This window comes from Paracoccus sp. S-4012 (assembly GCF_009674885.1).
GTDB lineage: Bacteria > Pseudomonadota > Alphaproteobacteria > Rhodobacterales > Rhodobacteraceae > Paracoccus.
In genome coordinates, this window is sequence record NZ_WKKA01000006.1 from 110,749 (window position 1) to 168,419 (window position 57,671).

The 57,671-nt window shown below is 71.6% G+C and carries 40 protein-coding genes, 1 pseudogene and 1 riboswitch (2 of these 42 only partly in view); of the genes and pseudogenes, 22 read left to right on the plus strand and 19 right to left on the minus strand.

What is annotated here, in order from left to right; translation table 11 throughout:
- The 3 genes in view from GI374_RS09975 to rimO are tightly spaced (each overlapping or abutting the next) and all read right to left on the minus strand, a layout consistent with a single transcriptional unit that may run on beyond the window.
- Positions 1-289: the beginning of an MT-A70 family methyltransferase gene (locus GI374_RS09975; RefSeq protein WP_154336926.1), read on the minus strand. The gene continues 350 nt to the left of window position 1, outside the view; the window shows 289 of its 639 coding nt (coding positions 1-289); its start codon is at positions 287-289; its stop codon lies beyond the left edge, outside the window.
- A complete protein-coding gene (locus tag GI374_RS09980) occupies positions 286-885 on the minus strand; it encodes a BglII/BstYI family type II restriction endonuclease (RefSeq protein ID WP_370515263.1) in 600 nt (199 codons plus the stop codon). Before GI374_RS09980 ends, GI374_RS09975 begins: the two co-directional genes overlap by 4 nt.
- On the minus strand, positions 882-2,249 hold the full coding sequence (gene rimO / locus GI374_RS09985) for a 30S ribosomal protein S12 methylthiotransferase RimO (RefSeq protein WP_154336927.1): 1,368 nt from the start codon (positions 2,247-2,249) through the stop codon (positions 882-884). The genes GI374_RS09980 and rimO overlap by 4 nt, the downstream gene beginning before the upstream one ends.
- Positions 2,250-2,394: 145 nt before the next feature.
- Between rimO and GI374_RS09990 the strand changes: the two genes are divergently transcribed.
- On the plus strand, positions 2,395-5,763 hold the full coding sequence (locus GI374_RS09990; RefSeq protein ID WP_154336928.1) for a calcium-binding protein: 3,369 nt from the start codon (positions 2,395-2,397) through the stop codon (positions 5,761-5,763).
- A gap of 3 nt (positions 5,764-5,766) precedes the next feature.
- On the opposite strand, the gene GI374_RS09995 is transcribed toward GI374_RS09990, so the two are convergent.
- Genes GI374_RS09995 through GI374_RS10010 form a run of 4 tightly spaced genes read right to left on the minus strand, consistent with a single transcriptional unit; the run spans position 5,767 to position 8,574 of the window.
- On the minus strand, positions 5,767-6,528 hold the full coding sequence (locus GI374_RS09995; RefSeq protein WP_154336929.1) for an ABC transporter permease: 762 nt from the start codon (positions 6,526-6,528) through the stop codon (positions 5,767-5,769).
- On the minus strand, positions 6,525-7,454 hold the full coding sequence (locus GI374_RS10000) for an ABC transporter ATP-binding protein (RefSeq protein ID WP_154336930.1): 930 nt from the start codon (positions 7,452-7,454) through the stop codon (positions 6,525-6,527). Before GI374_RS10000 ends, GI374_RS09995 begins: the two co-directional genes overlap by 4 nt.
- A gap of 31 nt (positions 7,455-7,485) precedes the next feature.
- Entirely contained in the window at positions 7,486-8,274 is a 789-nt protein-coding gene (locus tag GI374_RS10005; RefSeq protein WP_154336931.1) for an ImuA family protein, read from the minus strand.
- A gap of 48 nt (positions 8,275-8,322) precedes the next feature.
- Complete coding sequence (locus tag GI374_RS10010; RefSeq protein ID WP_154336932.1) at positions 8,323-8,574, minus strand: BolA family transcriptional regulator; 252 nt, start codon at positions 8,572-8,574, stop codon at positions 8,323-8,325.
- Positions 8,575-8,653: 79 nt separating this feature from the next.
- On the opposite strand from GI374_RS10010, the gene GI374_RS10015 reads away from it, so the two are divergent.
- A complete protein-coding gene (locus GI374_RS10015) occupies positions 8,654-9,280 on the plus strand; it encodes a J domain-containing protein (RefSeq protein WP_154336933.1) in 627 nt (208 codons plus the stop codon).
- 7 nt (positions 9,281-9,287) lie between these two features.
- On the opposite strand, the gene GI374_RS10020 is transcribed toward GI374_RS10015, so the two are convergent.
- From GI374_RS10020 to GI374_RS10030, 3 genes are all read right to left on the minus strand, one after another.
- On the minus strand, positions 9,288-11,648 hold the full coding sequence (locus tag GI374_RS10020) for a M10 family metallopeptidase (protein WP_154336934.1): 2,361 nt from the start codon (positions 11,646-11,648) through the stop codon (positions 9,288-9,290).
- A gap of 17 nt (positions 11,649-11,665) precedes the next feature.
- Positions 11,666-12,067, minus strand: a complete 402-nt coding sequence (locus tag GI374_RS10025) for a hypothetical protein (protein ID WP_154336935.1) — start codon at positions 12,065-12,067, stop codon at positions 11,666-11,668.
- A gap of 69 nt (positions 12,068-12,136) precedes the next feature.
- Complete coding sequence (locus tag GI374_RS10030) at positions 12,137-12,625, minus strand: nucleoside deaminase (RefSeq protein ID WP_154336936.1); 489 nt, start codon at positions 12,623-12,625, stop codon at positions 12,137-12,139.
- Positions 12,626-12,750: 125 nt separating this feature from the next.
- Here GI374_RS10030 and GI374_RS10035 point away from each other — a divergent pair, with 125 nt between their 5' ends.
- Entirely contained in the window at positions 12,751-14,910 is a 2,160-nt protein-coding gene (locus GI374_RS10035; RefSeq protein WP_229583055.1) for a pseudouridine synthase, read from the plus strand.
- A gap of 256 nt (positions 14,911-15,166) precedes the next feature.
- Complete coding sequence (locus GI374_RS10040) at positions 15,167-15,394, plus strand: hypothetical protein (RefSeq protein WP_229583057.1); 228 nt, start codon at positions 15,167-15,169, stop codon at positions 15,392-15,394.
- Between the two features lie 139 nt (positions 15,395-15,533).
- Here GI374_RS10040 and GI374_RS10045 read toward each other — a convergent pair whose 3' ends face one another.
- The 3 genes from GI374_RS10045 to GI374_RS10055 form a co-directional block, all read right to left on the minus strand.
- On the minus strand, positions 15,534-16,220 hold the full coding sequence (locus tag GI374_RS10045; RefSeq protein ID WP_370515264.1) for a YjbF family lipoprotein: 687 nt from the start codon (positions 16,218-16,220) through the stop codon (positions 15,534-15,536).
- Between the two features lie 29 nt (positions 16,221-16,249).
- Complete coding sequence (locus GI374_RS10050; protein ID WP_154336939.1) at positions 16,250-18,430, minus strand: YjbH domain-containing protein; 2,181 nt, start codon at positions 18,428-18,430, stop codon at positions 16,250-16,252.
- Between the two features lie 117 nt (positions 18,431-18,547).
- Positions 18,548-19,111 (minus strand): hypothetical protein, encoded by a 564-nt coding sequence (locus GI374_RS10055; protein WP_154336940.1) that lies wholly within the window; start codon positions 19,109-19,111, stop codon positions 18,548-18,550.
- Positions 19,112-19,302: 191 nt separating this feature from the next.
- Between GI374_RS10055 and GI374_RS10060 the strand changes: the two genes are divergently transcribed.
- The 5 genes from GI374_RS10060 (at position 19,303) to GI374_RS10080 (ending at position 34,300) form a co-directional block, all read left to right on the plus strand.
- The gene (locus GI374_RS10060; RefSeq protein ID WP_154336941.1) at positions 19,303-21,336 is read left to right on the plus strand and encodes an ASKHA domain-containing protein; all 2,034 of its coding nucleotides are present in this window, start codon (positions 19,303-19,305) and stop codon (positions 21,334-21,336) included.
- Positions 21,337-21,426: 90 nt separating this feature from the next.
- Positions 21,427-22,191 carry a hypothetical protein gene (locus tag GI374_RS10065; protein ID WP_154336942.1) on the plus strand — a complete coding sequence of 255 codons (765 nt, stop codon included), beginning with the start codon at positions 21,427-21,429 and terminating at the stop codon, positions 22,189-22,191.
- A gap of 199 nt (positions 22,192-22,390) precedes the next feature.
- A complete protein-coding gene (locus GI374_RS10070) occupies positions 22,391-30,958 on the plus strand; it encodes a GH36-type glycosyl hydrolase domain-containing protein (RefSeq protein ID WP_154336943.1) in 8,568 nt (2,855 codons plus the stop codon).
- A gap of 28 nt (positions 30,959-30,986) precedes the next feature.
- Positions 30,987-32,150, plus strand: coding sequence for an RsmB/NOP family class I SAM-dependent RNA methyltransferase (locus GI374_RS10075; protein WP_370515265.1), 1,164 nt, complete (start codon positions 30,987-30,989; stop codon positions 32,148-32,150).
- 35 nt (positions 32,151-32,185) lie between these two features.
- The gene (locus GI374_RS10080; protein ID WP_154336944.1) at positions 32,186-34,300 is read left to right on the plus strand and encodes a PAS domain-containing sensor histidine kinase; all 2,115 of its coding nucleotides are present in this window, start codon (positions 32,186-32,188) and stop codon (positions 34,298-34,300) included.
- Here the strand turns inward: GI374_RS10080 and GI374_RS10085 are convergent.
- Positions 34,285-35,103 (minus strand): hypothetical protein, encoded by an 819-nt coding sequence (locus GI374_RS10085; protein ID WP_229583060.1) that lies wholly within the window; start codon positions 35,101-35,103, stop codon positions 34,285-34,287. The two genes, GI374_RS10080 and GI374_RS10085, sit on opposite strands and share 16 nt — an antisense overlap.
- A gap of 51 nt (positions 35,104-35,154) precedes the next feature.
- Here GI374_RS10085 and recA point away from each other — a divergent pair, with 51 nt between their 5' ends.
- The 3 genes from recA (at position 35,155) to GI374_RS10100 (ending at position 39,377) form a co-directional block, all read left to right on the plus strand.
- Positions 35,155-36,198, plus strand: coding sequence for a recombinase RecA (gene recA, locus GI374_RS10090; protein ID WP_370515274.1), 1,044 nt, complete (start codon positions 35,155-35,157; stop codon positions 36,196-36,198).
- 222 nt (positions 36,199-36,420) lie between these two features.
- A complete protein-coding gene (gene alaS, locus GI374_RS10095; protein ID WP_154336946.1) occupies positions 36,421-39,084 on the plus strand; it encodes an alanine--tRNA ligase in 2,664 nt (887 codons plus the stop codon).
- Positions 39,081-39,377 carry a DUF1330 domain-containing protein gene (locus GI374_RS10100; protein ID WP_154336947.1) on the plus strand — a complete coding sequence of 99 codons (297 nt, stop codon included), beginning with the start codon at positions 39,081-39,083 and terminating at the stop codon, positions 39,375-39,377. The genes alaS and GI374_RS10100 overlap by 4 nt, the downstream gene beginning before the upstream one ends.
- Before the next feature lie 7 nt (positions 39,378-39,384).
- Here GI374_RS10100 and GI374_RS10105 read toward each other — a convergent pair whose 3' ends face one another.
- On the minus strand, positions 39,385-39,789 hold the full coding sequence (locus GI374_RS10105) for a carboxymuconolactone decarboxylase family protein (protein WP_154336948.1): 405 nt from the start codon (positions 39,787-39,789) through the stop codon (positions 39,385-39,387).
- On the minus strand, positions 39,789-40,613 hold the full coding sequence (locus GI374_RS10110) for a cyclase family protein (protein ID WP_154336949.1): 825 nt from the start codon (positions 40,611-40,613) through the stop codon (positions 39,789-39,791). Before GI374_RS10110 ends, GI374_RS10105 begins: the two co-directional genes overlap by 1 nt.
- Before the next feature lie 136 nt (positions 40,614-40,749).
- Here GI374_RS10110 and GI374_RS10115 point away from each other — a divergent pair, with 136 nt between their 5' ends.
- From GI374_RS10115 to GI374_RS19810, 9 genes are all read left to right on the plus strand, one after another.
- Entirely contained in the window at positions 40,750-42,042 is a 1,293-nt protein-coding gene (locus GI374_RS10115) for an adenylosuccinate synthase (RefSeq protein WP_154336950.1), read from the plus strand.
- Between the two features lie 12 nt (positions 42,043-42,054).
- The gene (locus tag GI374_RS10120) at positions 42,055-42,270 is read left to right on the plus strand and encodes a DUF2842 domain-containing protein (RefSeq protein ID WP_370515266.1); all 216 of its coding nucleotides are present in this window, start codon (positions 42,055-42,057) and stop codon (positions 42,268-42,270) included.
- Positions 42,267-42,920, plus strand: a complete 654-nt coding sequence (locus GI374_RS10125; protein WP_154336951.1) for a thiamine diphosphokinase — start codon at positions 42,267-42,269, stop codon at positions 42,918-42,920. The genes GI374_RS10120 and GI374_RS10125 overlap by 4 nt, the downstream gene beginning before the upstream one ends.
- Before the next feature lie 72 nt (positions 42,921-42,992).
- Positions 42,993-44,855 (plus strand): AI-2E family transporter, encoded by a 1,863-nt coding sequence (locus GI374_RS19210; protein WP_229583062.1) that lies wholly within the window; start codon positions 42,993-42,995, stop codon positions 44,853-44,855.
- A 3-nt stretch (positions 44,856-44,858) separates the two neighbouring features.
- Positions 44,859-45,554, plus strand: coding sequence for a chromosomal replication initiator DnaA (locus GI374_RS10135; RefSeq protein WP_154336952.1), 696 nt, complete (start codon positions 44,859-44,861; stop codon positions 45,552-45,554).
- Positions 45,555-45,636: 82 nt separating this feature from the next.
- Positions 45,637-46,107: a formate dehydrogenase subunit gamma gene (locus GI374_RS10140; RefSeq protein WP_370515275.1), complete on the plus strand. Its 471-nt coding sequence runs from the start codon at positions 45,637-45,639 to the stop codon at positions 46,105-46,107.
- Between the two features lie 2 nt (positions 46,108-46,109).
- A complete protein-coding gene (locus GI374_RS10145; protein WP_154337051.1) occupies positions 46,110-47,615 on the plus strand; it encodes an NADH-quinone oxidoreductase subunit NuoF in 1,506 nt (501 codons plus the stop codon).
- Positions 47,612-50,518 carry a formate dehydrogenase subunit alpha gene (gene fdhF, locus GI374_RS10150; RefSeq protein ID WP_154336954.1) on the plus strand — a complete coding sequence of 969 codons (2,907 nt, stop codon included), beginning with the start codon at positions 47,612-47,614 and terminating at the stop codon, positions 50,516-50,518. Before GI374_RS10145 ends, fdhF begins: the two co-directional genes overlap by 4 nt.
- Positions 50,515-50,847, plus strand: a complete 333-nt coding sequence (locus GI374_RS19810; protein ID WP_154336955.1) for a formate dehydrogenase subunit delta — start codon at positions 50,515-50,517, stop codon at positions 50,845-50,847. The genes fdhF and GI374_RS19810 overlap by 4 nt, the downstream gene beginning before the upstream one ends.
- A gap of 68 nt (positions 50,848-50,915) precedes the next feature.
- Here GI374_RS19810 and metK read toward each other — a convergent pair whose 3' ends face one another.
- The 3 genes and pseudogenes from metK to GI374_RS10170 form a co-directional block, all read right to left on the minus strand.
- Entirely contained in the window at positions 50,916-52,088 is a 1,173-nt protein-coding gene (metK, locus tag GI374_RS10160) for a methionine adenosyltransferase (RefSeq protein ID WP_154336956.1), read from the minus strand.
- 4 nt (positions 52,089-52,092) lie between these two features.
- A riboswitch (SAM-SAH riboswitch) is annotated at positions 52,093-52,141 on the minus strand.
- Between the two features lie 7 nt (positions 52,142-52,148).
- A complete protein-coding gene (lnt, locus tag GI374_RS10165; protein ID WP_154337052.1) occupies positions 52,149-53,714 on the minus strand; it encodes an apolipoprotein N-acyltransferase in 1,566 nt (521 codons plus the stop codon).
- Positions 53,715-54,259: 545 nt separating this feature from the next.
- Positions 54,260-55,834 (minus strand): annotated as a pseudogene (locus tag GI374_RS10170) (DEAD/DEAH box helicase); the annotation flags it as partial.
- 228 nt (positions 55,835-56,062) lie between these two features.
- Between GI374_RS10170 and argS the strand changes: the two are divergent.
- Positions 56,063-57,671: the 5' portion of an arginine--tRNA ligase gene (gene argS, locus GI374_RS10175; RefSeq protein WP_154336958.1), read on the plus strand. It continues 137 nt past the right edge of the window; the window shows 1,609 of its 1,746 coding nt (coding positions 1-1,609); the start codon lies at positions 56,063-56,065; its stop codon lies beyond the right edge, outside the window.

Consider the following 57,671-nt stretch of genomic DNA (forward strand, 5'->3'; position numbering starts at 1 on the left):
AGATCACGTTCGATTTGTAGGTGAAGCCCCAGTGCTCCATGACCTTCAGCCCTTCGGGCAGGAGCGCGTTCGGCACCCACAGGTAGAGATGCGCGCGCTCGGCTGCGATCGCCTCCACCGGCAGGTCGCAGATCTCGGCCAGCGTCATGGTCGGGTAGCGTGAGAGCCGCCGATGCTCGGGCGCCATCTTGCCGGTGCGGTTCTGGAACTGCCACGGCGGGTCGGCCAGGACCGTGCCGAAGCGCGTCGCCCCGGCGGTTGCGAGCAGGTCGTCGGATGCGGTGGTCATGCCTCGTCCCCTTCGACATAGAGCGCCTTCGTGATGCCGAACACAAGCAGCGGGCAGCCGGCGCCGCCGCCGCCCTCGATCCGCGGCAGGAGCTTCGACATGTGGGTAGTCGATTCGCCGTAGGAGGAGGATCGCCCGAGAGCGCTGAAGATTTCCCTAAGCTCGTCCGAGCGGGTGATGATGACGCCAACCGAAAGTGCGCGCAGGTCGAAAAGCAGGCGGAAGTTGTTCAGGTCCCGGTCATAGAAGGGGTCCTTGTTGTTCCACTCGATCTCGATGCCGACCCCGTTACGGAAGCAGTCAACCTTGTGCGTCGGGCTTTCCAGCCGCGTGTCGTCGATCTGCACCGCGGTGCGGAACTGCCGCTCGCGCCAGCCGCGCGCGGCGAGAAAGCCATCGATGAAGCCCGAAACCTTCGACTTGTTGCCGCCGCCGACCTCGATCCAGCGCCGATGCAGGCGGAAGGCTTCCAGCACCGCCATCAGGTCGTCCCATTCCTCGGGGTAGTCCTGGACGAGGATGGCGCTCGCATGGCGCCACTCGTGGACCTCGTAATGCGCGGCTACAAAGGGCGCGAGCCGGTCACGCCAGCTCACACCCGCCCCCAGAGATCGTATTCCCCCGCTTCCTCCACCGTCACCTCGAGGATGTCCCCCGGCGCCAGCCCCTCGAAGCCTTCGTCGATGTAGAGCGCGCCGTCCACCTCCGGCGCGTCGGCCCTGGTGCGGCAGGTGGCGCCCTCGGCGTCCACGCTGTCCACAATCACCTGCTGGCGCGTCCCGACCTTCGCCGCGAGCTTCGCGGCGCTGACGGCCTGCGCCTTCTCCATGAAGCGCTCCCACCGCTCCTGCTTCACCTCGGGCGCGACATGGTCCGGGAGCGCGTTGGCGCGGGCGCCCTTCACGTTCTCGTACTGGAAGCAGCCCACGCGATCGAGTTGCGCCTCCTCCAGCCAGTCGAGCAGCGTCTGGAACTCGGCCTCGGTCTCGCCCGGAAAGCCCACGATAAAGGTCGAGCGGATCGCCAGATCGGGGCAGTCGCGCCGCCATGCGGCGATCTCGTCCAGCGTCTTCGAGGCGGCGGCCGGGCGGGCCATGCGCTTCAGCACCGCAGGGTGCGCGTGCTGGAAGGGCACGTCGAGATAGGGCAGGACCAGCCCCTCCGCCATCAGCGGGATCAGCTGGCGGACATGGGGGTAGGGATAGACGTAGTGCAACCGCACCCACGCGCCGAGTTGTCCCAGATCGCGGGCGAGGTCGGTGATATGGGCGCGGTGGCCGCGCTCCTCGCCATGGCGCAGGTCGAGGCCGTAGGCGGAGGTGTCCTGGCTGATGACCAGAAGCTCGCGCACTCCGGCCTCGACCAGCCGCTCGGCCTCGCGCACGACCGCATGGGCCGGGCGGCTCATCAGCTTCCCGCGCATGTCGGGGATGATGCAGAAGCGGCAGGCGTGGTTGCAGCCCTCGGAGATCTTCAGATAGGCGAAGTGACGCGGCGTCAGGCGCACGCCGGAGGCGGGCAGCAGGTCCACGAACGGGTCCGGCGACGGCGGCACCGCGGCGTGCACGGCGTCCAGCACCTGCTCGTATTGATGCGGCCCCGTCACCGCCAGCACCGAGGGGTGCGCGCCGGTGATGTAGTCGGGCTCGGCACCGAGGCAGCCGGTGACGATCACCCGGCCGTTGGCAGCCAGCGCCTCGCCGATCGCCTCGAGGCTCTCGGCCTTGGCGCTGTCGAGGAAGCCGCAGGTGTTGACGATCACCGCCTCGGCGCCCGCGTAGTCGGGGCTGATGGCATAGCCCTCGGCGCGCAGGCGGGTGAGGATGCGCTCGCTGTCCACGAGGGCCTTGGGGCAGCCGAGGCTGACCATGCCGATGCGCGGCTGGCCGCGGCGAGCCTCGGGCTCGGGCAGCGCGGCGCGGGCGCGGTCGGGGCGCAGGTCGGGCGGGTTGAGGCTCATCGCGCGCCATATAGCGGCGCCGGCGGGCGGCCGAAAGGGCGCGGGATCGTTCAAATGCGCGGGACTTGCGGTTTGCCGGAATCGGGCGGGTCATGCTTGATGGGCGCGGGGGTGCCGAAAGCAGGCGGATCGAGGTGACGACCCGGTGCTGACGGCCATATCGACGAACGGCGTCCTGACGATCTCAGGAGATGCTGCGCCGGGGGGCACGGCCCCGGTGCGGATCACCGGCGGGGCGGGGGCGGCAGAGGTCCGCGACACGAACAGCGGGACCGTCCCGATCAAGGGACCCGCGACCGGCATCGGCATCGTCGATGCGTCCAGCCTCTCGGCCGCGGTGGCGATCGAATGGACGCTTGCCGGGCCTGCCGCCGACCTGCGCGGCGGCGGCGGGGCGGATGTCCTCACCGCCAAGCTGGCCAGGGGAGCCGATCCTGCACGGGCCGCCGGCGCATCGCTCAACGGCGACGCCGGCCACGACCGCCTGACCGGCAGCGCCGCGGGGGACACGCTGCGCGGCGGCACCGGGAACGACAGCCTTGACGGCGGCGCCGGTGACGACCTGCTGATGAACGACGCGGGCAACGACCTGCTGATCGGCGGCGACGGCGAAGATACCGTGCGCCTCTGGGGCGGCGGCAACTATGTCGTCGACCTCCGCATCACCGACGGGCAGGTCACCGGCCTGGGCCGCGACACGCTGATCGGGGTCGAGCATCTGATCGGCGGCTGGGGCACCGATCTGCTGACGGGGACGGACGCCGCGAACCACCTCGACGGCCACAAGGGCGACGACACGCTGATCGGTCTCGGCGGCGACGACGTCTATTACGTCGACTCCGCCGCCGACCTGGTGATTGAGGCGGCGGGGCAGGGCTTCGACACGATCCTGACCACGGTGGACTATGCGCTGCCCGATCATGTCGAGGCGCTGGTCCTCACCGTCGCGGGGCTCAGCGGCACCGGCAACGCAGGCGACAACCTCCTCGTCAGCCGGGCCGGGGGCGGCCGGCTCGACGCGGGCGCTGGCAACGACACGCTCGTCAGTGAGGTGGGCCGCAGCACCCTGATCGGCGGCGCGGGAGGCGACCTCTATGTCTCGCACGGGCCCGACGACGTGATCGTGGAATGGGACGGCGGCGGCGAGGACACGCTGCAAAGCTCCGTCTCGGCCGTCCTCTGGGCCGGGGTCGAACATCTGGAACTGATCGGTACGGCTGCCATCAACGGCACCGGCAACGCAGGCAACAACCGTATTGTCGGCAACGACGCGGCCAACGTCCTCTCGGGCGGCGGCGGGCGCGACACGCTGATCGGCGGCAAGGGCGACGACACCTACGACGCCCGGCCCGGCGATCTCATCATCGAGCTTGCGGGCGGCGGCATCGACACGCTGCTGATCCGCGAGTCGATGGCGCTGCCCGATCATGTCGAGAACATCGTCATCATCGGCCCCGGCCCGATCGACGCCACGGGCAACGACCTCGCCAACCGCATCGCCGGCAACGACTGGGCCAATGTGCTGACCGGCGGGAAGGGCGCCGACACGCTGATCGGCGGCCGCGGCAACGACACCTATGTCATCGACGCCCTCGATACCGTGATCGAGGAGGCCGGGGGCGGGATCGACACGATCCTGTTCAACGGCTCGCTGACGCTGCCGGACCATGTCGAGAACGCCATCTCCGCGGCGGGTTTCGGGGTCCGGCTGGCGGGCAACGCCCTCGACAACCGGCTGGAGAGCGGCGCCGGCAACGACACGCTGGAGGCGGGCGAGGGCGCCGATGTCCTGATCGGCGGCGGCGGCGACGACCTCTATCTGGTCGGCACCGACGACACCGTGATCGAGCTGGAGGGCGGCGGCGAGGACACGGTCAGGGCCGCAGGCTCCTACGCGCTCGGCGACTGGATCGAGGTTCTGGTGCTGCTGGGCGGGGGCGACGGCCACGCCCGCGGCAACCGGGGCAACAACCACATCACCGGCACGCCCGGCGCCAACGTGATCGACGGCTATGGCGGCAGCGACACGCTGGTCGGCGGCGCCGGCGACGACATCTACATCGTCGACGGCGAGGACCTGGTGATCGAGGCGGCCGGCGGGGGCTATGACACCGTCTTCAGCACCGCCACCTACGAGTTGCCCCAGCATGTCGAGGCGCTGCATCTCAGCGGCGCGGCCGATATCGACGGCACCGGGAACGACCTCGACAACGTCATCGTCGGCAACGCCGGCCGCAACCAGCTGACCGGCGGCGGCGGCGCGGACACGCTGATGGGCGGAGCGGGCGACGATTTCTATATCACCGATGGTCTCGACACGATCGTCGAGGTCGCGGGCGGCGGCCGCGACGTGATGTGGTCCCCCGTCACGGCGACCATCATGCCGCATGTCGAGATCCTGATGCTCGGCGGCACCAACCCCATCGCGGCCTATGGCCGCGAGGGGGACGACTGGCTGATGGGCAACGACGCGGCCAACACGCTCGCGGGCGGGGCGGGGGCCGACACGATGTCGGGGGGCCTCGGCGACGACCTCTACATCGTCGAGGGGCCCGACACGATCTTCGAGGCACCCGGCGCCGGCATCGACACGGTCCACAGCCCCGGCAGTTTCACCCTTCCCGCGCATGTCGAGCATCTGGTCCTGACCGGAGCGGCGGGGGCGCTTCTCCGCGGCAACGATCTGCCCAATCGTCTGACCGGAGGGCCAGGCGCCGACACGCTCCTGGGCCTCGGCGCTTTCGACACCCTGATCGGCGGCGGCGGGGACGATACCTATTTCACCGACGGATTCGACCTGATCGTCGAAGCGGCGAATGGCGGCTGGGACACGGTCTTTTCGATCGGCAACTACGTCCTGCCCGACCATGTCGACGCGCTCGAGCTTTCCGGCACGGCCTTCGCCGGACGGGGCAACGCTGCCGCCAACTACCTGGTCGGAAACGCATCCGCCAACCACCTCTCGGGCGGCGGCGGCCGCGATACCCTGGTCGGCCTCGGGGGCGACGACACCTACGTCGTGGATGCCGACGACCTGATCGTGGAACGCGCGGGCGGTGGCTATGACCACGCGATGGCGCAGAGTTCCTTTACCTTGCCCGACCATGTCGAGCGGCTGACCCTGCTGGCCGGCGCAACTGGTATCGGCAACGCGGGTGACAATGTTGTCGTCGGCAATGCCGGGCCCAACCTGCTGGCTGGGCGCCAGGGGAACGACCATCTCGTGGGCGGGCCGGGCAACGACACGCTGACCGGTGATCTCGGCAACGATACGCTGCAGGGCGGGGCGGGTGCGGACCGCTTCGTCTTTGCTGCGGGTGGTGGCACCGACATGATCGCCGATTTCCAGAACGGCATCGACCAGGTCCAGCTGATCGGCCTCGCCCACAGTTTAGCCGATCTGCAGATCGAGCAGCGCGGCGCGCATACGCTGCTGCTGTTCCGGGGCGACTATCTCTATTTCATCAACACCGACATGCGACTGCTGGATGGTTCCGACTTCATCTTCACCTGACGCTCAGGCGCGCAGCCGCCAGCCGGAGAGGAAGATCCAGCGGATCACCCCAAGACAGATCACCAGCATCAGCGCCACGGCGGCCAGCGACAGACCTACCGGGACATCGGCGAAGCCGAAGAACGACCAGCGGAAGCCCGAGATGAGGTAGAGGACCGGGTTGAGCTTCGCCACGTTCTCCCAGAGCGGCGGCAGCATGGAGGCCGAGTAGAAGGCGCCGCCGAGGAACACGAGCGGCGTGATCACCATCATCGGGATGATCTGCAGCTGCTCGAAGTTGCGCGCCCAGAGGCCGATGATGAAGCCGAGGAGCGAAAAGGACACCGCCGTCAGGACCAGGAAGGCGATCATCCAGAGCGGATGCGCCACCCGGATGTCGACGAAGAAGAACGAGGTCAGCAGGATCAGCAGCGCCACGAACACCGCCTTGGCCGCCGCCGCGCCGACATAGCCGAGCGTCACCTCCGCCCAGCCGGTGGGCGAGGCGAGGATCTCGTAGATCGTGCCCGAGAACTGCGGGAAGTAGATCCCGAAGGAGGCGTTGGCGACCGACTGCTGCAGCACCGTCAGCATCATCAGCCCCGGCACGATGAAGGCGGCATAGGGCACGCCGTCGACCGACTGGATGCGATGGCCGATGGCGGCGCCGAAGACCACGAAATAGAGCACGGTCGAGATCACCGGCGAGGCGATCGACTGCGTCAGCGTGCGGAAGAACCGCGTCATCTCGTGGCCGAAGATCGCCCGCACGCCCCGCCAGTTCATGCCGCCTGCCCCCCGACGAGGTTGAGGAACACTTCCTCGAGGCTGGACTGCCGCGTGGCCACGTCTCGCACCCCGATGCCGCGCGCCGCCAACTCGCCCAGCAGCCGCGCGATCCCGGTCCGCCCGGCCCGGGTGTCGTAGTCGTAGGTGATCCGCAACCCGTCCGGCGACAGCGCGAGGCCGGGGCCGGCGAGCGCGTCGGGCAGCGCGGCCAGCGGCCGGTCCAGCTCGATCGTCAGCTGCTTGCGGCCGAATTCGCCCATCAGCTCGGGCGTGGGGCGCAGCAGCAGCAGGCGCCCCTTGTCGATGACGCCGACGCGGTCGGCCATCTCCTCGGCCTCCTCGAGGTAATGCGTGGTCAGGATCACCGTCACGCCCTCGGCCCGCAGCTCGCGCACCACCTCCCACATCTCGCGGCGAAGCTGCACGTCGACGCCCGCGGTCGGCTCGTCGAGAAACAGCACCCGCGGGCGGTGCGAGAGCGCCTTGGCGATCAGCACGCGCCGCTTCATGCCGCCCGAGAGGGCCTTGGTGATCGTGTCGCGCTTGTCCCAGAGGGTCAGGCTCTTCAGCACCCGCTCGATCCAGGCGGGGTCGGGCGGGGCGCCGTAGAGGCCTCGGGTGAAGGCCACGGCGGCGGCGACCTTCTCGAAGGGTTCGAGCGCGATCTCCTGCGGCACGAGGCCGATCATCCGCCGCGCCGCGCGCCAGTCGGTGCGGATGTCATGGCCGCCGACCCGGACCGTGCCGGAGGTCGGCACCACGAGCCCGCAGATGATCGAGATCAGTGTGGTCTTGCCGGCGCCGTTGGGTCCGAGAAGCGCCAGGATCTCGCCCTCGCGGACCTCGAGCGAGACCTCGTCGAGGGCGAGCGGTCCCTTGGCGTAGCGTTTGGAGAGGCGCTCGACCTCGATGATGGCGGTCATTGGGGCGACTCGTTGCTCGATCCGGCGGACGCTAGGGACGCGGCGGCGGTTTGTCCACGATGCGCTCTGGAGGTGCGGGACTCCCGACGCGAACGCTGCCCGCCGCCGTGGCTCCGCGGCGCGGATCGGGCGGATGGCGGGTGCAGTCGAGGGGTTGCACCTGCGGAAAGGCGAGAGCCGCGCGGGCGCAGGAGGCGGGAGGCGTTTCGGGACCGGCAGCAGGGGCCAGGGGCGCAGCGCCCGTGAAGACCCGCCCCCTTGTGTCAGCCCGCAGCCGCCAGCGACCGGGCGGAACCATCCGCGCGCGTTGCAGGGCGAGCGTCCAGCCGTCCTGGCCGGGCCGATGGGCGAAATCCATGCGCCAGCGGCTCTCGGTTCCGGGCGTGATGCCCTCGGGCGTGAGCAAAAGCGCCATCGCCCGCCCGCCCTCGCCTGCGAGCAGCAGCCGCCGCACCGGCGTGAGGCCGCAGGGCGAGTCCAGCTCCGCCACCACCAGCCCGGCCGCGCGGCTCCGCAGGCTCTCCTCCACCGCCCAGAGGCGGTCCTCGGCCCGGCGCGCGGCGACGGTGAGCAGCCGCTCGGGAAGGGTCCAGCGCGCGACGCCCTGCGGCATCAGCCCCTCGCCGGGATTCCCCGGACCGATCCAGACCACCGGTCCCTCGACCCGTGCCGCCAGCATCAGCGCCAGCGTGCGGCGGGCGGGGCCCGTCAGCTCATGCACCCGTCCGGCGGCGAAGCCGAGGCCGGGGGCCAGCTCCACCTGTCCGGCGGAAGTCGGGGCGGCGGGCAGGAGAATCGAGGGATCGAAGCGCGCGGTCATGCCGCCATGCTACGATGTTCCGCCTATGTTCTCAAGCAGCCGCCCCGCTCAGCCCTCGTCCAGTTCCAGCGCCAACGCATGGATGCGCGGCACGATCTCGCCCAGGCTCTCGTGGACCAGCCGATGCCGAGCCACGCGGTTCATGCCGGAAAACCGCCGGCTCGCCAGCCGGACGCGGAAATGCGTCTGGCCCCCCTCGCGCCAGCCGGAATGGCCGCGGTGCTGCTCGCTCTCGTCAATGACCTCCAGCCGCACCGGCTCCAGCACCTGCAGGCGTTCACGCATCTCGTCGGCAATCATCCCCGGGGGCCCCTTCCTTGTTCCGTCGAATAGCGTAAACTCCCGCCTCCTGATCGAAAAGCCCACCGGAAAGTGGACCATGAGCAAGACCGACCCTTTCGGTTTCGACATCTCCGCGGCCTCCGACAAGAAGCGCCGCGCCAAGGGGCGACGCGGGATGTCGGGCGCCTTCGAGACCTCGACGCGGGTCTGCGACAAGGAGGGGTGCGACCGCCCCGGCCAGTACCGCGCGCCGAAATCGCCCCGCGCGCTGGACGATTATTACTGGTTCTGCAAGGACCATGTGCGGGAATACAACCTCAACTGGAACTACTTTCAGGGCCAGTCGGAGGAGGAGTTCCAGCAGTTCCTCGACAACGCGACCGTGTGGGAGCGACCGACCCGCCCCTTCAGCCGGGGGGCGCAGGATCAGGCCTGGGCGCGGCACGGGGTGGACGATCCGCTGGAGATCCTCGGCGCGAACGGCACCTCCCCGCAGGCCCGCGCCGCGGCCGGGCGCAAGCTGCCGCCGACCGAGCGCCGCGCCCTCGACATTCTCGAGGCCAGAGACACCTGGACCCGGACCGAAATACGCAAGCAGTACAAGTCCCTGGTGAAGGATCTTCACCCCGACATGAACGGCGGCGACCGCTCGGACGAGGACCGGTTGCAGGAGGTCGTCTGGGCCTGGGACCAGATCAAGGACAGCCGCAGCTTCCGCGACTGAGCCGCGTTCAGAAGAACGCCAGGTCGTCGCGCAGAAGCTCGAGGTTGGTGACCCCCGCTACCCGCAGCACGTCGCCGCCGCCGAAGTCGAAGACCGCATCGCCGCCGCTGATCGCGCCCCGCGCCATGACATCGGCGACGCTCGCCGCCAGCGAGCGCGAGATGGCGATGCTGTCCACGCCGTCCTCGAAATCCGCCACGATGTCGCGCCCGGCGCGGAACAGGAACCGATCGGCACCGCCGAAGCCGGTGAGGTGGTCATCGCCGAAGCCGCCCGCGAGGATGTTGTCGCCCGCGTTGCCGCGCAGCTGGTTGTTGCCGCTGTTGCCATAGGCCGCGATGCTGGCGGTGCCGCCGAGGAACAGATGCTCGAAGTTGGGAGCGAGGGCGAGGGACACCGGCGACAGCACGATGTCGATGCCGCCGCCGGGCGCTTCGATCAGCGTGTCGAAGCCGTCGGTCGAATAGACGTCGTTGCCCGCGCCGCCGATCAGCGTATCGGCCCCGCCCAGGCCGATCAGGTGATTGCCGGCGTCATTGCCCTCGATGCGATTGTCGAGCGCATTGCCGGTGCCGCGCACCGGCGCCGTGCCGCCGAGGACGAGGTTCTCGACCTGGTAGCCCAGCACATGGTCGAAGCCGGTATGGACCGTGTCGATCCCGCCGCCCGGCGCCTCGATGATGATGTCCTGGGCGTCGGTATAGTAGCGGTCGTTCCCGGCCCCGCCGATCAGCGTGTCGGCCCCGCCGCCGCCGATCAGTCCGTTGTCGCCGGCGTTCCCGCTCAGCTGGTTCGCCGCGGCGTTTCCCCAGGCGATGGTGTGGAGCGCGCCGGTCAGCGTCGCGTCCTCGACATGATCGGCAAGCCTCACGTTCCACGCGCTCTGGATCGTGTCCCAGCCGCCGCCGGCGAGTTCCACGACCGTGTCCGAGGCGTCGACGATGTAGATGTCGTGGCCGGCGCCTCCGAACATGCGGTCGGCGCCATTGCCACCGATCAGCACGTCGTTGCCGTCGAGACCGTAGAGGTGGTCATTGCCGTCGCGCCCATAGAGCCAGTTGCCGGCGGCATTGCCGATCACCGTGTCGTGGCCGGCACCGGCGATTGCGTTCTCTATCACCGTGCCCGCGGCGATGGTGATGTTGCCGGTGCCGCCATAGGCGCTGCTGTGGGCGCCCTGCCGCAGGTCGATCAGCTGGTTGCGGGTGTCATGCGCGAGGTGGAGCACGTCGGTGCCGCCGTGATCGAGGATCGTGAAGGCGACCGGCCCGGTCCCGCCACGCAGCGTCTCGGCCACGATGGCGTAAGCCCGCCCGGCGTTCGTCAGATCCCCGTAATAGTGATCCCCGCTGCGCAGCTGCGGCGTCCCGTAGAGGGCCTGAGTCGCCAGCAGATCGGCGGTCATCGGCGTCAGCAGCGCGGCCTCGGACGCCGGGATCGCGGTGTTCTGGTCCTGGTCGAAATAGGACATCACCGAGGCCTGCCAGCTGTCGTTGACGGCGATATTCTCGCGCCCGTAGCCGCCGGTGCCGTTGTAGGGGCCGGCATGGCCGAGGCCGAGCGCATGACCGATCTCGTGGATGTAGGTCTGATGCGCGTAGCTGCCGTAATGCGCGCCGTAGGCGGCGACCCAGGTCGCGGCGATGTTCACCTCGGCCGAGACGATCCGCGTCCCCGAGGTCGTCATGGAGGCGAAGGCGCCACCCTCGGAATCGCCGAAGCGGATATCCGCGCCGCCCGCGACGGCGCGGAAGCTCAGCCCCGAGACCGAGGCCCAGGCCTCGAACGCCGCGACCGCAAGGCGCGCGGCATCGGCTGGCAGGGCGCCGATGTCATAGGTGATGATGCGATCCTGCGAGACGTCGAAGGCCCGCCGCCCCACGCCGGCGGCGGTCCAGTAGCCGTCCGAAAGATAGCCCCCGATCTCGGCCATGCTCCAGGTGCCGGCTTGATAGGCCGAGAGGGTGTAATTGCCGGGCTGGCGGGCATAGTCGATCGCCGCGAGGTAATAGGTGCCGGTCGACGCCGCGGTGAAGGAGAGGCGCGAGTCGAAGGCATGGAAGCCGCCGTCGTCGGACCAGTCGACCAGCGCGCCGCTTGCGTCCATCAGACCGAGCAACGGATCGACCAGCCAGTTGCTGCCGGTGCCGCGCAACTCGAAGACGTAGCTCTGCCCGGCGACCAGATGGACCCGCACCCAGTCCTCGTCGGACCAGTCGAGGCGGCCGCTGAAAGACTGGCCCGGCTGGATCGTGTAGGCGGTGCCCGGTCCCGCCGACGCGTCGCCGCCCTCCGAGAGCCGGGTGAACTGCCGGGCGAGGGGCACGGCGGCGGCGTCGAGTGCGCGGGGCGGCTGGGGCATCGGCATGGCGCGTCAGGCTCCGGTCAGCGGGCGGGCGGGAGGATCGCGGCCGGAACCGGCGTGACCTTCAGCAGCGCGGCCGCGAGGCTCTCGACCGCGCCGGGCGCGATGCCGCGCGCATCGATGCTGCTGCTGCTCAGCACCGGGCCCCATTGGGTTGCGTCCGGGCCGCGCCAGCCGAGACGGGCATCGAAGCCCTCCCGGCGCTGCGCCAGAACCTCGACCAGAAGCGGCGCGGGGTCGGGAGCAGGTGCGAGGCGGCCGCGCAGGATGTTTTCGACCGCGGTGCAGAGGCGGGCGGTGAGTTCGGCTGCCTCAGCCTGTGCGGGCGCAATGCAGACGACGCTCGGCGACGAATGGGATGTCGCGGGCGGACCCGCGGCGGCGGTCAGAATGGCGGCGCAGAGAAGGAGAAGGCTCGGCATGCGGGGCCTGCTGCGAGGATCGCCCGAGGCATAGGCCGGCATGGCTCCATCGCGCAACCTCAGGTTGGTTCAAATGCCCCGCAAATCGCCCCCGTCCAGTCCGCCGCCGTCGCGACGGGCGGCGAAGAAGCTGCGCAGCAGCGCCGCCGACTCCGCCGCGGCGATGCCGCCATGCACCTCCGGGCGATGATGGCATTGCGGATGATCGAACACCCGCGCGCCATGCGCGACGCCTCCCATGCGCGGGTCGGGCGCGCCATAGTAGAGCGTTTCGATCCGCGTGGCCGAGATCGCCGCGGCGCACATGGGGCAGGGTTCGAGCGTCACCCAGAGCCGCCAGCCCGGCAGCCGTTCCGAACCGGCGGCGGCGCAGCCCGCCCGCAGCACGAGGATTTCGGCATGCGCGGTGGGGTCGTTCAGCGCCCTCGTGCGGTTGCCGTCGATGGCGGCGACGCGGCCCGCGGGATCGACCAGCACGGCGCCGACGGGCACTTCGCCGCGGGCGGCGGCCTCGCGGGCGGCGGCGAGGGCGGCCGGCATATGGGTGCGGAAATCCATGGCCGCATCTTTTCGGGGAGGCCGCCGCGTCGTGCAACCCCGCGCCGCTTCCGGGGCTTTCCATCCCGACCCCGCGCGGCTAAGCCCCGCGCCTTCACCCCGCAGCGATTGCGAAGGATTGCGCCATGACCGACGCCGACCCCCGCCCCGAAGACGAACAGGCCGCGCTGCCCGAGGAGGCGGCGCAGCAGGAGGCTCCGGCTCCGGAGGATGCGCTCCCCGAGGATGCCGCGCCGACCGATGTGCTGGAGGACGCGCTCCCCGAGGATGCCGCCCCGGCCGACCTGCCGGAGGATGCGTTGCCCGAGGATGCACCCGCGGAGGGCGAGGCGTCGACTGGCCTGGCCGAGGATGCCGCCCCGAACGGTCCGCACGAGGACGCATTGCCCGAGGCCGCGCCCGAGGCCGCGCCCGCGGACGATCCCGAGGGCGACGACGACCCCGCGCCCAAGAGCGGCGAGCGCATCGCCAAGATCATGTCCCGCGCCGGGATCGCCTCGCGCCGCGATGCCGAGCGCATGATCCTCGAGGGTCGCGTTTCGGTGAACGGCACGGTGATCCGCAGCCCGGCGCTCGACATCCGCGCCTCCGATCGCGTGGCGGTGGACGGCAAGCCGATGGAGGCGCCGCAGGAGACGCGGCTCTGGCTCTATTACAAGCCCGTGGGCCTGGTGACGTCGGAGGCCGACGAGAAAGGCCGGCAGACGGTTTTTGACGCCTTGCCGCGGGATCTGCCGCGGGTGATGACCGTGGGGCGGCTCGACCTCACCTCCGAGGGGCTGCTGCTGCTGACCAATGACGGCGAGCTGAAGCGGCGGCTGGAGCTGCCGGCGACCGCCTGGATGCGGCGCTACCGGGTGCGCGTGAACGGGTTGCCGAACGAGCTGACCTTCGCTCCCCTGCGCCGCGGGATCGAGATCGAGGGTGAGCAGTTCGCGCCCATGGAGGTCGAGATCGACAGCCAGCGCGGCGCCAACGCCTGGCTGACGGTCGGCATCCGCGAGGGCCGTAACCGCGAGATCCGCCGCGCGATGGCGCATGTCGGGCTGACGGTGAACCGCCTGATCCGTATTGGCTACGGGCCGTTCAAGCTGGGCGATCTGGAGAAGAACGAGGTCCGCGAGGTCAAGCGCCGGGTGCTGCGCGACCAGCTCGGCGGGCTGCTGCCGGGGCAGGAGGAGGCCGAGGAGCGCCGCGCGCCCGCCCGCGAGGAGCGTGGCGACCGGCGGCCTGACGCGCGGCCCGATGCGCGCGGCGGCGAGCGGCCGCGCGAGCGGTGGAATGCCGAGCGCCGCGGCGACAAGGGCGGCGAGGAGGCCCGCGGCAAGCCCGAGGGTCCGCGCCGCTTCGGAGCATCGGCGCCCGGCGAGCGCGGCCCGGCCCGCCGCTCGGGACCGCCATCCGGGGCGCCGCGGCCCTTCGACAAGCCCAAGCGCTTCGGGGGCGAGAAGCCCTATGCCCGCCGCGATGCTGCCGAAGGCCGCGAGGGGCCGGAGCGCAGGAAACCATGGGACCGCGAGGGCGGCCCGGGCGGCAAGCCCTCCGGTAGCCGCCCCCATGCGGAGGGTGATGCCGGTCGTGCCGAGCGCCGTCCGACCGAAGGGGCGAAGCCGTGGGCGCGCACGGGCGGTCCCGGTGGCAAGCCGGGCGGCCGCCGCCCCTATGGCGAGGGTGTTCGCGAGCGCGCCGAACGTCGTCCCGCCGAAGGGGCGAAACCGTGGGCGCGCACGGGCGATGACAAGCCGGGCGGCCGCCGCCCCTACGGCGAGGGGGATCGCGAGCGCTCCGAACGCCGACCGGCTGACGGGGCCAAGCCTTGGGTGCGGACGGGCGCTCCCGGCGGCAAACCGGGCGACCGGCGCTTCTCCGCCGGGGGCGATGCGGGTTCCGGCAATCGCCGCCCGTCCGAGGGGTCGAAGCCCTGGGGGCGTTCGGCTGGTCCCGGTGGCAAACCGGGCGGGCGCGAAGGCGGTCACGAGCGCCGCTCGGGCGAGGCGGCGAAGCCGTGGTCGCGCTCGGGCGGCCCCGGCGGCAAGTCCACGGGACGCCGCTTCCCTGCCGGGGGCGAGGCCGGCGAGGGCGACAATCCGCGCGATCGTGGCGGGCCGCGCAATGCCAAACCCTTTGCACGCAGGCCTCACGACGCTGGCAAGCCTCCGGGGCAGGGGCAGGGCGGGCACCCGCCGCGGGCCCCTGGCGGCGGTCCAAAGGGACCGCGCGGGCCGCGGCCGCAAGGCGGGCCGGGCGGCGGCCGTCCGGGCAAGGGTGGAGGCGGCCCGCGCTGAGGCCGGGCGCGTCGGTCACATGCCCGGCATCCGCGGTCTTTCCTCTGGACCGTGGCCTTCGCGCAACGGCCTTTGTTTGCGGCACAATTCCGGCGGAACCATGCCTGCATCACCCTTGTTGTCGGATTTGCAACAGTGGAGGTGATCCGCACACCGGGCCGGTTTCGGCAGCTTTTCAACCGGGGGGGATTGTGAGACTGTCGCAGCGATGTTGTCGGAGACGGCAGCTTTCAAGAGTGGACTACGGAGCATGATCATGACCAAATTCGCTACCTTCGTTGCGGCTCTCGGCCTCTCGGCCTCGACCGCCTTCGCCGGCGGCTATGTCGCCCCCGTGGTCGACGTCGCCCCGGTCGTCGTCGACACCCGCCCGGCCGGCACCTTCAACGCCGGCCTGGTTGTCCCGGCCCTCCTGCTTCTCGGCGTCATCGCCGCGATCGCGTCGGACGATGACGACGATGACACCACCGGCGACGACGACTGATCGTCGGAACCAACAAAGCTCGAGCTCGGGGCCGGTCATGCCGGCCCCTTCTCTTTTTTTTGCGGCCCCGTAAGGTGTAGGTGGCGGCACGAAAAAAGGCCCCGACACTCCGGGGCCTTTTTCCGCAGAAGATGCCGCGTCAGGGGCGGATGGTCTGGAGTGTGATGTAGCCGAGGCCCGGACCGGCCCATTGCCGCGAGACGGGGATCTCGCCGCCCGCCGTCACCAGATAGCTGTTCTGCACCTCCGCCCCTGCGATCCGGCAGGTCTCGGCCACCTGGGTCGCGTTCCAGGCGGTGCCGGCGAAGCTGAAGCTCTGGCCGGCGCCAGTCGCCACGGTGCAGGTCATCGGCAGCGGAAGCTCGCGCCCGTCGCCGCCATAGATGCGCATGATGCGGTTGCCGCTGCCGGCGCTGCGGCTGCGGATCAGGCCCTCGGTGCCGATCTCGGCCGTCGAGAGGTCGTTGCCGATGCCGCGGGTGCCGATCAGCAGGCCGCGGCGCAGGATCACGCCCTCCATGTTCGGCGTCATGTAGGTCCGCATGGCGCCGTTCTCGCCGGTCAGGGCGAGGACCTGGGTCACGCCTGCGCTCTCCAGCCCGGCGAGGACCAGCGGGCCAGGGTTCACCTGCAGGGCGGTTGCCGCCATCTGCTCTGCGCTCCGTGGCGCCTCGGCCGGCGCGCCCGCGCCACCGCCGCCCGCGCTGCCGATCGCCTGCCGCGCTACCTGCACGAGGCTGCCGCCCAGCGTCCCGCCGTCGTCGCCCGTCTGGCTGCCGCAGGCGGCGAGGCCCAGAGCGGCGGCGAGGAGGGCGGTCAGCCGCACAGCGCGGCGCTCAATCGTCGTCGAAGCGCTCACCGCCAGAACCTCCCCCATCCGTGATAGATACCGTCGGCGGTGCCGTCGCGCACCGTCTCGTAGAGGCGGCCGCTCACGCGCACCCGCTGCCCGCCGTCGCGCGCGAGCTGGCCCAGCGAGGCGCCGACCGTCTGCCGGGTCGGCTGGCCGATCGCCCAGGACACCGGGATGTCGATGGTGATGCCCTTGTCGAACGAGCCCTCGCCGAACTCCTCGGCGCTGAGATCGGTCTTGGTGGCATAGGCCCCGATCTCCCAACCGTTGGCGAACTGGCGCTTGACGCGCAGCGACACCCCGTCGTCGCCGGCCAGATAGCGGCCGGCATCGATCTGCCCGAGGAAGCCGTTGCCGAAATCGTAGTAGAGCGAGACGTGGCCGGTCGTGGCCTCGTAGTCGAGGAAGTCGAACCCGCCGTCATAGTCCCGCTTCTTCACCCGGTTGACCTCGGCCCCGACGGCGAGCGAACGGTCTGCCGGCGCCCAGAGGACCTCGGCCGACACGCCGCCATACATGCGCTCGAGGTAGCCCGCTGTCACGCGGGTGTAGATCGCGGCGGAAGGCTTGGCGTACCAGTTCAGCGTCAGGTCCTGCAGCACCGGCGAGGTGTTGCCGCTGTACATCCGCCCGTCCGAGCGCACCCGCGGCACGCCCATGTTGCTGGCGAGGTTCTCCTCCGGGGTCAGGGCCAGGTATTCCGCCACCGTGCAGCCGCCAAACCCGCCGCCGGGTGTCGGACAGGCGCTCGGCGCCTTCTGGTCGGCATTTCCGGTGAGCCGCTGGCGCACCGAACCCGACAGGACAAGGCCGGGCGAGAGCTCGTAGCTCGCCTGCAGCCGGCCCCCGACCTCATACCGGAAGGACTCGTCGGGATCCCAGTTGCCCAAGCTGAAATAGGGCGCGAGCGACCAGCGGAATTTCGGATAGATGCCCGGCGTCGCGACCAGCCCGGCGGGCCGCGGCGCGGCATCCACGATCTGCGCCGCGGCGGCGATCTGGCCGGCCTCGGTGTTCTCCAGCCGCTCGACGTCGCTGCGGCGCAGGACGACCGAATGGACCGGCAGCCCCTCGCGCATCGAGGTGATGACGAAGGTCTCGACCGAGGGCGGCAGCGCGCGGGTCATCAGCCGCGCGGTGCGTCCGATCGCCTCGGCCTGCTGGATGTAGCGACGGTTGTCGATGCGGACCTCGGCCCGGTTGGCGTCGAGGACCATGCCCTCGAGAACCTGCCCCTCCTTGCCGAGCGCGTCAGCGAGGGCGGTCTGGATCGCGGGCTGCGCCGTCGGGTCGGCGGCCCAGGTGCCGGACCAGCCCTCGGGATCGGCCGCGGGCGCGACGCGCGGGCGCACGGGCGCGGGCGCGGGCTCCAGCCCGGAGGGGAAGGGGGCCTTGTTCGGGTTCAGCGCGAAGCTGAACTGCGCCCCGAAGACCTCGCCGCCGATGGTATAGGCCGAGAGCTGGTAGGCCTCGCCGAAGCGCCAGTTCACGCCGAGGTTCAGATGCGAGCCGGGCTCGTCCTTGCCGGTCTCGACCTCGAGGCTGTAGTCGTCGGCGGAATATTCCGCCACCAGCCGCAGGTTGTCGGTCGCGGCCCAGGAGATGGCGCCGAAGGGCTCGGCCCCGCCGCGAAACCAGTCCTCGGCGTTCAGGGTGCCGCCGATGGTGCCGAAATTGAACCCGCGATGCTTGCCCGCGAGCCGCCCCCAGCCGAGGCCGGCCGAGACCTGTAGCCGGTCGGTCACGTTCTTCGTGGCGACGATATACTCGCCCGAATAGACCCCGGTGCCGAGGAAGTCCTGCAGTCCCACAGCCACCGCGGGCCGCCAGCCCGCCGCCTCGCCCCAGAGTTGCAGCCGCAGGTCGGCCGAGCGGTCCGAGAGCTGGTCGCGCGCGGTGTCGATGCCGTCGACCTTCGAATAGCGCAGCGCTGCCGTGATCCTCGGCGTCACCTGCGCCGCGCCGGTGATGCGGCGGCCGTAGTCGGAATGGGAGACCCCGACCGAGATCGTGCCGTCCGGCAGCATCTCGGCGCTCGGCGTGTCGACGCCGCCGGGCAGGCCGTAGCTGTTCAGCCCCCAGCCGGTCATGACCTGCGCCGGGGCGGGGACCGCCGGGGCCAGCAGCAGCGCCGCCGGCAGGGTGGTGGCCAGAAGTCGGCGCAGCGCGCGAGAGGAGGGCATCGGCGGGTCCTTTCCGGTCGGTCGGGCGATCCTAGAGGCGCGCGGGCGCGGGCGCGAGACCCGCGTGGCGGAGAGGGCGGAAAGCCCGCGAAGGTTGGGGCGGCAGCGCCACACCCGTCACGATGCGGGCGCCCCGGCCGCGGGGGCGGCGCGCACGGCGGGCTCGGACCCCGCCGGCGCCGCGCAGCCGGGATAGCCGCGGCCCGACCAGCGGACCACGGCGGTCATCGGCCATTTCGACCCGGTCGCGCCGTCCTTGCATTCCGCCGCGCGGATGTTGAGCGAGAAGACGCTGCCGCCCAGCTCGCCCGCGTATTCGACGCCCTGGGCGAAATTGATCTTCCGCACGGTGACGGTCGCATCCCGCGCGCCCTCGCGCGACAGCGTGGCGCGGTCACCCGCGATCGCCACCGTCCAGGCGGGCGCGTTGCCGCGCGCGGTGAAGGCGGTCACGTCGACGGTGGCCGCGTTGGCGGTGCCCATCGCCACCGCCTGCCCTCCGACCTCGATCGGCACCTCGAGCGGCGAGACCGCGGGCGGCTGCGGCGCGACCGGCGGGATCGGGACTGCCGGCGCCTCTTCGGCCCGGTCGAAGCCGGGCAGGCCAGCCAGCATCTGCTCGTCGCAGGCGGCGAGGGTGAGGGGCAGGGCCAGGATCAGGGCGGCGCGGCGCAGGAACATCGGCTGGGATACCTTCGAGGGCTGTCGCCCGTGGCGTAGCGCATGGCAGCCGGGCACGGCAAGCGCCGCTCCCGCCCGCGCGCGGGATGCCGCGGATGGCACATGTCGCCTCCGCGCCCCCCAGCGTCGGCCCCGGCGTTGCGGTCCGGGGCCCGCGGGGCTAGTCCGGGCCGTCCTGCCCGGAGACCGCCATGAACAACGCCGCCGCCCCTCAAGACGCCCTCGTCATCTTCACCCCCTCGGGCAAGCGCGGGCGGGTGCCGGTCGGAACGCCGGTCCTGCAGGCGGCACGGACGCTCGGCGTCGATCTCGACAGTGTCTGCGGTGGACGCGGCATCTGCTCGAAATGTCAGGTCGAGCCGCAGACCGGCAGCTTCCCCAAGCACGGCGTCACGGTCGGCACCGACGCCCTCTCGCCCGTCAACGAGGTCGAGGCCCGCTACGACCGCATCCGCGGGCTGGCGCCGGGGCGGCGGCTCGGCTGCCAGGCGAAGATCATGGCCGATGCCGTGATCGACGTGCCGCCCGAGAGCCAGCTGCACAAGCAGGTGATCCGCAAATCCGCGACCGAGCGGGCGATGGTCATGGACCCGGCCGTGCGGCTGCACCTGGTGACGGTGCCCGAGCCGACGCTGGACGACCCCACCGGCGACTTCCAGCGGCTCAGTGATGCGCTCCAAGAGCAATGGCAGATCAGCGGCTTGCACGCCGATCTGGAGGTTCTCTCGACGATCCAGCCGGTGCTCCGCAAGGGCGCGTGGCAGGTCACGGCGGCGATCTGGGACGACGGCCGCGAGCCGCCGCGGCTGCTGGCCCTCTGGCCCGGCTTCCGCGAGGCCGCGCCGCTGGGCATGGCCGTCGATCTCGGCTCCACCACCATCGCCGGGCATCTGGTGGACCTGACGGACGGGCGGGTGCTGGCCTCCTCGGGCCTGATGAACCCGCAGATCCGCTTTGGCGAGGACCTGATGAGCCGCGTGAGCTATTCCATGCTGAACGAGGGCGGCGCGGAGGAAATGACCGCCGCCGTGCGCGACGGGCTGGGTCGCCTCTCGGGCGCTCTGGCCGAGGAGGCGGGCGTCGCGCGCGAGGACATCTTCGAGGCGGTGATCGTCTGCAACCCGGTCATGCACCACCTGATGCTGGGCCTCGACCCGGTGGAGCTCGGCCAGGCCCCCTTTGCCCCCGCGACCACCGACGCGATGACGCTACGCGCCAGCGAGTTGGGCCTCGGCCTGCACCCGGCGGCGCGCACCTATGTCCTGCCGATCATCGCCGGCCATGTCGGCGCCGACGCCGCCGCCGTGGTCCTGTCCGAACAGCCGCAGCAGTCCGAGGACCTGCTCCTTTGCGTGGACGTGGGCACCAATGCCGAGATCATCCTCGGCGACCGCAGCCGGGTGCTGGCCTGCTCCTCGCCCACCGGCCCCGCCTTCGAGGGCGCGCAGATCAGCAGCGGACAGCGTGCCGCGCCGGGCGCCATCGAGCGGGTGCGGATCGACCCGGCGACGAAGGCGCCACGGTTCCGCGTGATCGGCGTCGAGGCGTGGTCGGACGAGCCAGGCTTCGCCGAAGCCGTGGCGGCGGTCGGCGGCGTCTCCGGCATCTGCGGCTCGGGCATCATCGAGGCGATCGCCGAGATGCGGATCGCCGGGCTCGTCGATCCGGGCGGCCTCATCGGTTCGGCCGAGCAGACCGGCGCCGCGCTGATCGAGCCGCAGGGGCGGACGCATGCCTACCTGCTCCACGACGGCAGCGCCGCGGGCGGGCCGGTGATCCGCGTGACGCAGGGCGACGTCCGCGCGATCCAGCTGGCGAAATCGGCGCTCTATGCCGGCGCGCGGTTGCTGATGGACGAGTTCGGGGCTGAGCGGGTGGACCGCATCTCGCTCGCCGGGGCCTTCGGGGCGCATATCTCGCCGCTGCACGCGCTCGTGCTGGGGATGATCCCCGACTGTCCGCCCGAGAAGGTCGTGGCGGTGGGCAATGCGGCCGGGACCGGGGCGCGGATCGCCCTCTGCTCGCGCGCGGCGCGGCGCGAGATCGAGGGGGCGGTGCGTGACATCACCCGCGTCGAGACCGCCATCGCACCCCGCTTCCAGGAGCATTTCGTGGCCGCGAACGGCATCCCCAATTCGGCCGATCCGTTCCCTGCGCTCGCCGCCGTGGTGAGCCTGCCGGACGTCTCCTTCAATGCCGAAAGCGGGCGTCGGCGGCGGCGCTGAGCCGCCGCGCATGGAGTGTTAACATTCTTTCTCGGGCACTTATCCGGCGCTGATGCGTTCACGGTTGTGGCGGGCAGGGCGGCCCGCGCCATGCAGATGCAGATCGTGATTGCAGGGAGAGACAGGATGAAGACGAACAGCACTTTCGCGCTCGCGGCGCTTCTGGGCAGCGTGGCCCTCGGCTCGGCGGCGATCGGCCAGACAGCCACAACCGGCGGCACGGACGCCGCGCCGGCGGCGGACGCCGCGACGACGACCGCGCCTCAGGATGGGACGACGACGACGACCACGGGCGGCGACGCGCCGGCAGGCACCGATGCGGCGGCGGAGGACGCGGCAACCGGCGCCGATGCGGCTGCGGGCGATGCGGCCGCCACTACCGGCGGCGATGCGGCTGCGGGTGGCGCGACTGCGACGGGCGCTGCGGATAGCGGCTCGATGACGGCCACGGCCGGGGCCGCCGACAGCGCTGCGACAGGCAGCGCGGCCCCGGCCGGCGACGGCGCCGCCGGGAGCGGCGCCTGGGCCTGCACCCAATGGACCCTGCTGCCCGCCAACCTCGCGCAGATGAGCGGAGGCGGCTCCGGCGAGATGGCCGGCGTCGAAGGCGCCACCGGCGAGGACGCCGGGGAGCCGGCGGCGCCTGACGCCGGAATGGGCAGCGCCGGGGCGGGAACGGATGCTGCCGATGCAGCCGCGGCCGGTGCCGATACCGCGGGGGCCGGTGCTTCCGGGGCGGCAGGCGAAGGCGCGTCGGGTGCGGCGGCCGAGGCCGCCAATGACGCCGGAATGGTGGGCGGATCGGTCGAAGGCATGTCCTGGGTCTGCACCCAGTACAGCTCCGGCTCGATGTAACTCGCAGCGCGACCCGCGCCGGGGACACGGCGCAGCGGACCGGGGGCAACGCTCCCGGTCCTTTTGCATGTGCGGCGCTCAGGCGTGGCGCGAAGCAGAGCCGCCCCCGCTGGCCCCGCGGCGCGGGCTGTGGGTATAAGAACCCCTATGGCGGCCGGCCGATCGCGGCCCCCCTGACGCATCCTCGGGAGTCCCGCATATGGTCAAGCACACGCGCCTGAGCCGCGATCCGGGCAACGCCCTGCTGCGCCGCCTGGGCGTGCGGACCCTGCGTGGGCGCGAGGCCGAGCCGCCGCCCGGCGCGCTGCGCCACGACCCGCGCCGCCAGCCGCTGCGGGGCGACGGCTGGTCGGGCCGCAGCCTGAGGCAATGCGGCATCGAGGTCGCGACCGACCCGCTGGAGGCCGCGCCCGACATCGCGGCGGTCGACCTGCGGCAGCGGCTGCGCGACAACCGCGAGGCGATCCGGCGCAACTACCTGACCACGCTCGCCGCCGCCCGCTCCGGGCATGTCATCACCCCTGCGGCCGAGTGGCTGATCGACAACCAGCACGTCATCGACGAGGCCTTCCGCCTTCAGCGCGAAGCCCTCGGCCCCGGCTTCCTGCGGCATCTGCCGACCCTCGCGCTGCCCCGCGGCGGGCGCGCGCCGCGGGTCCATGCCCTCGCCCATGCCTTCGTCGCGGCGACCAATTCCGACATCCACCTCGAAGCCCTGACCGAGTCCGTCCACGGCTTCCAGGAGGTCGAGACCCTCACCATCGCCGAGCTCTGGGCGCTGCCCGCCTTCCTGCGCTTCGTGCTGCTCGAGAACCTGCGGCGGCTCTCGGACCTCGTGGTCGACGCGCGTGAGAGCCGCGAGGCGGCGGATGCGCTGGCCGACGCCCTCGCCGCGGCGGGCGGCACGCGCGAGCATCACGCGCTGCTCGACGGCGCCGAGGGCCGCCTCGACGATCCGACCTTCGCCATGCAGCTGAGCTACCGTCTGTCCGAGGCGGCAGCGGTGGATACCCGCGCCGAGCTCTGGCTGCATGAGGGCCTCGCCTCCCGCGGCAGCGCCATCGAGTTGATCGTGCAGCACGAGTATGCGCGCCAGTCGGCGACCAACGTGACCGTCGGCAACGTCGTCCGCTCGCTCAGGCGGATGGGCGACATCAACTGGCTGAACTGGTTCGAGGAGGTCAGCCGCGTCGATGCGGTGCTGCGCGACGGCTCGGACTTCACGCGCCTCGACCAGCCGACGCGGGCCGCCTATCGCGACGCGATCGAGCGGCTGGCCCGCCGCTCGGGCCGCAGCGAGACCGAGGTGGCGCAGGCCGCGACCGCGGCGGCGGCGCGGCCCGAGGATGTGGGCGCGCTGCTGATCGGCGCCGACCTGCGCCGCTTCGAGGCGCTGCTGGACTACCGCCCGACCTCGGGCGAGCGGCTGCGCCGCGCCTATGCCCGTCTCGGCTGGCTCGGGATCGCGCTGCCCGCGGTGCTGCTGGCGGTCGGGCTGCTGGCGCTGCTCGGGCGGGTGCTGCCGCCCGGCATCGGCGGGGGCCTCGGCGTGCTGCTCCTCGGCCTCGCGTTCTTTGCCGCGGCCGATGCGGCGCTCGGCCTCGTCGCGCTCGTCACCGCGCGGCTGGTCGCGCCGCACCGGCTGCCGGCCTATGACTTCCGCGCCGGCGTTCCCTCGACCCACCGGACGCTGGTCGTGATCCCCTGCCTCCTCGGCAGCCGCGAGACCATCGACGAGCTGGTCCAGCAACTCGAGCTGCATTACCTCGCCAACCCGCTCGGCGATGTCAGCTTCGCGCTGCTGACCGACTGGACCGACGCCGATGCCGAGAGCGCGCCGGGGGACGGCGAACTGCTCGACCACGCCCGCGCGGGAATCGAGCGGCTGGCGGACCTCTATGACTACGGCAACCGGCGGCGCTTCTTCCTGCTGCACCGGGGGCGGCAGTGGAACGCCTCCGAAGGCAAGTGGATGGGGTGGGAGCGCAAGCGCGGCAAGCTGGAGGAGCTGAACCGGCTTCTGCGCGGCGGCGCCGACGAGACCAGCTTCATGCCGACCGGCCCGCTGCCGCCCGAGGGCATCCGCTATGTCGTGACGCTCGACAGCGACACCCGGCTGCCGCGCGGGACGGTGGCGCAGCTCGCGGGCAAGCTCGCGCATCCGGTGAACCAGCCGGTGATCGACGCCGAAACGCGGCGGGTCGTGCGCGGCCATGCGATCCTGCAGCCGCGGATCTCGGCCTCGCTGACCACCGGGGCCGAGGCCTCGATCTTCCAGCGCGTCTTCTCGGTCAGCCGCGGCCTCGACCCCTATGTCTTCGCCGTCTCCGACCTCTACCAGGACCTCGTCGAGGAGGGCAGCTTCACCGGCAAGGGCATCTACCACCTCGACAGCTTCGAGGAAGTCACCCGCGACCGCTTCCCCGAGAACACCATTCTCAGCCACGACCTGATCGAGGGCAGCTTCGCCCGCGCGGCCCTCGTCTCGGATATCGAGATGGTCGAGGAATACCCGATCCGCTACCAGGTCGAGCGCGGACGCCAGCATCGCTGGACCCGCGGCGACTGGCAGTTGCTGCCCTTCATCCTGCGGCGCGGCAACGGGCTCGGCGGCCTCGGGCGCTTCAAGATGCTCGACAACCTGCGCCGCAGCCTCGTGGCGCCCGGCTGGGTGTTGGCGTCGGTTCTGGGCTGGTTCGCGCTGCCCCCCGGCTGGGCCGCGGCCTGGCAGGCGGGCCTCGTGGCGCTGATTGCGCTGATGCCGCTGGTCCACCAGCTGCTCGGCCTGCGCCCCGGCGGGCCGAACGTCGCCCTGGGCTACCACCTGCGGCGGATCGCGCATGACGCGGGCAAGGCGCTGCTGGAACTGGGCCTGAAGATCGCCTTCGTCGCCGATTACGCGGTGGTGATGACCGACGCCGTGGTTCGGACGCTCTGGCGGCTTCTCGTCAGCCGCAGGCACCTGCTGGAGTGGACCACGGCGGGCGAGGCCGCGCGCCTCGCGGCCGGGGCGAGCGGGCGGCAGCATCTGCGGATGATGGGTCCGGGCGTCGCGCTCGCGGTCGTGGTCGGGGTGGCGTTGCTTTTGCTGAACCCCGGAGCCCTGGCCGTCGCAGCGCCGTTCCTCGCCGCCTGGATCGCGGCGCCCTGGATCGCGGCCTGGGTTTCGGACACGATGGAGACCGAGGACCGCCTCGACATCGCCCCGGCCGATGCCGCAGCGCTTCGCGCCGTGGGCCGCCGCACCTGGCGCTATTTCGAGGCCTTCGTCGGCCCCGCCACGAACCACCTGCCGCCCGACAACTTCCAGGACGACCCGCATCCGAAGCTGGCCGAGCGCACCTCGCCCACCAACATCGGCTTCTACCTGCTCTCGGTGCTGTCCGCGAACGACCTCGGCTGGATCGGTAGGGCCGAGGCGCTGCAGCGGATCGGAGACACGCTCGACACCCTCGAGCGGCTGCCCCGGCAGGGCGGGCATTTCTACAACTGGTACGACACCCGCGACCTTTCAGTGCTGCAGCCGCCCTACATCTCGTCGGTGGACAGCGGCAACCTCGCGGGAACGCTGGTCGCGCTCTGCGCCGGGCTGAAGCGGTGGCTGCGCGGGGGCGAGCCGCAGGGGACTGGCCTCGCCGGCCTTGGCGACACGCTGCACCTCTTCCGCCAGCACCTGATCCTGCTGCCCGAGGACCGCCGCAGCGCGCCGCGCACCCTGCGCCGCCGGATCGACGATCTAACCGCGCGGCTGGCCGTCCTGCTGAACGAGGCCGCGGACGGACCCGAGGCGCTCGCGCACCGGGTCCACGGCATCGTCAGCGGCGCCGAGACGCTGGCGCGGCTGGCCAACGACCTCGACGGCGAGATCGGCAGCCCCGTCTCGGCCGAGGTGCTGGCCTGGGCGCAGGCGCTGCGCGCGACCGCGGGTTCGGTCCTCGGCGACACCGCGCCGGAGGCCGATCCGCACGCCTTCGCCCGCGTGGTCGAGTCGCTGGCCGAGCGCGCCCGCCTCCTCGCTTTCCAGATGGATTTCCGCTTCCTCGTGGACCCGGAAAAGCAGCTGCTCTCAGTCGGCTACCGCCCCGACGAGGAGGAGCGGGACCAGTCCTGCTACGATCTGCTGGCCTCCGAGGCGCGGCTGACCTCGTTCTTCGCCATCGCCAAGGGCGACCTGCGCAAGGATCACTGGGGCCATCTCGGGCGGCCCTTCGCCTCGCTCGGCGGCGGCGAGGCGGCGCTGATGAGCTGGTCGGGCTGCATGTTCGAATATCTCATGGCGCCGCTGGTGATGAAGGAGCAGTTGGGCGGCATCCTCAATCTCTCCAGCCACAGCGCGCTGAAGGAGCAGATACGCTACGGCGCCGAGCGGGGCGTGCCCTGGGGCATCTCGGAAAGCGCGATGAACGCGCGCGACCGCGAGATGAACTACCAGTACTACGCCTTCGGGGTGCCGACGCTGGGCCTTAAGCGCGTGGTCGCCAACGACCTCGTGATCGCGCCCTATGCCACCATCCTCGCCGCGCAGTTCCGCCCCGAGGAGGCGGTCCGCAATCTCGAGCGGCTGGAGAAGCACGGCGCCCTCGGTCCCCACGGCTTCTACGACGCGGTCGATTTCACCCGCTCGCGTCTGGTCGAGGGCGCGCAATATGCCGTGGTCCGTAACGTCATGGCGCATCACCACGGCATGTCGATCGTGGCGGTCGCGAACGCCGTCCTCGACGGCATCCACCGCGAACGCTTCCACGAGGACCCGGTGGTGCAGGCGGCCGAACTCCTGCTGCAGGAGCGCAGCCCGCGCGAGATCGTGCCCGTCACCCGCCCCGAGGACGGCTTCGGCGTCTCCGGCGCCGAGGAGCGGTTCGAGGCCCCGGCGCAGTCGCAGACCGACGACCCGGCGAATGCGCGGCGCGACATCGCGCTGCTGTCGAACGGGCGCCTCTCGGCCACGCTCAGCTCCACCGGCGCGGGGCAGGCGCAGCTTCTCGACATCGCGCTGAACCGCTGGCTGCCCGACCCGGCGGTGAACCAGGGCGGCATCTTCCTCTTCCTGCGCGATCTTGAGACGTTCGAGTGGTGGTCCGCCTCGACCTCGCCGCGCCGCGCCTCGCAGGGCGAGACGGCCTCGACCCTCTTCTCCGACCACAAGGCCGAATTCTTCAAATACGCCGACGAGATCGAGACCCGTATGGAGGTCATCGCCGCCTCCGAGAGCGATGCCGAGGGCCGCCGCCTGACGATCCGCAACCGCTCGGACCGCGAGCGGCTGATCGAGGTCACGTCCTATGGCGAGATCGTCCTCGACAATCCCGCGAACGACCGCGCCCATCCGGCCTTCTCGAAGCTCTTCGTGCGGACCTCGATCAGCGAGGACCGCTCCACCGTCTTCGCCCGCCGCCGCCCGCGCGATCCGCGCGGCAAGGCGTGGTATCTGGCGCATCTCGTGACCGGCGACGACGCCGCGATCCTGCCGGGCGCCGAGGCGGAGACCGACCGCCGCGCCTTCATCGGCCGGGGCCGGGGCCTCGGCCGGGCACGGGCCTTCGATCCGGGGGCGCGGCTCGAGGGGCATCAGGGCTTCACCCTCGATCCGGTGTTCTCGCTGCGCCGCGTGGTGCGCCTCGCGCCCCGGCAGTCGGTGGACCTGACCTTCTGGACCATCGTCGGCGACAACGAGGAGAACACCGCCCGCGCCGCCCAGCACTATGCCGTGCCGCGGGTCTATGACCACGAGCTGAACCTGGCCTGGTCCTACAGCCAGGTGCAGCTGCGCCACCTCGACGTGTCGATGGCGGACGCGACCCTCTTCCGCCGCTTCGCCGCGCTGCTGGTCTATCCCGACCCGTCGCTCGCCGCGGCCGACACCGACCGCCGCGGCGGCCTGGGGCCGCAGTCCGACCTCTGGCCGATGGGCATCTCGGGCGACTACCCGATCATCCTGCTGCGGATCGACGACGAGAGCGACATGCCGATCCTGCGCGGGGCGATGCGGATGCACCGCTACCTGCGCGCCCGCGGCATCGTCAGCGACCTCGTGATCCTGAACGAGCGCGGCACCTCCTACGTCCAGGACCTGCAGGCGCAGATCGACGCCATGGTGGAGGCGGCGGCGCAGTTCGCGCCCACGGGCGACATCTCGCGCAACGTCTTCAAGCTGCGCCGCGACCTGCTGGCGCCGCAGTCCGCGGCCACCCTGATGGCCGCCGCGCGGATCGTGCTGCACACGCGCAACGGGCGGCTGGCCGAGCAGATCGCGCGGCTGGACGAGCGCCGCGCGAACGGCGCCGGGCCCGCGGTGCGCACGGCCCCGCTGCCCGCGGCTCCGCCGCGCGCCGCGCTGCCGGCGCCGCCGCTCTCGGGGGAGGGGCTGGAGTTCTGGAACGGCATCGGCGGCTTCGCGGCGGGGGGCCGCGAATACGTCGTCCGCCTGCGCCACGGCGAATCCACGCCGCATCCCTGGATCAACGTCATCGCCCGCGAGGATTTCGGCTTCCACGTCTCGGCCGGGGGGGCGGGTTACACCTGGGCCGTCAACTCGCGCGACTACCAGATCACACCGTGGGCCAACGACCCGGTCGTGAACCGCTGCGGCGAGGCGATCCACATCCTCGACCGCGACACCGGCCGGATCGCAACGCCCTTCAACCGCCTCTCGGACGACCCCGAGGCGGTGTTCGAGGCCCGCCACGGCATCGGCTGGTCGCGCTTCACCGGCCGCACCTCGTGGCTGGAGGTGGAGGCCACGCAGACCCTCGCCGACGGCGTTCCGGCGAAGCTGACGCGGCTGCGGCTGAAGAACCTCTCGGGCAAGACGCTCAGGCTCGAGACCTCGGCCTATGCCGAACTGGTCCTCGGCCAGCACCGCTCGCGCACCGCCACGGCCCTGCGGGCGGGGTTCGATCTCGAGCTTGGCGCGGTGGTCGCGCGCAACCCCTACGAGACGGCGGTGACCGGCCGCGTGACCGCGCTGTCGGCCACCAGTCCTGCGGATGGCTGGCTGGTGTCGCGTCTCGAATGGCTGGGCCGCGGCGGCGCGATGATGCGCCCGGCGGCGGTGACCGACTGGCCCCGCGCCAAGGCCTTCGACACGCCCTTCGCGGGCGAGACCCATGGCGACCCCTGCGTCGCCATGATGTGCCGCATCGAGGTCCCGGCCGGCGAGACGCGCGAGCTGACCTTCGTGCTGGCCGACGCGCCCGAGGCGGAGCTTCCGGCAGTGCTGCGGCAGGCCACCACCGCGGATGCGATGGAGCGCGCGCTGGCAAGCGCCGCGCGCGACTGGGACGGCGTGCTCGACACGTTGCAGGTCAAGACGCCCGACCACGCCTTCGATCTGATGGTCAACACCTGGCTGCCCTACCAGTCGCTCGGCTGCCGGTTGCGCGCGCGCACCGCCTTCTACCAGGCCTCCGGCGCCTTCGGCTTCCGCGACCAGCTGCAGGACACGCTGTCGCTGATGCTGCAGGACCCCGGCCTTGCGCGGGCGCAGCTGCTCAACGCCGGCTCGCGCCAGTTCCGCGAGGGCGACGTGCAGCACTGGTGGCTGCCCGGCACCGGCGCCGGCGTGCGAACCATGATCGTGGACGACGTGGTCTGGCTCGCCTACGGCACCGCCACCTACATCGCCGCGACCGGCGACACGGGCATCCTCGACGAGCCGCTCCCCTGGCTGGAAGGCCCGGCCCTCGACCCTGGCGAGCACGACCGCTTCTTCCAGCCCGACGTTACCACCGAGACCGCGTCCCTTTACGAGCACTGCGCCCGCGCCCTCGACCTCTGCATCGCGCGCAGCGGTCCGCGGGGCCTGCCGCTGTTCCTCGGCGGCGACTGGAACGACGGCATGAACCGCGTGGGCGAGGGCGGGGTCGGCGAATCCGCCTGGATGGGCTGGTTCCTGATCGCCGGGATCGACGCCTTCGCGCCGCTGGCCGAGGCGCGCGGCGACACCGAACGCGCCGAGCGGCTGCGCGCCCACCGCGAGTCCGTGGCCGCAGCGATGGAGCGCGAGGCCTGGGACGGCGCCTGGTACCGCCGCGGCTGGTTCGACAACGGCGCCCCCCTCGGCTCCGCCGAGAGCGACGAGTGCCGCATCGACGCCATCGCCCAGAGCTGGGCCATGATCTCGGGCGCCGCCGACCCAGACCGCGCCCGTCAGGCGGCGGACTCGGCGCTCGAACAGCTGACCGACGAGAAGGCGCAGATCTTCCGCCTGTTCGCGCCCTCCTTCGACAGGACCGAGAACGAGCCCGGCTACATCAAGTCCTACCCCCCCGGCGTGCGCGAGAACGGCGGCCAGTACACCCATGCCGCGGGCTGGATGATCTACGCGCTCGCCCGCGACGGCCGCACGGCGGAGGCGCACCGGCTGTTCGCGCTGGTCAACCCGGTCAACCACGCCCTCACCCGCGAGGCCGCCGACCGCTACCGGGTCGAGCCCTATGTCGTCGCCGCCGACGTCTATTCCGCGCCCGAGCGGCCGGGGCAGGGCGGCTGGACCTGGTACACCGGCTCGGCCGGCTGGCTCTACCGCGCCGCGGTGGAGGGAATCCTCGGCATCACGCTCGAAGGCGGCGAGGTCCGCGTGCGGCCGAACCTGCCGCCCGACTGGCCGGGCTTCACCGCGACGCTGAACAGGGGCGGCGAGACGCGCCGCATCGAGGTGCGGCGGGCGGCGGACGGCAGCGTCGCGGTGGACATGACGCCGCCGCCGCGGGCCGCACCGCGCCGGGAGCCGGAGGGGGCGCTCGACGAGGCGCTGACGGACGAGTGATGCGCCGCGGCGTTCCGGCAGCCCTCCCGTGACCCCCGCCGCGCGCGCCGGGGCCGCGGTGACGATCCTCGAACGCATCCTCGCGGGCGAGGCGGCCGAGGCGGCGCTGACCCGCTGGGCCCGCGCCAGCCGCTACGCCGGCTCCGGCGACCGCGCCGCGGTGCGCGATCTCGTCTATGACGCGCTGCGCCGCCGCCGCAGCCGCGCGGCGCTCGGCGGCGCGCTGACCGGACGCGGGTTGATCCTCGGGCTGTGCCGCGAGGAGGGGCTGGACCCCGACAGCCTCTTCGGCGCCGGTCCCCACGCGCCCGAGCCGCTGACCGAAGCCGAGCGCGCCGCCGGCCGCGCGCCCACACCGGACGAGGCCACGGATCTCCCCGACTGGCTGCTGCCCGCGCTCCGCGCCTCCCTTGGCCCGCGCTTCGAGGCGGTCGCTGCCGCCCTGCGCGACCGCGCGCCGGTCTGGCTGCGGGCAAACCGCCTCAAGGCCGCGCCCTCCGCGGCACTTGCGGCGCTCCGGGCTGAAGGGATCACGGCCGAGCCTTCGGCCGAACTGCCCGGCGCGCTGCGGATCACCGAAGGCGCCCGCCGCCTCAACGGCTCGGCCGCCTATCGCGACGGTCTGGTGGAGTTGCAGGACCTCTCGCCGCAACTCGCCGTCGCGACGCTCGGGCCCCTTGACGGACTCGCGGCCCTCGACTTCTGCGCCGGCGGCGGCGGCAAGACGCTGGCCCTCGCCGCCGCTGGAGCTGCCCGCCTCGTCGCCCACGATGCGAACCCCGCGCGCATGTCCGGCCTCCGCGACCGCGCCGCACGCGCTGGCGCGACGGTCGAGATCGTGCAGCCGGGCCGCATCGCCGGCCGGTTCGACCTTGTGGTGGCCGACGTCCCCTGCTCCGGCAGCGGCAGCTGGCGGCGCGACCCCGAGGGCCGCTGGCGGCTCACCCCCGCCCAGCTCGAGGCGCTCCTCGCCACGCAAGCCGCGATCCTCGACGAGGCGGCCGCGCGGCTGCATCCCGGCGGGCGGCTGGCCTACATGACCTGCTCGCTCCTCGAGGCCGAAAACGCCGCGCAGATCGATGCCTTCCTCTCGCGCCGCCCCGATTTCCGGACCGAGTTCACCCGGCTGATGACCCCGCTCGGCGAAAGCGACGGCTTCTACGTCGCTGTCCTGCGGCAGGGCAGTCGTTAACCGCAGCTTAACATTTGCGCGCTAGCCTGCGCCGCATGACCCTCCGCCACGCCCTTGCCGCCCGGTTCCTGCCACCGCTCCGCGCCGCCCTCGCGCCGCCGGGTGCGCTGCTGCTGCCGGTCCTGATGCTGCCCACGCTCGCGGCGGCGCTGTGGCTGGCGCTCGACCCGCCGGGCGAGCCGCTGCCCGCGCGTCTGCTCGCCGTCGGCGGGGCGGCGGTCCTCGCCTGGTACATGCTGGGCGGCACCATGACCCTGGGCACGCTCCGCGCCGCTCGCCGCGCGCGGCAGGCGCTTGCGCGCGACAAGGCCGAACTGGCCAGCCTGCCTGGGCAAGTCTGGGCCAGCGACGGCTCCGGGCTGATACTGTGGCAGAACCCCGAGGCCGCCGCCGCCCATGGCGATTGCCTCGGCCGCCCGATCGCCGCGCCCCTTGCCCGTCTCGCCGCCGACCCCGGGGAACTGCACCGCAGCCTCCTCGCGCGGCTGCCCGGGCGGCCGCAGGCCGAGGCTGAGGCGGGCCATGGCCGCCTGCGCCTGAGCCCACAGGCCGGCGGCACGCTGCAGATCTGGCAGTATCTCCCGCCGCCCTCGGTGCCGGAAGCCGATGCTCCAACAGAGGCGCCGACCCCGGCCGAGGACCGCGCCCTCTTCGAACTCCTCCCGGCGGCCCTGCTTCGGATCGGCCCCGACGGCCGCATCCACGCCGCGAACGCCGCCGCGGAACGGATGCTCGGCACCGTCCCCACCGGCGCCACCCTCGCCACGCTGCTCGACGGTCTCGGCCGGCCCGTGGACGCCTGGGTGGACGACGTCCTCCGCCGCCGGACCGAGCCGCGCCCGGAGATCCTGCACCGGCGCCGCAGCCCGGAGCTGCATCTGCAGGTCGCCCTCGCCCGCGACGCGCAGGGAGGGCTGCTCGCGATGCTGACCGATGCGAGCGCGATGAAGACCCTCGAGGCGCAGTTCGTCCAGAGCCAGAAGATGCAGGCGATCGGCCATCTCGCGGGCGGCATCGCGCATGACTTCAACAACCTGCTGACCGCCATCAGCGGCCATTGCGACCTGCTGATGCTGCGCCACGAGAAGACCGATCCCGACTACGCCGATCTCGACCAGATCGGCCAGAACGCCAACCGCGCGGCGGCGCTGGTCGGGCAGCTGCTGGCGTTCTCGCGCAAGCAGACGCTGAACCCGCAGCTGATGGACCTGCGCGACACGCTTGCGGATCTCACGCATCTGCTGAACCGCCTGGTGGGCGAGCGGGTGGTGCTGGAACTCGAGCACGACCCCGAGCTGCACCCGATCCGCGCCGACCGCCGCCAGGTCGAGCAGGTGCTGGTCAACCTCGTCGTCAACGCGCGCGACGCGATGGCCCATGGCGGGCGCATCATCATTCGCACCGCGAACCTCGCCCGCGGCGCCCGCCCGCGGCCGCGGCGGCTGCCGGAAGGCGACTGGGTCACGGTCGAGGTCCGCGACGAGGGTTGCGGCATTCCGCCCGACCGCCTGGACAAGATCTTCGAGCCCTTCTTCACCACCAAGCGCGCCGGCGAGGGGACCGGCCTCGGCCTCTCGACCGTCTACGGCATCGTCAAGCAGACCGGCGGCTATGTCTTCTGCGACAGCACGCTGGGGCAGGGCACCTGCTTCTCGCTGCATTTTCCGGCCCATGACCCGGCCCGCCTGACCGAGGCCCAGGCCGCCCATGCGGAGGTCGCACCCGCGCCGCAGCCGCAGGCCACCGGCGGCGGACGCGTGCTGCTGGTCGAGGACGAGGCCGCGGTCCGCGCCTTTGCCGGCCGCGCGCTCAGGATGCGCGGCTTCGAGGTGATCGAGGCCGAGAGTGGCGAGCACGCGCTCGACCTCCTCTCCGGCCGCGAGGACGCCATCGACGTCTTCGTCACCGACGTGGTGATGCCGGGGCTGGACGGCCCTTCATGGGTTCGCCGGGCGCTGCGCGACCGCCCGAACACGCGCGTCCTCTTCATCTCCGGCTACAGCGAGGATGTCTTCGACGACGGCCGCAGCCCGGTTCCCGGCGCGGCCTTCCTGCAGAAGCCCTTCTCGCTGGCATCGCTGGCCGAGACGGTCGCCAGGCTGGCAGCGGCCGATCCCGAGCGCCGCAGCGCCGGTCAGAGCGATGCGTAGAGGGCCACATCAACCGCCAGCGCCTCGCGCAGCCGGGCCTCGAGCTCGGGCGTCACGCTGGTGTCGCGGCGCGGCGGCACGTTGACGCGCGGCAGGCTCACCGCGCAGTCGAGGCGCTGCTCGAGGAAATGGGTGAAGCGGTCCATCTCCTCGTAGCGGAAGATCCGCGCCGCCCGCGCCCCCCCGCCGGTCAGGAACTCGGCCTGGCGGCCGATCCGCGCATGGTCCGGCGGCTCCACGGCGATGCAGTCGGTGGCGAAGTCGTGAAACGGCATGCCCGCCAGCGGATGGTCAGGGTCATCGAGGTCGTCCTGCTGGCGGAACCGGTACCAGCTCCGCAACCAGTCGATTGGCTCCCGCATGAGGGCGACCGTGGTGAATGGCTCGCCGGGCGCGGCGGCCTCGAGCCAGGGGCGGATGTGGCGCTCGAAGGCCGCAGCCGAGGTATGCTTGAGCGCCGGCGGCCGTTCGATCGCCAGGCTGGCCAGCGATTCGAGCGCCACCTCGACGGCCGTCGACCCCGCCTTGGGGGTGGCCAGGAAAACGAGGCGCTGGTCGAGAAAGATGAGCATCCGGTCCCCGCTTCGCGTGATCGGCGGGAGGGATAGCCGCGGCCGTGCCGGGAGTAAACCGCCAGGCCCGGCGGCGCCGGGCGCGCGTAAACCGCCGGTTAACCTTTCGCTGCGAAACAGGGGGCGGCGATTCGGAATGTCCTTGCGGAGCGGGCCGAAATCGGCGAAGAAGGCGCGAACAATACAAGAACGATCGCGGCGCGGAATGCGGCTTTCCCGCCGCCGCGGCATCTGACAGAAAGGGGCGGAGTGACAATGAGCAGCAGTCTGAAGATCATCGACATGGACGACAAGCGGGCGGCCGACCGCCAGAAGGCCCTGGACAGCGCGCTGGCGCAGATCGAGCGGCAGTTCGGCAAGGGCTCGATCATGAAGCTGGGCAAGGACAGCCCGGTGATGGAGATTGAGGCGACCTCGACCGGCTCGCTGGGCCTCGACATCGCGCTCGGGATCGGTGGCCTGCCGAAAGGCCGGATCATCGAGATCTTCGGCCCCGAAAGCTCCGGCAAGACGACCCTCACGCTGCATGTCGTTGCTGAGGAGCAGAAGAAGGGCGGCGTCTGCGCCTTCGTGGATGCCGAGCACGCGCTCGACCCGCAATATGCCAAGAAGCTGGGCGTGGACCTCGACGAGTTGCTGATCTCGCAGCCCGACACCGGCGAGCAGGCCCTCGAGATCGTGGACACGCTGGTGCGCTCGGGCGCGGTCAGCCTGGTGGTGGTCGACTCGGTCGCGGCGCTGACGCCCAAGTCCGAGATCGAGGGCGACATGGGCGACATGCAGATGGGCAGTCAGGCCCGCCTGATGAGCCAGGCGATGCGCAAGCTGACGGCGTCGATCGGGCGCAGCAACTGCATGGTCATCTTCATCAACCAGATTCGCATGAAGATCGGCGTGATGTTCGGCAGCCCCGAGACGACCACCGGCGGCAACGCGCTGAAATTCTACGCCTCCGTCCGCCTCGACATCCGCCGCATCGGCTCGGTCAAGGACCGTGACGAGGTGACGGGCAACCAGACACGCGTGAAGGTGGTCAAGAACAAGGTCGCGCCGCCCTTCCGGCAGGTCGAGTTCGACATCATGTATGGCGAGGGGATCTCGAAGGTGGGCGAGTTGATCGACCTCGGCGTCAAGGCCGGCGTGGTCGAGAAGTCCGGCGCATGGTATTCCTACGGCGACCAGCGGATCGGTCAGGGGCGCGAGAACGCCAAGCAGTTCCTGCGCGACAACCCCGCGATGGCGGACGAGATCGAGGACCGGATCCGGGCCAGCCACGGCCTCGACTTTGCGGTGAGCGAGGCCGAGGAGCCGCTGACCGAGGATTGAGGCGAAGCGCCGCGGGTCATCGAACCGCGGCGCTTCGTTGAAGGGGGGCGCCGCGCCCCCCTTCACTCTCGCCGAAACCCGGGCGGCGTGCCCGGCTCGTGAGAGCACCGGCGGCCGAGAAAGCCCCGCGCCGGAGGCCAGCCGCCGCTGGACAGCCGCCCGGCCCCCGCCTACATCTCGTCGCCGCACTGCCGCATTCCCGCGCGCGCCCGAGGTTCCGCCATGCCCAGCCTGAACGACATCCGCCAGACCTTCCTCGACTTCTTCGCGCGGAACGGCCATGCGGTGGTCGACTCCTCGCCGCTGGTCCCGAGGAACGACCCGACCCTGATGTTCACGAACTCGGGCATGGTCCAGTTCAAGAACGTCTTCACCGGGCTCGAGAGCCGCCCCTACAACCGTGCGACCACGGCGCAGAAATGCGTTCGCGCCGGCGGCAAGCATAACGACCTCGACAATGTTGGCTACACCGCGCGGCACCACACCTTCTTCGAGATGCTGGGCAATTTCAGCTTCGGCGACTACTTCAAGTCCGAGGCGATCCCCTTCGCTTGGGAACTCCTGACCCGCGACTTCGCCATTCCCGCGGACCGGCTGCTGGTCACGGTCTACCACACCGACGACGAGGCTGCGGCGATCTGGAAGAAGGTCGCGGGCCTTCCGGACGAGCGCATCATCCGCATCCCCACCGACGACAACTTCTGGCGCATGGGCCCCACCGGCCCCTGCGGCCCCTCGACCGAGATCTTCTTCGACCACGGCGCGGAGATCTGGGGCGGCCCGCCCGGCTCCCCCGATGAGAACGGCGACCGGTTCATCGAGATCTGGAACCTCGTCTTCATGCAGAACGAGCAGCACGCCGACGGCTCGATGACCGAGCTGCCGCGGCAGTCGATCGACACCGGCATGGGGCTGGAGCGGATTGGCGCGCTGCTGCAGGGCAAGCACGACAACTACGACACCGACCTCATGCGGGCGCTGATCGAGGCCTCGGCGAACGCCACCTCGACTGATCCCGACGGACCGGGCAAGGTCCACCACCGGGTGATCGCCGACCACCTGCGCTCGACCAGCTTCCTGATCGCCGACGGGGTGATGCCCTCGAACGACGGCCGCGGCTACGTGCTGCGGCGGATCATGCGCCGCGCCATGCGTCACGCGCATATGCTGGGCGCGCAGGACCCGGTCATGCACCGCCTCGTGCCGGCGCTCGTGCGGCAGATGGGCGCGGCCTATCCCGAGCTCACCCGCGCGCGGGCGACCATCGAGGAGACGTTGCGGCTGGAGGAGACGCGCTTCCGCCAGACGCTCGAGCGCGGGTTGCGGCTCCTCGACGACGAGCTCAACCGGCTGCCGGAGGGCGCGGCGCTTCCGGGCGAGGCGGCATTCCGCCTCTATGACACCTACGGCTTCCCGCTCGACCTCACGCAGGACGCGCTGCGCGAGCGGGGGCAGGCGGTCGACGTGGCGGGCTTCGACGCCGCTATGGCCGAGCAGAAGGCGAAGGCGCGCGCGGCCTGGTCCGGCTCGGGCGAGGCGGCGGATGCGGCGATCTGGTTCGAGCTTGCCGACCGCCACGGCGCGACCGAGTTCCTGGGTTATGACAGCGAGGCGAGCGAAGGCGCGATCCTGGCGCTGGTCGATGGCGGCCAGACGGTCGAGCGCGCGGGCGAGGGCGAGAGGGTCCAGATCGTCGTCAACCAGACCCCCTTCTATGCCGAGAGCGGCGGGCAGGTGGGCGACACCGGCCTCGTCAAGACCGAGACCGGCGCCGCGCGCGTCACCGACACGCGGCGGATGCAGGGGGTGATCGTCCATCTGGCCGAGGTCACGCTGGGCGAGATCGCCGTGGGGCAGGGCGCGCAGCTTTCGGTGGACAGCGACCGCCGCGGCGCGATCCGCGCCAACCATTCGGCCACGCATCTGCTGAACGAGGCGCTGCGGGGCGCCCTTGGCGAGCATGTCGCGCAGAAGGGCAGCCTGAACGCCGATGACCGGCTGCGCTTCGATTTCAGCCACGGCAAGGCGGTCACGGCCGAGGAACTGGCCGCGATCGAGGCTGAGGTGAACGCGCTGATCCGCCAGAACGCCCCGGTCGAGACCCGCGTGATGTCGCCCGAGGACGCGCGCGAATTGGGCGCGCAGGCGCTGTTTGGTGAGAAATATGGCGACGAGGTGCGGGTCGTCTCGATGGGCCACCGCGAGGGATCGGAGAAGGGCGCCAACCGCGACACCTATTCGATCGAACTCTGCGGCGGCACGCATGTTGCGCGCACCGGCGATATCGGCGCCTTCGTCATCCTTGGCGACAGTGCTTCCTCCGCCGGGGTGCGGCGGATCGAGGCGGTGACGGGGGAGGCGGCGCTTGCGCATCTGCGCGCGGCCGAAGGGCGGCTGTCGGAAATCGCCGGGCTGCTGAAGGCGCCGGTGGGCGACGTCGTGGACCGCGTGAAGGCGCTCGCGGACGAGCGCCGGGCGATGGCCGGCGAGATCGCCTCGCTGAAGCGGCAGCTGGCGATGGGCGGGGGTGGCGACGCCTCGCCGCAGGCACGCGAGGTCGGCGGGGTCAGCTTCCTTGCCCGCCGGGTCGAGGGCGTTTCGGGCCGCGACCTGCCGGCGCTCGTCGATGACATGAAGCGCAGCCTTGGTTCTGGCGCGGTGCTGGTCCTGGCGGATGCCGGCGGAAAGGCGGCGGTGGCGGCGGGGGTGACGCCGGACCTGACGGGCCGCGTCTCTGCGGTGGACATGGTGCGCCGCGCGGCCGAGGCGCTTGGCGGCAAGGGTGGCGGCGGCAGGCCGGACATGGCACAGGGCGGGGCGCCCTCGCTCGAGGCTGCGGACGCGGCGATTGCGGCGGTCGAGACCATGATCGGAGAGACGGCATGAGCGCGCTCTGGATTGCCAATGTCCATGTGACCGACGCCGAGGCCTATGGCCGCTATGCCGCGCTCGCGGGCGAGGCGATTGCGGCGCATGGCGGCGTGTTCCTCGCCCGCTCCGGGCGGCATATCCAGCTCGAGGGGCGCGACCGGGCCCGCAACGTGGTCGCACGCTTTCCCTCGCTCGAGGCGGCGGAGGCCTGCTACCGCTCGGACGCCTATCAGGCCGCGCTCGCCCATGCCCGCGGCGCGGCCGAGCGCGATCTCGTGATCGTGGAGGAGAACGGTCCCGGCAGTTGAGCCGCCCCTACTCCCGCTGCGCGTCCCATCGCGCATCCACCGGCACCTGCAGCGCGGTGGCGAGCGCGTTGGTCTGGCTCGCGCAGGCGATGACGGCCAGCAGCTCGGCATATTGCGCGTCGGTCATGCCCTTCGCCCGCGCAGCGGCGGTGTGGGAATGGACGCAGTAGCCGCAGCCGTTCGCGGTCGAAACGGCGACATAGAGCAGTTCCTTGACCAGCGGGTCCAGCGCACCCGGCGCCATCACATGCCGCACCCGCGCCCATGTCTGGCGCAGCAGCGCCGGGTCGGCGGCGAGCGCGCGCCAGAAGTTGTTGACGTAGTCGGTGCCGCGGGCGGCGCGGATTTCCTCGAAGACCGCCCGCGCCTCGGGCGGGGCGGTCTCGTCATCCAGCAGCGGGCGGACCGCCATCAGGGCGCGAGCGCGAGGATGCGGCCCGGCCCGCCGGTGCCGCGCGCGTGCTTCGGCGCCCCGACGACGATCGTCGCCCCTGTGGCGGGAAGCTGGTCGAGGCCCGCGAGGCATTCGATGCCGTAGTGCCCAGCCGGCAGCCAGCTCGTATGGACGCCGAAGTCGGGCGAGTTGCTGGGATCGAGCGAGAGCGTGTCCACCCCGATCCCGACCACACCCATGCCGCCCAGCACGTCGGTCGCCGCCTTCGAGAAACCGGGGAAGGCGAGCGCGCCGTCCGCCGTGTTGCGGAACTCGGGCGTCCCCAGCTTCGCCGCCCAGCCGGACTGCATCGCCACGAGCGCCCCCTGCGGGATCTCGCCATTGGCGCTGACCCAGGCCTCGATGTCCTCCGGGTCCACCGTGGCGTTGGCGTCCTCGGCCGCCTTGGCGGTGATGTCTACGATGCAGAGCGGGCAGACGAGGTTCTGCGGCTCCAGCTCGGCCACCGACTTGCCGTCAGCCGAGAAATGCAGCGGTGCGTCGATATGGGTGCCGGAATGCTCCCAGATCGTCAGCTTCCAGATCTGGTAGCCGTCGGCTTGGATGTTCTTGTCCTCTTCGAAGGCGATGCCGGGAGTGCCGTCGAAGGTCGGGAAGGTCTCGTCGAAGACATGGGTGAGGTCCACCACCCGCCCGGCCGTGGCGCTCGCCTGCGCGAGGGCGGCGCGGGGCGCCATCCCGGCGGCGCCGAGCGCAAGGCCGGTCGCCGCCGCCCCGGTGAAGAGCTTGCGGCGCGAGAGCATGGTCTCCTTGACGTGATCGATGACGCAGGCGTGGCACATGGGTCGTCCCTCCCTCCAGTGGTCGGGGCCGATGCTGCCGCCACAGGCCCCGGTCTGGCAACGGAAATCCGGTTGCGGCTTTCAACCCCTGCCCGAGGCCGCTATACGCGCGGCGGTTCGGACGAAGGGCACAGCAATGGCGAATGTGGTGGTGGTCGGCGCCCAGTGGGGCGACGAGGGCAAGGGCAAGATCGTCGACTGGCTCTCCGAGCGCGCCGATGTCATCGCCCGCTTCCAGGGCGGCCACAACGCCGGGCACACGCTGGTCATCGACGGCGAGGTCTTCAAGCTGTCGCTGCTGCCCTCCGGCATCGTCCGGCCCGGCAAGCTGGCGGTGATCGGCAACGGCGTGGTTCTGGACCCCTGGGCGCTGTTTGCCGAGATCGAGAAGCTGACCGCGCAGGGGGTGCAGATCGACACCTCGAACCTGATGATCGCCGAGAACACGCCGCTGATCCTGCCGTTGCATCAGGACCTCGACCGGCTGCGCGAGGAGGCCGCGGGCGCGGCCAAGATCGGCACCACCGGGCGCGGCATCGGCCCGGCCTATGAGGACAAGGTCGGCCGCCGCGCGATCCGGGTCGCCGACCTCGGGGACGCCGAGACGCTGGATTCGCGCCTCGACCGGCTGCTCGCGCATCACGACCCGCTGCGGCAGGGCCTCGGCGCGCCGGCGATCGACCGCGCGGAACTGCGCGCGAAGCTGATGGAGATCGCGCCGCGGCTGCTGCCCTTCGCGCAGCCCGTCTGGAAGACGCTGGGCGAGGCGCGGCGCGACGGCAAGCGCATCCTGTTCGAGGGGGCTCAGGGCGCGCTGCTCGACATCGATTTCGGCACCTATCCGTTCGTGACCTCCTCGACCACCATGTCGGGGATGGCGGCCTCGGGCACCGGGCTCGGCCCGTCGGCCATCGGTTTCGTCCTCGGCATCGTGAAGGCCTACACCACCCGCGTCGGCTCCGGGCCGTTCCCGACCGAGCTCCACGACGAGACCGGCCAGCGCTTGGGCGAGCGCGGGCGCGAGTTCGGTACCGTCACCGGACGCAAGCGCCGCTGCGGCTGGTTCGATGCGGTGCTGGTGCGCCAGACCTGCGCCATCTCGGGCGTCCACGGCATCGCGCTGACCAAGCTCGACGTGCTCGACGGCTTCGAGACGCTGAAGATCTGCACGGGCTACGAGGTGGACGGGCAGCGCTACGACCACCTGCCGACCGCGGCGGCGCTTCAGGACCGCGCCGTGCCGGTCTATGAGGAGATGGAGGGCTGGTCGGAAAGCACCGAGGGCGCGCGCAGCTGGGCCGACCTGCCCGCCGCCGCGGTGAAATACGTTCGCCGCATCGAGGAGCTGATCCAGTGTCCGGTCGCCTTGCTCTCGACCAGCCCCGAGCGTGACGACACGATCCTCGTGCGCGATCCCTTTGCCGACTGAGGGGGGCAAGGCGTGAAGCTCCAGACCCGCAAGTGGCTGTCGCTGCTGGTCCTGATCGTGGGCCTGCCGCTCTATATCGTCGTGGCGGTGACGCTGGTGAACTGGGCCGACCGGAGCTTCGGCCGGATGCCGGTCCTGGCCGAGTTCGCGGTCTATCTGATCCTCGGCGTCATCTGGGTGCTGCCGTTCCGCCGCGTCTTCACCGGCATCGGCCGCCCCGAGGAATGACGCCGCCGCTGGTCGCCACCGGGGGCGGGGTGACGCTGATCGGCGGCGGCGAGGTCGAGCCTGCCGACATCGACGGGGCGGTGGCGCTCGCGCCCCTGGTGGTGGCTGCCGACAGCGGCGCCGACCGGGCGCTTGCCCACGGGCTCATGCCCGCGGCGGTGATCGGCGATTTCGACTCGATCTCCGACGCCGCGCGCGCCGTCATCCCGGCGGAGCGGCTGCACCCGGTCCCGGAGCAGGACAGCACGGATTTCGAGAAGTGCCTCACCCGCATCTCGGCCCGCTTCGTCCTCGCCCTCGGCTTCACCGGCGCGCGGCTCGACCACACGCTTGCCGCGGTCAGCGTGCTCGCGCGCGTCCCTGCGCCGCCTGTGCTGCTGATCGGGCCGGCAGACGTGGCCTTCCTGGCGCCGCCGCGCCTGCACCTGCCGCTCGACCCCGGCACCCGCGTCTCGCTCTGGCCGCTCGGCCCCGCGCTCGGAACGAGCCTCGGCCTCCGCTGGCCGATTGACGGCATCGACTTCGCCCCCGCGGGCGCCATCGGCACCTCGAACGAGGCCACCGGTCCCGTCACCCTCGCCCTCGACGGCCGGATGCTGGTCCTGCTCCCGCGCCCGTGGCTTTCTGAGGCGCTGCGCGCAATGATCTGATCGCAGCCATTGCCCGAAAGCCCGCCGCCGTGGCATCAGGCGCAATCCTCGGGGGCAGCGGAGGGGTCGCCGATGCGGCTTCCGGTTCAGAAGCAGATCTGGTGGTGGGGGGGCGCAGGGTTGCTGTTGGCCCTCGCCCTCTGGCGGCTGGGCAACGTCATGACGCCGTTCCTGCTGGGTGCGGGCATCGCCTATGTCCTCGACCCGATCGTGGACCGGCTCGAGCGCTCGGGCCTGCGCCGCCCCTGGGCGGTCGCGCTCATCACGCTGGTCGCCGCGCTCGCCTTCGCGGCGGTGCTGCTGCTGATCGTGCCGACACTGATTCGCCAGGTCACGCAGCTGATCGTCGGCCTGCCGGAGTTCCTCGACCGGGCGCAGGGCTTCGTGGCGATCCGCTTCCCGAACCTGCTGCCGGAGGGCGGCACGCTGACCACGGTCCTCGACAACGCCGGCGCCGCTATCGCCGATCACGGCGGCACGCTGGTGGTGGGCGTGCTCACCTCGCTCGGCAACATCCTCGGCGTGATCGCGCTGCTGGTCATCGTGCCGGTGGTGGCGTTCTACCTGCTGCTTGACTGGGATCGCATGGTCACGCGCGTGGATGAGCTGCTGCCGCGCGAGCATCTCGGCTCGATCCGTCGCCTTGCCTCTGACATCGACGACAGCCTTGCCGGGTTCCTGCGCGGGCAGGGCCTCGTCACGCTGATGCTGGGGACCTTCTACGCGGTCGGCCTCTTCGCCATCGGCCTGCCCTTCGGCGTGCTCATTGGCATCAGCGCGGCGATCCTGTCGATCATCCCCTATGTCGGCGTGTTCATCGGCGGCGTGACGGCGATCGGCGTGGCCATCATCCATTTCTGGGGCGAGCCGTGGTGGATCGCCGGGGTCGCCGCGATCTTCGCCGTCGGCCAGTTCGTCGAGGGCAACTACCTTCAGCCAAAGATCATCGGCGGGCATATCGGGCTGCACCCGGTCTGGCTGATGCTCGCGCTCGCGGTCTTCGGCACGCTCTTCGGCTTTGTCGGCCTGATCGTCGCGGTGCCTCTGGCGGCGATGGTGGGCGTTCTCGCCCGCTTCGCCGCCTCGCGCTACAAGGAGAGTGCGCTCTACACGGGCCGCCAGGTGCCGCCGCCGCCGACGCAGCCGACGCTGGTCGAGCTGGTCCCGCGCGGCACCGTGACCGAGACCCGGCGCCGGGCCGAGGCCGCGAAGGCCGTGGCCGTGGCCGAGGTCCGGGTCGAGGAGGCGCGGCGCGAGGCCGCGCGCCTGGCCGAGGAGGCCGCCCGCGAGACCGGCAGCCCTGCCGCCACCGCGACGGTCGCGGTGGTGGCCGACGCGCAGGTCAAGGATGTGGTGCCCGAACTGGTCGCCGTCTCCTCGGTGCCCGGACCCTCGGTGATCGAGGCGGGCGCCGATGCGGTGGAGGAGGGCCGCGTGGCCGCGATCGACGAGGCGGCGCAGGACGCGCGGCGCGCCGTCAAGCGCTTGGCCGAGGCGGCGGCGGATGATCCCGGCACGATCAGCGCGGCGGTGGCGGTGCTCTCGGACCCGGCGATCGCGGATGGCGCCCCCGCGGTGGTCGCCGCCGTGCCGCCGGTGCCGGAGGGCGGGGGCGCAGACGAGGCCGACCGCACCCGTTCGCTGCATGAACTCGCGCGCGATGCGGCGCTCGCCGCGCTCGAGGAGACGCCGCCGGTGGACGGGCCGGTGGGGGCCATGGCCGCCGCCGCGGCGGCGCTGCCCCCCGGCGAGGGCGAGGCGGCCGAGGGCATGGCGCTGCGCTCGCTGACGCCCGACCAGGTGGCGCGCGAACTCGGGCCTGCGGCGGCCGCCGCGGCCGATCCCAAGGTCGCCTCCGAGGCGCTCTTCGGCGCCAGCGAGGGCCTCGATCCCCCGGTGGCCGAGCCCGACGACGCCGCGAAGCCCTCGCGCTGAGGCATGGCGCGGCAACTGGCCCTCGACCTCGCCGGAGCCCCGGCGCATGGGCGCGACGATTTCCTCGTCACGCCGGCGACCGCGCCCGCGCTCGCGCTGCTCGACCGGCCTGAGGCCTGGCCGCAGGGCAGGCTGCTGCTGATCGGCCCCGAGGGCTCGGGCAAGACCCATGCCGCCGCCTTCTGGGCCGCCGAGCAGGGGGCCGCGCGGGTCGGCGCCGCCGCGCTGCGCCCGGAGGCGGCGGATGCGCTGCTGCCCGAAGGCGGCGCGCTCGTGGTCGAGGACGCGCATCGCGTGGCGGGCGCTGCGGGGGCAGAGCGGGGGCTGTTCCACCTCTGGAACCTCGCCCCCACGCGCGGCGCGCTGCTGCTGCTGACAGCGCGCACGGCGCCGCGGGACTGGGGCCTCGCGCTGCCCGACCTGCGCTCGCGCATGGATGCCGTCGCGCAGGCGCGCTTCGGTCCGCCCGACGACGCGCTGCTGGCCGCGGTGCTGGTCAAGCTCTTCGCCGACCGCCAACTCGCCGTGGCCCCGGATGTGATCGCGGCGCTGACCGCGCGCATGGACCGCGACCTCGGCCTCGCCCGGCGGCTGGTCGCGGCGATCGACGAGGGCGCGCTCGAGGCGCGGCGGCCGATCACCCGGCGGCTGGCGCTCGAGACCCTCGCGCGGCTGGAAACCCCGGAACCGGGGTGCTAGTCTTTTGGTACTGGATCGCGGCTCTGCCCGGTTGATCTATCGTTGCACCGGGCGTAGCCGGGATCGACCACCCGAGCCGGACCTGCCGATGACCGAGACCGAGATCCGCGCGCGCGTCGCTGAGGCCATAGCCGCACAGGCTGGCCGCGAGGGGCCGCTGCTTCCCATGCTGCACGCCATTCAGGAGGCCGTGGGCCATGTGCCGGACGAGGCCGTGCCGATGCTCGCCGATGCGATGCAGACGACCACGGCCGAGATCCACGGCGTCATCAGCTTCTACCACGATTTCAAGCGCGCCCCGCAGGGCCGCCACAGGCTGCGCCTTTGCCGGGCCGAGAGCTGTCAGGCCGTGGGCGCAGCGGCGCTGCATGACGAGGTGCGGGAGCGCATCGGCCTCGACTGGGGCGAGACGACGCCGGATGGGCGGCTGACGCTGGAAGCGGTCTATTGCCTCGGCCTCTGCGCCTGCGGCCCGGCGGCGATGCTGGATGACCGGCCGCTGGGCCGGGTTGACGCGGAGGGCCTCGCCGCCGCCGTGGCGGAGGTGCGCTGATGCTGACGGTCTGGGTTCCCGGTGATGCCTTTGCCCGTGCCGTGGGCGCCGATGCTGTGGCCGAGGCGGTGCGGCGCGAGGCGGCGGCACGGGGCGTTGACGTGCGGGTGATTCGCAACGGCAGCCGCGGCATGGTCTGGCTGGAGCCGCTGGTCGAGATCGAGGCGGACGGCCGCCGCACCGGCTTCGGCCCGATCACGCCCGCCGAAGTGCCGGCGCTGCTCGACGCGCCCGTCACGCATCCGAAGGCTATCGGCCCAGTCGAGGAGCACCCGTGGTTCGCCTCCCAAACGCGCCTCACCTTCGCCCGCGTCGGCCTGACCGACCCGCTCGACCTCGCCGCCTACGAGGCTCACGGCGGTCTCAAGGGCTGGCGGAAGGCGCAGAGCATGTCCCCGGCCGAAGTCGTGGCCGAAGTCACCGAAAGCGGCCTGCGCGGCCGCGGCGGCGCGGGTTTCCCGACCGGCATCAAGTGGAACACGGTGCTGAACGCGCCCGGCCCGCAGAAATACATCGTCTGCAACGCCGACGAGGGCGACAGCGGCACCTTCGCCGACCGGATGCTGATGGAGGGCGATCCCTTCTGCCTGATCGAGGGCATGGCCATCGCCGGCCACGCGGTCGGGGCGAGCATGGGCTATTGCTACATCCGCAGCGAATACCCCGACGCGATCCGCGTCATGCGCGCCGCCGTGGACATCGCCCGCGCTGGGGGCCTCCTCGGCGCGCATTTCGACATGGAGATCCGCGTCGGCGCCGGGGCCTATGTCTGCGGCGAGGAGACCTCGCTGCTGAACTCGCTCGAGGGCCGCCGTGGCGTCGTCCGCGCCAAGCCCCCTCTGCCCGCGATCGAGGGGCTGTTCGGCAAGCCCACGGTGGTCAACAACGTCATCTCGCTGGCTTCCGTCCCCATCATCATGGCGAAGGGCGGCGCCTTCTACCGCGACTTCGGCATCGGCCGCTCCCGCGGGACCATGCCGCTGCAGATCGCCGGGAACGTGAAGTACCCCGGCCTCTATGAATGCGCCTTCGGCCTGACGCTCGGCCAGATCGTGGACGAGATCGGCGGCGGCACCGCCTCCGGCCGCCCGGTCAAGGCGGTGCAGGTCGGCGGCCCGCTCGGCGCCTACTTCCCGCGCGAGCTCTTCGACACACCCTTCGGCTACGAGGAGTTCGGCGCCAAGGAGGGGCTGATCGGGCACGCCGGGATCGTCGTCTTCGACGACACCGCCGACATGCTCGGCATGGCGCGCTTCGCGATGGAGTTCTGCGCCGTCGAGAGTTGCGGCAAATGCACCCCCTGCCGCATCGGCGCCACGCGCGGCGTCGAGACCCTCGACCGCATCGCAGCGGGCGACCCCTCGGCGCTGCCGCTGCTCACGGACCTTTGCGAGACGATGCGCCTCGGCTCCCTTTGCGCGCTTGGCGGCTTCACCCCATATCCGGTGATGTCCGCCCTCACCCATTTCCCCGACGAGTTCGGGCTCCGCAGGGAGGCCGCCGAATGAGAGACTTCATCATCCCCGACGACGCCTATGTCCCCGCCAGCACGGCCGACATGGGCACTCCGCCGAGCCGCGCCACGACCACTGTGACGCTGACTGTGGACGGCATGCCCGTCACCGTCCCCTCGGGCACCTCCGTCATGCGGGCCGCCGCCGAGGCTGGCATCGCGATCCCGAAACTCTGCGCCACCGACAGCATGGCCGCCATCGGCTCCTGCCGCCTCTGCCTCGTCGAGGTCGAGGGAATGCGCGGCACGCCCGCCTCCTGCACGACGCCGGTGGCCGAGGGGATGGTGGTCCATACCGAAAGCGAGCTGATCCGCAAGCTGCGCCGCGGGGTGATGGAGCTCTACGTCTCCGACCACCCGCGCGACCTGCTGACGAGCCCGGCGAACGGCTTGGACGAGGTGCAGGACATGGCCGCCGCCGTCGGCCTGCGCGAGGTGCGCTACACCCCCGGCGAGAACCACGTCGCCCCCTGCATGGCCAATGGCGAGGCCAACCCGCGCTTCCGCGAGCCCGACCGCTCGAACCCCTATTTCACCTACGACCCGGCACTCTGCATCGTCTGCATGCGCTGCGTGCGCGCCTGCGACGAGATCCAGGGCACCTTCGCGCTGACGGTGCAGGGCCGCGGCTTCGAGAGCCGGATCGTCGCCGGGCAGGACCAGCCCTTCCTCAACTCCGACTGCGTCAGCTGCGGCGCCTGCGTTCAGGCCTGCCCGACCGGATCGCTGCTGGAGAACAGCGTGGCCGAGATCGGCGTGCCCGAGCGCACGGTCATCACCACCTGCGCCTATTGCGGGGTAGGGTGCAACTTCGAGGCGCAGATGCGCGGCGATCAGGTGGTGCGCATGGTGCCGTGGAAGCACGGCAAGGCCAACCACGGCCACAGCTGCGTCAAGGGCCGCTTCGCCTGGGGCTACGCCAACCACGGCGAGCGCATCCTGAGTCCGATGGTGCGCGAGAAGATCACCGATCCATGGCGCGAGACCACCTGGGAGGAGGCGATCACCTTCGCCGCCGACCGCCTCAAGGCGATCCAGCAGGAGCACGGCATCGACTCGGTCGGCGTCATCACATCCTCGCGCTGCACCAACGAGGAGACCTATCTGGTCCAGAAGCTCGCCCGCGCGGTGCTGCGGACCAACAACACCGACACCTGCGCGCGGGTCTGCCACTCGCCCACCGGCTATGGGCTGAAGACGACCTTCGGCACCTCGGCCGGGACGCATGACTTCGACTCGGTCGATTTCTGCGACGTGGCGCTCGTGATCGGGGCGAACCCGACCGACGCGCATCCGGTCTTCGCCTCGCGGCTGCGCAAGCGCCTGCGCGAGGGCGCGAAGCTGATCGTCGTCGATCCGCGACGTATCGACCTGCTCGAGACCCCGCATCTGGGCGAGGCGCATCACCTGTCGATCAAGCCAGGCACCAACGTCGCGGTGCTGACCGCCATGGCGCATGTGATCGTGACCGAAGGGCTGGTCTCGACGGAGTTCATTCGCGAGCGCTGCGACTGGGACGAATACCTCGACTACGCCGAGTTCCTGTCCGACCCGCGCCACTCACCCGAAGCCACCGAAGCCGCCACCGGGGTGCCGCCGGAGGCGCTGCGCGCCGCCGCGCGCCTCTACGCCACCGGCGGCAACGGCGCGATCTACTACGGCCTCGGCGTGACCGAGCACGCGCAGGGGTCCACCGCCGTCATGGCGATCGCGAACCTCGCCATGCTGACGGGCAACATCGGCAAGCCCGGAACCGGCGTGAACCCGCTGCGCGGCCAGAACAACGTGCAGGGCTCCTGCGACATGGGCTCGTTCCCGCACGAGCTGCCCGGCTATCGCCACATCACCGACCCGGTCGCGCGCGACATCTACGAGCGCGCCTGGGGCGTCCCGGTCCCCGAGGAGCCGGGCCTGCGCATCCCCAACATGTTCGACGCCGCGGTCGCCGGGGCCTTCCGCGGCCTCTACTGCCAGGGCGAGGACATCCTGCAGTCCGACCCCGACAGCAGCCATGTCGCGGCCGCCCTCTCGGCGATGGACTGCGTGATCGTGCAGGACCTGTTCCTGAACGAGACCGCGACCTACGCGCATGTGTTCCTGCCCGGCTCGACCTTCCTCGAAAAGGACGGGACTTTCACCAATGCCGAGCGGCGCATCAACCCGGTCCGCAAGGTGATGGCGCCGAAGAACGGCTATGGCGACTGGGAGATCACGCAGCTGCTGGCGAACGCGCTCGGCGCCGGGTGGTCCTACACCCACCCGTCGCAGATCATGGACGAGATCGCCGCAACCACGCCGAGCTTCGCGGGGGTGTCGTTCGACCTGCTCGACGCCGTGGGCTCGGTCCAGTGGCCCTGCAACGAGGACGCGCCGCTCGGCACGCCGATGATGCACGGCACCGGCTTCGTGCGCGGAAAGGGCAAGTTCGTGCATACCGAATACGTGGCCTCGGACGAGCGCACCGGGCCTCGCTTCCCGCTGCTGCTCACGACCGGCCGCATCCTCAGCCAGTACAACGTCGGCGCCCAGACTCGGCGCACGGCGAACACCGTCTGGCACGATGAGGACCTGCTGGAGATCCATCCCCACGACGCCGAGGAGCGGGGCATCCGCTCGGGCGACTGGGTGCGGCTGGCGAGCCGCGCGGGCGCGACGACGCTGCGCGCGCTCGTGACCGCGCGGGTGGCGCCGGGGGTGGTCTACACGACCTTCCACCACCCGACGACGCAGGCCAACGTGGTGACGACCGACAGCTCCGACTGGGCCACCAACTGCCCGGAATACAAGGTGACGGCGGTGCAGGTGATGCCCTCGAACGGGCCGTCCGAGTGGCAGGAGGACTATGCCGAGCGGGCGGAGGCCTCGCGCCGGGTGCTGCCGCTCGAGGCGGCGGAATGAGCGGCGGCGACGCCAAGCTGGTGCGGATGGCCAACCAGATCGCGACGTTCTTCGAGACGCAGCCGGGCATCGACCCGGCTGCGGCCACCGCCGCGCATCTGAACGACTTCTGGCCGCCGCCCATGCGCGCGCGGCTGTTGGAAATGATCGCCGAAGGCGGCACCGGCCTGCGCCCGGCCGCCGCGGGGGCCGCGCCCCTGATCCGCCGCCCCGGCGAGGCACCGGTCCATGCCGTCCCGGTCGACCCCGGCGTCCCGCCCGTCCGCGCGGGCGAGGAGGCAGCGCCCGCCAACCCGGCTTTCCAGAGCGAAGGCGGCTCGGACGGCTGACCTTCTTCTGTCTAGAAATATCCCGCGGGGGTGCGGGGGCGCGAAGCCCCCGCGTCGGAGCAGCGCCGTCAGCGCCCCGCGGCCGCCTTCAGCGCGTCCGCAAGGTCCGTCCGCTCCCAGCTGAACCCGCCATCCGCCTCCGGCGCGCGGCCGAAATGGCCATAGGCGGCGGTGCGGCGGTAGATGGGGCGGCAGAGGGTCAGGTGGTCGCGGATGCCGGCCGGGGTCAGGTCCATGACCTCGCCGACGATGCGCTCGATCTCGGCCTCGGGGATCGCGCCGGTGCCGAAGGTGTCGGCGTAGATCGACAGCGGCTCGGCCACGCCGATCGCGTAGGAGAGCTGGATCACGCAGCGCCGGGCGAGGCCCGCGGCGACCACGTTCTTGGCCAGGTAGCGCGCGGCATAGGCGGCCGAGCGGTCCACCTTCGTCGGGTCCTTGCCCGAGAACGCGCCGCCGCCATGCGGGGCCGCGCCTCCGTAGGTGTCCACGATGATCTTGCGCCCGGTCAGCCCCGCATCGCCGTCCGGCCCGCCGATCAGGAACTTGCCGGTGGGGTTCACATGCCAGACGGTGTTCCCGGTCAGCCAGCCCTCGGGCAGGACCTCCTTCACATATGGCTCGACGATGGCGCGGATGTCGTCGCTGCTCTGGGCCTCGTCCTTGTGCTGGTGGCTGACGACGATCTGCGTCACCTCGACGGGCTTGCCATCCTCGTAGCGCACCGAGAGCTGCGACTTGGCGTCCGGCCCGAGGGTCGGCTCAGCCCCCGACTTCCGCGCCTCGGCCAGCCGGCGCAGGATCGCATGGGCATACTGGATCGGCGCCGGCATCAGCTCGGGCGTCTCGTCCACGGCATAGCCGAACATGATCCCCTGATCGCCGGCCCCGCCGGTATCCACCCCTTGCGCGATATGCGCTGACTGCTCGTGCAGGAAGTTCAGGACGTGGCAGGTGTTCCAGTGGAACTTCTCCTGCTCGTAGCCGATGTCGCGTATGACGCCGCGGGCGATCTCGCCGATGCGGCCCATGGTGCTGGTCAGGCGCGCCTTCTCGGTGAGGCCCAGCTCGCCCCCGATGACCACCATGCCCGAGGTGGCGAAGGTCTCGCAGGCGACGCGCGCGAGCGGCTCCTCGGTCAGCAGCGCGTCGAGGATGGCGTCGGAAATCTGGTCGCAGAGCTTGTCGGGATGGCCCTCGGAAACGGATTCCGAGGTGAAGACGTAGTTCGAACGGGCCATGAGGTGCTCCATTGGGGTCAAACCGCCACGCCAGGAAGCCGTTGTGACGGTCGGACCCGCTTAAGGGGAGCGCCGGGTGCCGTCAATCGGGCGCCTGCGGTCCGCCGCGACGGTGAGGCCGAGCAGGGCGAGGGCGAGGGCCAGCAGCGGCCCGTCGCCGAAGCGATACCAGAGCGTCGGCGGCAGCGGCGCGGGCAGCACCGCGTCGATCCGCCCCAGTACGCCCAGGCCCAGTTGCGCCGCGATCCGGCCCCTGGGGCCGATGGCCGCGCTGATGCCGGTGTTGGCGACCCGCATCAGCGGCAGGCCGGTCTCGATCGCGCGCAACTGCGCCTGGGCCAGATGCTGCCACGGGCCGGAGACCTGCCCGAACCATGCGTCATTGGTGATCTGCAGGAGCCACTCGGGCCGGGCGGCCGGTGCGCGCAGATGTTGCGGGAAGACGGCCTCGTAGCAGATCAGCGGCTGGAACGGGGGCAGCCGGTCCAGTTGCAGAACCGCGGGGCCGGGGCCGGAGGTGTAGCCAAAGCCGTTCTGCGCCGCGAAGGCGCCGATGCCGAAGCGCGCGACGGCGTCGCCCCAAGGGATGTATTCGCCGAAGGGAACGAGGTGGAACTTGTCGTAGACGGCCGTCGCCGTGCCGTCCGGCGCGACCTCGACGAGGCTGTTGAACCACCGCCCGCCCTGGTGCCGCTGCATGCCCGTCAGCAGCGGCGCCCCGCCCGCCGCCTCCGCCATCTGCGGCAGGACCGGCCCGGCGTCGTTCAGAAGGAAGCTGACCGCCGTCTCGGGCCAGATCACCGCGTCGGGCAGGCTGCCGAAGGCGGTCGGGCCGGCCGAGCCTTGGAGGAGCCGCCGGTAGAACTCGGTCGCCCAGTCCGGGTCCCATTTCAGCGCCTGATCGGCGTTCGGCTGCACGAGGCGCAGGACGAGGCCGGTGGCGGGGGCCTCGGGCGCGGCGAGGCGCATGAGGCCCGCGATCCAGGCGGCGGAGAGCAGCACGGCCGATGCGGCGAGGCCCGGCGCCGCGCCCAGCAGCCCGGTGCGGGCGGGACGCCACAGCACCACCGGCAGCACTGCGAGGGTGAGCGTCAGCGCCGTGAGGCCAAGCTGCCCGCCCCAGGCGGCGAGTTGCGCGACCGGCGTTCCGACCCAGGCCTGCCCCGGCATCGCCCAGGGAAAGCCGGTGAAGATCCAGCCGCGCAGCCATTCCGAGACGAGCAGCAGCACCGCCATCGCCACCGCTCGCGCCCGCCAGCCGCGGACCAGCCGGGCGGCAAGCCCGACCGGCACGGCCCAGAAGAGCCCGCCGCCAAGCGCCATGAAGACGAGCGCGAAGGGGGCCATCCAGCCGTGGATCTCGGGCTCGACGAGGAACGGCTCGACGATCCAGACGAGCGCCACGGCGAAATACCCGGCGCCGATGAACAGCCCCCGCAGCCCCGCCTGCCGCGCCGTGGCTGCGCGCGCGAGGTGCCAGAGTGCGAGGCCGAGCGCGACCGGTGTCGCGGGCCAGAAGTCGAAGGGCGCATGCCCGAGCGCCGCGGCCGCGCCGAGGGCGAGTTCCAGCAGCGTCAGCCGCAGGCGGCTCACCCGCGGCGGCGCGGCAGGATCGCGACGGCGCAGGCGCAAGCGGGTGTCCGTCAGGCTTCGGCCGGTGCCGCCGCGCCGTCGTCGGGCACGGTCTCGGCGGCGCCGTCGGCGGTATCCGCGGCCGGCTTGCGCCGCGGGCTGCGGCGGCGTTTGGGCGTAGCTTCCTCGGCTTCCGGGGCCGGCGCGGCTTCTGCCTCCGCGGTTTCCGCGGCGGGCTGGGCCTTGCTGCGGGTGGTGCGCCTGCGGACCGGCTTGGCGGTCGCTTCGGCCTCGGCGGCCTCGCCGGACGCGGCCTCCGGTTCGGGTTCGGCCTTCTTGCGGGTGCGCCGCCGAGGGGCCGGTTTCGCGGCAGCGGTTTCCTCGACAGCGGGTGTCGCCTCGGCCGGCGGGGGCGTTACGGCAGGCGCAGGCGCTTCGGGCGTCTCGACCGGGGCCGCGACTGTTTCGGCGGCGATCTCGGTGGCCGCGACCGGCTCGACCGCCTCGACCGGCGGCTTTTCGGCCGGGGGCGCCTCGGGCGCGGCCCGCGGTGTCCTCGCGGACCTCGCTGCGCGATCGGGTTGCTGGGCCGGAGCCGGTGCGGCTTCCGGCTCGGGCGCGGTTGCCTCACCGGCGCGGAAGCTGCGGGTCAGGAACTCGGGGACGTGGTCGCCCATGCCGAGCACCGCCGCCCCGCCACCGCCGCCCCGGCGCTCGTCGCGGCCGCCGCGACGGTCGTCGCCGCGCCTGTGGTCGTCGCGCCTGTCATCCCGGCGCTCGTCGCGCCGCTCCTCCCGCCGCGGGGCGGGCGCTGCGGCGCGCGGAGCCTCCACCGGCTCCGCCCGAACCGGCACGGGCGCAGCCTCGGCCTGCCGCACCGCTTCCTTCCGCGGCGCCTCCTCGCGCTCGACGCGCGCGCGGCCACGGCCGCCGCGGCTGCGCGAGCGGCTGGATGCGCGGCCTTCCTCGCCGCGCGCCGCCGCGGGACGCTCCGCCGCCTCGCCGGGCTTGAAACCCTCGGGAACCGCCGCGCGGGGCAGGGTCTGCTTGATGAGATTTTCGATCCCCGAGAGGTATTTCTCGTCCGCCGGCACGGCGAGCGAGATCGCCTTCCCCTCGCGGCCCGCGCGTCCGGTGCGGCCGATGCGGTGGACGTAGTCCTCGGCGTGGCTCGGCAGGTCGAAGTTGATGACGTGGCTCACCGCCGGGATGTCGAGGCCGCGCGCCGCCACGTCGGAGGCCACGAGGAACCGCAGGGTCCCCTCGCGGAAGCCTTCCAGCGTCGCCGTCCGCACCCGCTGGTCGAGGTCGCCGTGAATCGGCGCGGCGTCGTAGCCATGCGCCTTCAGCGACTTGGCCACGATGTCCACGTCGGTCTTGCGGTTGCAGAAGATGATCGCGTTCTTCAGCGCCTCGCCCTCGGCGTCGATCACGGCGCGCAATAGCTCGCGCTTCTGCTTGGCGGTCTGGTCCTTGCGCGTCGGCGTGATCTCGATCAGCCGCTGCCCGATCGTCTCGGAGGCGGTCGCCTGCCGGGCCACCTCGACGCGGGCGGGGGCGTGCAGGAAGGTGTCGGTGATGCGCTCGATCTCGGGCGCCATCGTCGCGCTGAAGAACAGCGTCTGTCGGGTGAAGGGCGTCAGCTGGAAGATGCGCTCGATATCCGGGATGAAGCCCATGTCGAGCATCCGGTCGGCCTCGTCCACGACCATGATCTGCACGCCCTGCAGCAGCAGGTTGCCGCGCTCGAAATGGTCCAGCAGCCGGCCGGGCGTCGCGATCAGCACGTCCACGCCGCGGTCGATCAGCCGCTCCTGGTCCTTCATCGACACGCCGCCGATCAGCAGCGCCTTGGTCAGCCGCGTGTGCTTGGCATAGGTGTCGAAGTTTTCGGCCACCTGCGCCGCAAGCTCGCGCGTCGGGCAGAGGACGAGGCTGCGCGGCATCCGCGCCCGCGCCCGGCCGCGGCCGAGGAGGGTAATCATGGGCAGGACAAAGCCCGCGGTCTTGCCGGTGCCGGTCTGCGCGATGCCGAGGACGTCGCGACCCTCGAGCGCCGGGGGAATGGCGCCGAGCTGGATCGGCGTGGGCGTGGTGTAGCCCGCCTCCAGCACGGCCTGGAGGACCTTGGGGTCGAGCTTGAGGTCGGAAAACTGCGTCGGGGTATCGTTCATTCGGGGGCTTTCTTGACGGGTTCGCGTGCCGCAGCGGCAGCCCGTCAATCGGGTCTGTCCGCATGTCGGGACGCTTCCATCCGCACGCCCCTCGGTTGCCCGCCGAATGCGGGCCGGGCGCATATAGATCGTGTGAGGCACAAAGTCAATCTGCACGCGATTTTCGTGCGAGTTGACGCCCCGCGGGCGCTCTGGCAAGCCGGGCGGGTTCCCGTGAGAGCCGGTCCCATGCACCTTTTCGCCGATATCCGCGCCCGTGTCCTCGAGGCGCTCGACGCCATGATCGCAGCGGGCGACCTGCCGCCCGGCCTCGACTTTGCCGCCGTCGCGGTCGAGCCGCCGCGCGATCCGGCGCATGGCGACATGGCGACCAATGCCGCGATGGTGCTGGCGAAGCCCGCGCGCAGGAAGCCGCGCGAGATCGCCGAAGCCCTGGCGGCGGAGCTTCGGGCTGACCCGCGCATTAGCTCGGCCGAGGTGGCGGGGCCGGGCTTCCTGAACCTGCGCCTCGATCCCGGCCAATGGCGCGAGGTCGTGCGGGGGGCGCTATCAGCGGGGGCCGACTTCGGCCGTTCGACCCTCGGCGCGGGCGAGAAGGTCAACGTCGAGTTCGTCTCGGCCAACCCCACCGGGCCGATGCATGTCGGACACGCCCGCGGCGCGGTCTTCGGCGATGCGCTCGCGAGCCTGCTGGCTTTCGCCGGGCACGAGGTCACGCGCGAATACTACATCAACGACGGCGGCGCGCAGGTCGATGTCCTCGCTCGCTCGGCCTATGAGCGGTACCGCGAGGCGCTCGGCCATGCGCCCGAGATCGCCGAAGGGCTCTATCCCGGCGACTACCTGATCGAGGTCGGTGAGGCGCTGAAAGCGAAGCACGGCGAGGCGCTGCTGGACCAGCCCGAGGAGGTCTGGCTCACGGATGTCCGCGACTTCGCCATCGAGGCCATGCTCGGCATGATCCGCGAGGACCTGGCGCTGCTGGGCGTCGAGATGGACCACTACGCCTCCGAACGCGCTCTCTATGGCACCGGCCGAATCGAGGCCGCGATCGCGCGGCTGCGCGAACAGGGGCTGATCTACGAGGGCGTCCTGGAGCCGCCGAAGGGCAAGACGCTGGAGGACTGGGAGCCGAGGGAGCAGACGCTCTTCCGCTCGACCGCGCATGGCGATGACGTGGACCGGCCGGTGAAGAAGTCGGACGGTTCCTGGACCTATTTCGCGCCCGACATCGCCTATCACTGGGACAAGATCGAGCGCGGCTTCGACAGCCTGATCGACATCTTCGGCGCCGACCACGGCGGCTACGTCAAGCGGATGCAGGCGGCGGTGGCGGCGCTCTCGGGCGGGCAGGTGCCGCTGGACGTGAAGCTGATCCAGCTCGTGAAGCTCTTCAAGGACGGCGAGCCCTTCAAGATGAGCAAGCGCGCGGGCACCTTCGTGACGCTGCGCGAGGTGGTCGAGCAGGCGGGGGCGGACGTGACGCGCTTCCACATGCTGACGCGCAAGAACGATGCCACGCTCGATTTCGACTTCGCCAAGGTGCTGGAGCAGACCAAGGAGAACCCGGTCTGGTATGTCCAGTATGCCAACGCGCGGATCAACTCGGTGCTGGGCCGGGCGGCGGAGCAGGGGATAGACGTCTCGGACGCCGCGCTCGCCCGCGCCGACCTGACGAGCCTCGAGCATCCGGCGGAACTGGAGCTGATGGGCAAGCTCGCCGAATGGCCGCGCACGGTCGAGATCGCGGCCCGCGCGCATGAGCCGCATCGCGTGGCCTTCTACCTTTATGACCTCGCCTCGGCGCTGCACGCGCTCTGGAACCGCGGCCATGACG

Excerpts from the sequence above, each read along its gene's own strand:
- rimO (WP_154336927.1), bottom strand. The coding sequence starts at position 2,249 with ATGAGCCTCAACCCGCCCGACCTGCGCCCCGACCGCGCCCGCGCCGCG.
- GI374_RS09995 (WP_154336929.1), bottom strand. The coding sequence starts at position 6,528 with ATGAACTGGCGGGGCGTGCGGGCGATCTTCGGCCACGAGATGACGCGG.
- GI374_RS10000 (WP_154336930.1), bottom strand. The coding sequence starts at position 7,454 with ATGACCGCCATCATCGAGGTCGAGCGCCTCTCCAAACGCTACGCCAAG.
- GI374_RS10005 (WP_154336931.1), bottom strand. The coding sequence starts at position 8,274 with ATGACCGCGCGCTTCGATCCCTCGATTCTCCTGCCCGCCGCCCCGACT.
- GI374_RS10010 (WP_154336932.1), bottom strand. The coding sequence starts at position 8,574 with ATGATTGCCGACGAGATGCGTGAACGCCTGCAGGTGCTGGAGCCGGTG.
- GI374_RS10015 (WP_154336933.1), top strand. The coding sequence starts at position 8,654 with ATGAGCAAGACCGACCCTTTCGGTTTCGACATCTCCGCGGCCTCCGAC.
- GI374_RS10020 (WP_154336934.1), bottom strand. The coding sequence starts at position 11,648 with ATGCCGATGCCCCAGCCGCCCCGCGCACTCGACGCCGCCGCCGTGCCC.
- GI374_RS10025 (WP_154336935.1), bottom strand. The coding sequence starts at position 12,067 with ATGCCGAGCCTTCTCCTTCTCTGCGCCGCCATTCTGACCGCCGCCGCG.
- GI374_RS10030 (WP_154336936.1), bottom strand. The coding sequence starts at position 12,625 with ATGGATTTCCGCACCCATATGCCGGCCGCCCTCGCCGCCGCCCGCGAG.
- GI374_RS10035 (WP_229583055.1), top strand. The coding sequence starts at position 12,751 with ATGACCGACGCCGACCCCCGCCCCGAAGACGAACAGGCCGCGCTGCCC.
- GI374_RS10040 (WP_229583057.1), top strand. The coding sequence starts at position 15,167 with ATGACCAAATTCGCTACCTTCGTTGCGGCTCTCGGCCTCTCGGCCTCG.
- GI374_RS10050 (WP_154336939.1), bottom strand. The coding sequence starts at position 18,430 with ATGCCCTCCTCTCGCGCGCTGCGCCGACTTCTGGCCACCACCCTGCCG.
- GI374_RS10055 (WP_154336940.1), bottom strand. The coding sequence starts at position 19,111 with ATGTTCCTGCGCCGCGCCGCCCTGATCCTGGCCCTGCCCCTCACCCTC.
- GI374_RS10060 (WP_154336941.1), top strand. The coding sequence starts at position 19,303 with ATGAACAACGCCGCCGCCCCTCAAGACGCCCTCGTCATCTTCACCCCC.
- GI374_RS10065 (WP_154336942.1), top strand. The coding sequence starts at position 21,427 with ATGCAGATGCAGATCGTGATTGCAGGGAGAGACAGGATGAAGACGAAC.
- GI374_RS10070 (WP_154336943.1), top strand. The coding sequence starts at position 22,391 with ATGGTCAAGCACACGCGCCTGAGCCGCGATCCGGGCAACGCCCTGCTG.
- GI374_RS10080 (WP_154336944.1), top strand. The coding sequence starts at position 32,186 with ATGACCCTCCGCCACGCCCTTGCCGCCCGGTTCCTGCCACCGCTCCGC.
- GI374_RS10085 (WP_229583060.1), bottom strand. The coding sequence starts at position 35,103 with ATGCCGCGGCGGCGGGAAAGCCGCATTCCGCGCCGCGATCGTTCTTGT.
- recA (WP_370515274.1), top strand. The coding sequence starts at position 35,155 with ATGGACGACAAGCGGGCGGCCGACCGCCAGAAGGCCCTGGACAGCGCG.
- alaS (WP_154336946.1), top strand. The coding sequence starts at position 36,421 with ATGCCCAGCCTGAACGACATCCGCCAGACCTTCCTCGACTTCTTCGCG.
- GI374_RS10100 (WP_154336947.1), top strand. The coding sequence starts at position 39,081 with ATGAGCGCGCTCTGGATTGCCAATGTCCATGTGACCGACGCCGAGGCC.
- GI374_RS10105 (WP_154336948.1), bottom strand. The coding sequence starts at position 39,789 with ATGGCGGTCCGCCCGCTGCTGGATGACGAGACCGCCCCGCCCGAGGCG.
- GI374_RS10110 (WP_154336949.1), bottom strand. The coding sequence starts at position 40,613 with ATGTGCCACGCCTGCGTCATCGATCACGTCAAGGAGACCATGCTCTCG.
- GI374_RS10115 (WP_154336950.1), top strand. The coding sequence starts at position 40,750 with ATGGCGAATGTGGTGGTGGTCGGCGCCCAGTGGGGCGACGAGGGCAAG.
- GI374_RS10125 (WP_154336951.1), top strand. The coding sequence starts at position 42,267 with ATGACGCCGCCGCTGGTCGCCACCGGGGGCGGGGTGACGCTGATCGGC.
- GI374_RS19210 (WP_229583062.1), top strand. The coding sequence starts at position 42,993 with ATGCGGCTTCCGGTTCAGAAGCAGATCTGGTGGTGGGGGGGCGCAGGG.
- GI374_RS10135 (WP_154336952.1), top strand. The coding sequence starts at position 44,859 with ATGGCGCGGCAACTGGCCCTCGACCTCGCCGGAGCCCCGGCGCATGGG.
- fdhF (WP_154336954.1), top strand. The coding sequence starts at position 47,612 with ATGAGAGACTTCATCATCCCCGACGACGCCTATGTCCCCGCCAGCACG.
- GI374_RS19810 (WP_154336955.1), top strand. The coding sequence starts at position 50,515 with ATGAGCGGCGGCGACGCCAAGCTGGTGCGGATGGCCAACCAGATCGCG.
- metK (WP_154336956.1), bottom strand. The coding sequence starts at position 52,088 with ATGGCCCGTTCGAACTACGTCTTCACCTCGGAATCCGTTTCCGAGGGC.